The sequence below is a fragment of the Flavobacterium sp. B114r genome, from assembly GCF_056824125.1.
Map to the genome: position 1 here is coordinate 4,440,698 of NZ_CP124858.1, position 57,671 is coordinate 4,498,368.

The following is a 57,671-nucleotide window of genomic DNA, read 5'->3' on the forward strand; positions in this document are numbered from 1 at the left end:
AAATTGTTGGTTGGTGGTTGCATTGTACGGATATTGCTCGACACGCGCACCATTGGCTTTATTAAAATTATTTACATCTAAAGATTGTCCGCTATGATTGGCAATAATTTTATACAAACCATCGCCTAAATGTGTGAAGGTAAATTTCTGATTGTTGCCTGAATTCAGAGCGCCCTGATTAATAGCGGCACCATTCGATAAATTAGCGTTCCAGACATCCATGTATAGATTACTGTTTCTGTTTTGAAGATAAAAAGTCTGATTCCCTAAAGTAGCCGTTCCGTTTGCGATTATACGAACAGAAGTTACTTTATCATTCCAGGTGGTATTCAAACAAGCATTATCAGAATTAATTACGGTTGAAGCTCCTGTAAAATTATCATCCTGATACAAAATCGCCTGAAATCCCTGAGTGACTTTAAGTGAAGAAATATCATCATTTAAAACTCCCAAAGAATTTAAACGCGCCAGATTATAGTCTCCAATAGTCAATCCGCCTGAAAATCCGGTATAATTACAATCTTTATACACCGTAATTACATCTGTCGTAGCAGGAACTGATGGTACTGAACCTGCGTATCCTCCAAAAGTCGCAATTACTTTAGTAGGTTGCGTTGTATGAAGCGACGGCGACTGATCTGCCACATCATCATAAGCAAATCCGTAGGCGAGATTATCAACACTTATTCCCGGTAAATGCCAGAATTTAGAATAATGATTGGTTGGATTCACCTGATAAAATTTCGATGCATCGTACCAGTTTTGTTGTCCCGGATTTGGAGTTGCCGTATTAACAACATGACGGTTAATGGCAGCTGTTAATTGTGCCTGAATTACAAGATCTAAATCTCCATCGACCAATCTTCTGTCCAGAACACCTTTTCCTTCAAGCGCTTCCTGAGTCGAAGGTCTATTTTGAACTCTTCCTGTACGACCAACAAAACCACCTGATTGTCCTACCATTTCCAATTGTTCTCCAATAACCCTTCCTTTGAAAACACCTGCATCTCCGGCATAAAATATTAAATCTTCATTTTTATATTTGTTCCAAATGGCATCAATATAAGATTTTAGATAATTGGCCTGAGCTCCAACGCTCGTTCCGCCACTACCATCTGCAAAAGCAGGAGTTTTTGATGGTGCCGTAATTTCTCCTGTTGCATCATTTACACAACCCTGAAATTCCGCTGGAACATTGGCTTTGAAAGCCGCCACAATATCTGCGTGTTTTTTTAATTCCCCCACACGTTTCTGGTAGCCATTCGCTCCAAATAATTCTAATCCCATTGGGTATTTATACGAATCGACTCTCGAAGGATTTCCAAAAAAACCGTATTGATTGTTCGTCAATTCGATTATTTCATATAAAATTCCCTGATTTGGATCTGTTGCATTGAGCGGATTTGGTGATGTATATCCAGAAGGTGCGCCGCTTGCACCAAAAAAGTAGAAATACAATTGCTGCCCTTTGGCAATAAAAACCCTACAGCCTGCAATTTGCGGCAGCGTAAAAGTCTTGTTGGGAATTTCGCTTAATTTAGTAAAACAATTGGCATATTTTGAGTTTTGTCCCGGTCCGGTATTTCCCCCAATTGTAGGTCCTGTAACTGTATTATAAGAAGCACTCATTGGCAAAACCTGACTTGTTTTGGCATTTACCCAAACGTGGTTTCCAGTATTGTAATCAATCCCCACTATGGCGACATACAATTCGTTATCATTAAATGTTGAAGTATTGCTAATGGTAAATGGTATAGGTCCCTGCCCATACATAAAGTGGCTGAGCAATGCCAGAAGCAGTGCAGTAAAAAATCTTTTTTGTAATTTAAAGTTTCTCATTGTTTAAAATTGTTTGGGTTAATAAACTTGTTTTTAATTCATTAGTAAGAAATGAGAAAATATTAAGTGATAACTCGTAGCGTATAATTAAGAAAATATATTTAAACACATAGAAACATAGATTCTATGGATCAAAAAAAGTATACAAAAAGGAAAAACATTTCTTTTGCATAGATACTGATGCATCTTTTTTATAAAATGAAATACTTTTTTTAGTAAACAAAATTTATGTTTCTATGTGCTAAAAAGAATTATACCTAACGGGTTACTTTATAAAAAGTTGGGTGTAACTATTAAGGATCATTACACCCAACCGGAAATTTTAGTTTATTGCTTAATCAATTTTTTAGACCAGCTTTTTTGATCTGATTTAAAGTTTAGGATGTAAATTCCTTTTCTAAGTTTACTCACATCTATAAATTCTCCTTTAGTATCAGAATTCAGTTTTTTCTCTATTTTCAATGTTCCTGAATCATCATAAATGGTTACGACTTTATTGTCTAATTGTTCAGGTATTGCCAATTGAACATAGTTGTTTGCCGGATTAGGATACATCGCAAAAGCAGTAGTTGTTGCTTCTGTTTCCTCGGTAGCAACCGCAGCCATTTTGGCTGTAGAAGCAAATCCGTAAGCTTCGATCTCGAATAAAGAATATCCGTATGGAGCCAAAGCTTTTGCTGTACATAAAATTCTAATGTATCTTCCTGTTCCGCTTAGAGTCAAATCATCTGTTCCTCCGTCGCTTGCCGTTTGTGTATTTACGGTTTTGCTTTCGGTAAAATTCAAATCAGATGAAATTTGTACTTTGTATTGGGTTGCAAAAGCAGCTTCCCATTTCAGCACCACACGATTGATATTGTAGTTACTTCCTAAATCAACATAAATCCATTCGCTGGCATTTACAAAACCACTTGCCCATCTTGTTCCGGCATCTCCGTCTGTGGCTTTCGCCGAAGAAAAAGTAGCATTCTCCTCTGTAGAAGCTACAGTTGGTTTTGCTAAAGCTAAATTGACATTGCTCGTTGGAGGTGTAATATTGCGAACAATAACATCGCTAAAAACTCCCGTTGCCAAAGTTCCGTTTGCATGAGACGTTACCGCCATTCCCACATAAATAGTACTTGCCATAGCAATTGTTCTTGGTGTACCAATTGGTGTCCAGGTTGTTCCGTTATCTGATGAATAAGACGTAAATACATTTCCTGCTCTTGTTACACGAAGCCATTTTGGCGTTGTTCCTGTAGCGCTCTGAGCCGTTGTGATTCCTGAAATCGCATCTCTGGATAGAAATTCTACCCCAGCTGCGGCCGTAATATCAGTCATCGCATGTTTTGAAGTTGGTGTAAGGGTTTCACGGAACATTACTCCGGCTTTAGCATAAGTGTTTGTATTCGTTAATGAATTTACTTTGGCAATAATTTCAGCATCACCCGTAATAGGTTGGTTCACAAATTGGAATTGATCACTTGATTCCCAGATATCTGTTCCTGATCCTTTAATGGTGAAAGTTCCGCTAGCATGAGTTGCTGCTCCCGCTGGCGTTACAGCACCTAAATCATTACTAACCCACGGCGCCGGTAAAGTAGCAGGAGGATTTTCTGTAGAAACTAAATTTACCGCTCTGATATTATCAAAATAATACGTGTTTCCTGAATTCGTTCCCGGTTCAAACAAGAACACAAAACGGTTGACTTCAGTATCTAATGTTGAAGCATCAGGTGCACTTGCATAAGTAAAAGTAATCGTATGCCACGTATTGCTTTGTTTTACAACTCCCTGATAAATACTATGTCTCCCCACTGGATAATTTGAAGGAACCGAAGCACTGCTTTCTGCCTGCCATGAAATTACAGATCCCACAGGAGCAGTGGTGTAAACATCCATAGCGAATTTTTTCGTTCCGCTTTTAAAATCTCCAATATTGCTTAAACTTGTATTGAATGAAAAATTATCATACAACTCTGTCGCTTTTCTAACATATTTTCCAACGTTCGAAGATGTATTAATTCCGCTCGCACTTGGATTTGGCGTATTTGCTGTATAAGTTCCAATGGCATCTCTGAATGTGATATTATGAACGGTTTGATAATCTTCGTAAACTACTCCGGGCGTAAAAGTATCCGGTAATTTGGTTGAACCAATTCTGATATTATCAAAATAATAGGTATCGTTTGTGTATGAACCTGAATTGGCTAAGATCACCATTTGGTTTACCGCAAGATTAGATGTTCCTTCATCAGGACTTGAATTGTAATAGAAAGTCAGGGTTTCCCACTGATTCTGTTTGGTTGTGATAGCAACATAATTACTATTTCTTCCTGTGGGGAAATTAGCCGGAAGCGATGTTGCACTATTCTCTAAATTCAGACTTACAACCGTACCAATTGGCGCTGTAGTATAAAGATCAATCATGATTTTATTGGTCTGATTTTTCAGTAAACCTGCGTCTTCGATATTGCCTTGTGTATTAAAGAAAAGTACATCATATTGTTCTGTAACATTACGAACATACTTCGCCACATTTGCAGACGAGTTTACCGAATTTGCTCCAGGATTCGCTACAACAGAATATACACCGGTTGTTGTTCCTTTGATAATTTTATTGATACCATCATAATTCTGAAGAACATCTGTCGCAATAATTGCTTTTTCAGGAGCGGCTTTTGTAAGCAGATTATCAAAATAATAGGTAGTGCCGGTATTTGAATTGGATTCAAAAAGAAATACTACATTATTGATTGACAATGCACTTGTATTGGCATCTATTACTTTTTCGAATTCAAATTCAATCGTTTCCCATTTGTTCTGAACCGTTGTCGTGGCTTTGTAACCGCTATGTCTTCCTGAAGGGAAATTAGTTGCTGTAGTTACCAGACTATTCTCGAGTTGCATCGAGATTTTTGTACCAACCGGCGCCGAAGTATAGATATCAAAAGAAAGTTTTTTTCTGCCATAAACGTAATCATTGGCATTGCTAATTACTACATTTTTGATATTCAGAACATCATACAATTCAGAGGAGTTACGAACATATTTCCCTACCAAAGCAGATGTATTGATTCCCGTAGCTGATGGATTTGCAACGGCTTCTGTCAAGACTCCTGTTTTAAGTCCGTACACCACATTTCTATTGGATTGAAAATCTTCGTAGATTCTTTCTACCGGTAAAGGCACTTCTGTAATTACCGCAAGTTTATAGGTATTACCGGCACATCCAGAAACTGTTGTCGCTACCGAAACATCTCCTCCTGTAGTTCCCCAATTTACCGTAATAGTGTTTGTTCCCTGTCCTGAAGTAATTGTGGCTCCGGCAGGAACTGTCCAGTTATACGTAGCTCCGGCAATTGTATTGATAGAATACGTTTTACCAGTTTGGTTTTGGTATACTTTTGCATTTCCTAATACTCCATAAGTAAAACTACCGCTGTAAACGCGAACATAATCTACTTGTAATTTTGCAGGAAAGTCAGCTGGAATTGGTTCTACCCCTGCTCCATTTACACTTGTATAAGGCGTTCCGCCACTACCAACGGCAAGATTTAAAATAATATAAAACTGTTGGTCATTAAAAGGCCATCCGCCATTTACAGTTGTCTGTGGTGTTGCGGTATGAAATAAATTGCCATCAATAAACCATTTAATGATATTTGGTCCCCATTCTACGGCATACACATGAAATTCACCAGACAAATCAGTTGGAGAACTATAACTTCTTCCTGTATAATGATATCCTCCCGCATCATAATGAATTGTTCCATCTACAGATTTTGGGTTTCTGTGTTTGGCTTCCATAATATCAATTTCGCCTGTAAAAGGCCAGTTTGAAGTCCCGGCTGGTAACATCCAGAAGGCCGGCCATGCGCCCATTCCATTAGATAATTTCATACGGGCTTCGATTCTTCCGTATTTTAAAGCATACTTGCCTTCTGTAGTTAGTTTTGCAGAAGAATACGGCTGTGAGGGAAACGAAGCATTGGGTGCGTATTTTGCCTCAATGTTCAAATAACTGTTTGTTCCTTCCTTGACAATTGTTGCCTGAGTGGGATCGTAACGTTGCGCTTCTGCATTTCCAAATCCGCAGAGTGACGGACAGCCGTTTCCTGAAATACTTTGCCATTTGGTTGCGTCGACGGTTGTACCGTTGAATTCATCTGACCAAATTAAGGTGCTGCATTGCGAGTGTACTTTTAGAAGTGGGGATAATGCCACCACTAATACCATTAAACACTTTTTTAATACATTGTAATTACTTCTCGGTGGTCGGCCGAAAAAAGAGTCTTTTTGTTTCATTTGTTTTTAGGTTATTTGTTAGTAGAGATTATTAGTGCAATAAAAATCAACTTTGTAAAAAATAGATTGTTATTTTAGTAATAAAGGAACAATATTAACAAATAAATCAGGCAAGACTTACATTTTTGAATACGGTTTGACTACGGTGTTTGTAAAAAAATGTACTATTTAGCGGTCAAAAAGCGCAAAACTACTTAGGATTTTACTGATGATAGAAAAACTGAATTATTAGATCGTTTTCAGTATCTAAAGTCTACAAATTTCCAAATAACATGTTATGTTAGAGAAATCCCAGCTGGACGATATATTTATAGGAATTTAAATATCCATTTTTCAAAGAGCCTCATAGGGGCGACATATTTATCGATTTGATAATTTATCTATATATCGCTCCGCTGGAGCTTTTGATTATTTCATTCTTCCAATTGAGCAGATTTTCATCATTTTTAAGCTTAGTCTGTCATTTCGACCAAAGGGAGAAATCGCACTATAAACGCAACAAAGATTTGAAAGATTATTAAGCAGAGCTACTCGTGTGATCCTTCCTTCGTCAGGATGACAAAAATGAGCATATATCTGCCTGAAAAAATTTAAACAAATCCAATAACCATCAGAATAAAAATTAAAAAAATATTTCTCGCAGATTTGGCAGATTTAAATTTGATAATTATCTGTGTGTATCTGCTTAAATCTTTTTAAAATCTGCGTGAAAAAATTTAAGCCACTAGCTATGTGTGAGAACTAGTTTCTTTTTATTCTCTTTTTTCAATTTCAAAATAGCCAATGTTTCTATTTGGTTAAAAAATTATACTTTAAAAATTCAAAATAAACGCTGTAATATTTGCCTCAGATGAAAGCTGTAATTTTTTGCGAATACGATACCTCGTATCTTCTACGCCACGAACAGAAATCCCTAAAAGCGGTGCAATTTCTTTGGTATTAAAGTTCATTCGCAAATAAGCACACAATCGCATATCGCGCGGAGTCAGTTCAGGAAAACTCGTTTTTAGACGTTGCATAAAATTATCATGAAGCTGATTAAAAATCTCCTCAAACTCTTTCCAGTGCTGATCTCCTTGTAATTCATGATCAATGATCCTGTTAATTTTCTTGAGTAAACCAAAATTAGTATTGAAATCATTTTTCTTATCAATCTGACCAATAAGATCTTTTATAGAAAGCAGAATTTCATTTAAATGAATCAGATTTACGGTATTCGAAGCAACTTTGGCATTTTTAGCATTAATAGTTGTTTCCAGATTTTCCTTCATAATGGCCATATTTTCTTGTTCCAAAGCCAATTTTTGCTCGTTTAATTCGGCTCGATTTCTAAGCAATTCCTTTTCCTGATTCAGAATCAATTGTTCGCGATCACGTTCTGCAACATTCTTTTGGTATTTAATAATCGTATAAATTAAAACGCCAAAAAGGATCAAATACAAGATATAAGCCCAGGTTGTTCTGTACCAGGGCGGCAGAATTTCAAATTTGAAAGTAGCCTGCTCGCTAACGACATCATAAATATTCTTTGCCCTTACATGAAAAACATATTGGTTCTCCGGCAAATTGGTATATTCTTTTTCAGTCTGAAGATTCCAATCAGACCATTTAGGTTCAAAACCTTCAAGCCAATATTCATATTTTGTAGCATCAGGCTGATCATAACAAAGTGATGCAAACGAAAAGTGCAAAGCATTATTCGAATAGGACAAAACTGGTGAAAGTGTATTATTGGTCTGTTCCGTTTTCGTTGAAAGTACATCGTATCGGCTTGAAAACAATAAACTATCTTTAGGAAAAATACATTTAACCTCAGAAATAACTGCCTTATACTTCGATTCATATTTCTTGTTTTTAGTAGAATTATAATGAATCAAACCCTCTTGTGTTCCAAAAAACACATCTCCGTTTGCGGTAGTCTGAATATTTTCGAAACCCGGAATATATAAATACCGCAGCTTTCGAAAAGGCAATTCTTCTTTAGTAAAACTTCCCCCCGGTTTCTGGCTCATTTTTCCGGTATTCTCCCCTGAAATGTACCAGATATTGTTTTGATGATCTTCTTTAAGCAAACGAATATGGCTTTCCTGTCCAAGATATTTTTTGAAACTAACATCAGGAACCATTTTCTTCGAATGAGCATCTTGTTTGTAAATACCTTTGGTGGTTCCAAAAAGAATCTGGTTATTGATCTTGAAATTATTCAAAAACAAACTCGACGGAAAACCATTTTTATCATTGTAAAATTGAAGATTCAAAACGGTATCAAATGTTTTATTCAGTCTCATTTTGAAGATTCCTTTATACCCATGTGCAATCCAAATGTTCTCGTCTTTATCAGTGACAATTACCCTGCTGCTTTCCTCAAAACCTTTTATCTTATGCTGATAAACCCAGGAATTATTAATCTGTTTTAATAAATATAATCCGTTATAACCGCCAACAAGCAACAAATCAGGATGATTCGCAATAACTACCCCTTGCCATGCGCCATCAGTTTTGGCTAATAATTTTGCCGAATTACCCGAGATTTCGAAGACTCCGTTTTTCTCGAAAGCCAATAGAGAATTGCCAAAAACACCAATATTCCAAACGTTTTCAGACATTCCCGATATATGTTGAAAGTTTACATTGTGATGCTGACCATTTTTGTAGGCATTCCAATCCAGCCAAAAAACACCATTATCTGTAGCGATATATAATTTATTTTGATAAATCTGACTACAATATATTTTGCTTTCAGAATTTGATGCATCCAATATTTTTGATAAAGGAGAAGCAATCTGAACCATCGAAATCCCTTCTTTAAGTGTAACCCACAAATTACCTTCTCTATCAGTCTTAAGATTAGTCACATAATCGTTTTGTAATCCTGCCTGTTTATTAATATGCTGAATTAAATTTCCTTTACTATCAATAACTATCAACCCCGTTTGACGTGTTCCTATTGCGAAATATCCACCGGAAAGCAAAACTCCCGTTGAGATCTGATTCTGTTTCAATAAATGATCAGCTTCGGTTACAAAAGGTTTTAACTGATTGTTTTTACATACAAACAAACCTTGCTTTTGCGTCAATAGGATCAAACCATCTTTGGTTTCAAAGATTTTTCTAATCTTCATTCCGATAAATTCTTTACTGTTTGGAATTTCAACTAAAGCATCATTTTCTAATTTCAGCAAACCTTTTGCATTATCTGAAACATAAATCTCTTTGTTGACCTCAAAAAAATCATCAAACTTTGCTTCGGACCGTATTACATTAATTTTATTATTTTTATAAATAAATAGCTCTTCATTAGAAAAAAAAACAACTTCATTATTACGAATAACGGTATGCAGAACATCTCCAAAATTTCTAGCTGAATCCGGCAGTAATCTTACCAGAGAAGTATATTTGTATTGTCCGTTTGGTAATTGAACTGTATAGCCTACTTCACCCTGAGCACCTACATACATTTTATCGTTTTTATCAATCGCCAGAGAACGAACCATGCTTCTATTCTCCGGCTGGGCGACAATACCCCATCTCACACCGTCAAATTGCATAATTCCAAAATGATTGGCAAAAAACATCATGCCTTTAGAATCTTGCAAAAGATCCCAATTCTCTGAAGCGGCTTTATACGTTTTTGAATTATAATTGCTGATAAACGGAACTCCAATTTTTTTAATTTGGGCATTAACAATTGGATACAAAAGGGAAATGAATAGAACTAAAATTCTAAGTGCAAATTTGGTCATTTTTGTTTCTGTCTGTAGGTTAGTTGTAGCTTTTGACAACTACAATCTTAAAAATGCCCCTTTTGGGAAAAGGCATTTCTAAGCATAGAGAAACAATTTAAACAATACTTTTAAAATTATAATTTGATAATTAAAAGCATTAAAAAAAATGAATCGCTACAATCAAATATATAAAATTTTTTTTTAATGTAACAAATTACATTAAAATTAGAGATTTTGACAATGAGAAAAAGAGTATAAAAATAATTAGATAATGTAGCAATTTGATTTTATTAAAAGACAAAAGCTTTGTCAAAGTTTTGAACTTTGACAAAGCTAGCATGAACCTTAAACAAATGTCAAATCTCAGGTTTTTAAAAACTGTTAGGTAATTGTTACGCGTATCCTAACAAGTTTGCAAAACCTGTTAGGTATATTAAAATATCGAACTAAAATTTGAGACTAAATCATCTTTGAACCTAACCTGAACAAATATCAAACCCGACAGGTTTTTAAAACCTGTCGGGTTTACCCGTACTGCGTAAATCTCTCATTATAACAAACAAAAAGACTGAAAACTAAATAATCTCAGCTAACTCCTCATAACTACTAAAAAGCTCTGCTCCTTCTTTTTCTAAGTCTTCGTTATTGAATCCATTTGCAAAACCATAGACTTTGAATCCGCCTTGAATTCCGGCTATCACTCCGGCTTTGCTGTCTTCTATTACAATACAATCCTTAACCTCAAAACCCATTTCTTTTGCAGCATGAAGAAAAATCCCGGGTTCCGGTTTCCAGCTTTTAATTTGGTACGAACTGAATATTTTATCCTCGAATTTATCCAACAAACCTGCTACTTCAAGATTTAAACGAATTTTATCGACAGGACCACTCGAGGCAACACAATATGGGATTTTCAATTTATTCAGAAATTCAACGATACCCTCCATCGGTTTAACTTGTGTTTTGAAAGCTTCAAAACTTTTTTCACGATACTCACGCTCAAAACTATCGGGAAGATTTTTGCCAATTGCAGTTTCAATATGCGAAAAACATTCTTTTAAATTTCTACCGTTAAAGTCACGATAGGCATCTTCTAATTTCATTTCAAAACCATATTGTGCTGCCATTGAAAGTAAAATTCCGTTACCAATTTTTTCAGTATCTACAAGAACTCCATCACAATCGAAAATAATACACTTAACTTCCATATTCTTTATTTACATTTTTAATGATCCGTTTTGACCGGAAATGTAAATTACAAAATTATTCTTTAAGCCAATGCATCTTTTACAGAGAAGAGCTGATTTTTGAAATTATCTGAACAATAAAATCAGCCTGTGCAGGATTTATCTTTTTCAAAGCGTTTTCGGTTTGAAACCATTCGGCTTTGTCAATTTCAGGAAACGATTGTAGTTTTCCAGACTTGGGCGGCCATTCCATTTCGAATTCATTACTTTTTACCAACGTCACATCAATATCGAATTCTAATGCCCATGCAAAAATTGTTTTGCCAGATTTGAGTTTTACAGGATGAAGCGCAATAAAATCAGCTTCTGAGTCAACTTCCAATTCAAAACCGGTTTCTTCCTGAAATTCTCTCTTTGCACCTTCAAGCGGATCTTCATCACTTGTAAATTCTCCTTTAGGAATCGACCAGCTTTCCAGATCTTTATTCTTCCAAAATGGACCACCAGGATGAACCAGCAAAAAGAATATTGTCTTATCTGTGAATTTATAAAGAAGGATTCCGGCACTTTGTTTCATCTGGAGAGCTATTAGAATTGATCTTGTAAAGATAACCAACAATACATTCGTTCTCAGACTTCTGTACATATTTATACCTTTTATGTACTTCAGTTTAAAATTTGATTTGTAAATTTAAAAATTCATAAATGTCATAGAAATCAAAACTAAAACAGTATTATTTTGAAAAAACATATTTTACTTACCGCAATCCTGGCCAGCAGTTTTGCCATGCATTCACAAAATAAAATCATTACCGTAACGAACTCTCTTCCTATAGATCGTGAATTCGAAACAATAGAATTATCTAAAAAATCGCTGGGATTACCCGCTTCTGTCAAACTCGAAAATTATGCAATAAAAGAGATTGGAACGAATGCATTTATAACGACACAAACTGTAGACATTGATGGCGACGGAACAATGGATGTATTACTCTTTCAGCCCAAAATAAAAGCATCCTCAAATAAAGATTTTCAGGTTCTAGTTACCGAAAATCCATCAAAAGAAACAACAATTAGTTGTTATTCGAGATTTGTTCCGGAACGCACGGACGATTATGCCTGGGAAAATAATAAAGTTGCCTTTAGAACTTACGGGCCTGTAGCGCAAAAAATGGTCGAAGACAAGGTTGCCGGAGGAACTTTAACGAGCGGAATCGATGCCTGGCTAAAAAGAGTCGAATACCCAATTATCAATAAATGGTACGAAAAAGCAACTAACGGAACCGGAACTTACCATAAAGATACCGGTGAAGGTTTAGATAATTTTCATGTAGGCGACAGCCGTGGTGTGGGTGGAATTGCCGTAAAAGTCGATGATAAATACTATTTCTCTAAGAATTTTACCAATTGGAAAACCATCACCACAGGACCTATCAGAACGAGTTTTATCCTGACTTATGCCGATTGGGATGCAAAAGGAAACAAAATAACCGAATCAAAACTTATCAGTCTGGACTACGGAAGTTATCTTTCCCGTTTTGAAATCAACATTACAGGAACAAAATCTATTGCCGCCGGAATAACGCTTCACGATAAAAAAGGAACAATTGGAACCAATATAAAAGAAGGCTGGTTAAGCTATTGGGAACCAATCGATGATTCGGAAATTGGTATGGGAATCGTGGCGCCAAAAAATACTTTGACGAGTTTTGATAATCACATTACAAACGAAAAAGACTTGAGTAATCTATACGGAAATATTCAGGTAAAAAATAATAAAGCACTTTACTATGTTGGTTTTGGATGGAAAAAAGGAAGCCCGTTTCAAACGAAACAAGAATGGGAAAATTATTTAAGTTCGTTTGCTCAGAAGATAAATAGTCCGTTGATTGTTAAGGTGAAGAAATAGATTCTTATTACCCGCGGATTAGACGGATTTGAACGGATTTTCGCTGGTTTTTATTTTTTGTACTCAATCATCTTGTCATCTTGACAAAGGAAGGATCGCACTAGAAATTTGACAAAGAAACGGATCAATCTTTGTCGAATTTCTAGTGCGATTTCTAGTTCCTAGAAATGATAAACTTTACGTGTAAATCTAAACAAACAAACCCGACAGGTTTAAAAACCTGTCGGGTTTACTATTATAATAATGATAAAAAATCCGCGCAAATCCGTAGGCCAACTATTAAGATTTTCGCGCAGGAAAATAATTCTCTTTCAAAATAATTTCCAGCGGAATATAATGTGTATTGTCTACAGCTTCCTGCAAGACCAATTTTTTATACAAATGATTAATTCCCATATACCCCTGCTCTTCCGGTCGTTGATTAATTAAGAAATCAATTACACCTTTATTAAGATATTCAATATTCTCTATTAATAAATCATAACCAATAATCCGGACGCCTTTTATGTTATTTTGTTCTAAAAATCTGGCGACAATATATGCCCGCGAATTAGGAACAAAAACGCTATTTATTCCGGAAAACATTTCCAGATTCAATTGATCGATTCCGGAATCTTTTATGGTAACTTCTGAGAATTTAAAATTTTGAAGTTCTTCGTGATCCTTAAAAAACGAATAAAACCCATCAATGCGCTGCAAATAGACTGAAGTACTTTCTATTTCTCTGGTAATTTTAAAAATCAAAATTTGCCTTTCATTCTTTACCGCAAAACTAATAAGTCTTCCCGCCAGATAACCACTCTGAAAAGCATCCTGACCAACATAGGCATGTTCATCATTATTAGAAATATTCGAATCGATCATGACAACCGGAATATTTTTCTTTTCATATTCCTTTAGAAAACGAACCGATTCTTCATAAAAAATAGGCGCAAACAATAATCCGTCGCATTCAAATTCTAATACTTTGAGAACAGACTCCTTAAACGAAACAATATTAAAATCATAAAAGAAATAATCCAGTACAACTCCAAATTTACTAAATTCAATTGCGGCTTTTTCTATTCCTGCAATTTGACTTTTCCAATATTCCAGATTTTCATATTGCGGTAGAAATACTGCAAAATGAAACTTTTTGTTCAACGCAAGATTGCTTGCCAGGATATTTCGTTTGTAACCGTATTCTTCTATAATAGCATTTACCTTATCTACATTTTCCTGAGCAACCTGCCCGCGATTATGGATAATTCTGTCAACTGTTCCCGGAGAAACCTTAGCAAGTTCGGCAATTTTTTTTATCGTTATGATATTGATTATTTTTAAGTTAAATGATTCTTTAAACCTCTCGAAATTATTATTTTTTTTATCAAATATAAGTTGTTTTACCTAACTTTTTATATACATTTGTAAAAGCCCGTGTGCGTACACGCAAATATACACATGTGTGCTAAAAAATCACAACTTAAAAGAAAAATTATTTAGTTTTTCGCTTTTGAGGGATTTATATGCATTTGAAATAAAAACAAGAAAGCAATAAATAGTACAGAAACACAAATCAAACAGTTATTTAACAGCGAGTTGAAACTACTTATATAAAGAGATTATATAAGTAAAATAAAATTACAAAACAAACATTCTCAGTACTATAAAAACGAAAATGATTTAATTTTTGAATCGTACTAACATTATGCCTTATTATATTTAAACACCAGATAGTTGACATACATTATATAAAGTAATACTTAAATATTTTTAATTGAAGACAAAGTAATTTCAGAGGATCATTATCCCGACAGATTTATAAGATAAAAACAAATTTTAGCGCATAAAAAACACAAAAGAATAAAAACATAAAACCAAATAAAATGATTGTAGATTCATTACAAAACGCTGCAAAATATTTCAGCCTTCATCCTAATTTCAAAAAAGCATTTGATTATGTTCAGCAAACTGATATTAGTACTCTCGAAGAAGGAGCTTTTGAAATTGCAGAAGGATTAAAAGTAATTGTAATTGTTGGCGAAGGCGCAACTAAGGAAGAAAGCATAAAGGGTTTTGAATGTCATGATAAAAATATTGACATTCAGATTTCGATAATAGGACCGGAAACTTTTGCCTGGAAACCTAGAGAAAAATGTATCAGTCCCAACGGGGATTACAGCGACAAAAGAGATGTTCGTTTTTTTTACGACAAACCTGATATGTTTTTTGAGTTACAGGAAAAACAGTTTGCCATTTTATTTCCCGATGATGTTCATGCTGCCATGATAGGCGAAGGAACAATCAAAAAAATTGTTATTAAAGTAAAAATCTAAAGTTATGAGCAGTATTCAAAACAGTATTGATGTTATTGCAAAACAAGGAATACTTCCGTTGTATTTTAACACAGACGAAAACATTAGTATTGAGGTTTTAAAAACGCTTTACAAAGCAGGAATCAGAGCAGTAGAATATACCAACAGAGGTTCTGAAGCTTTATCCAACTTCAAAAAAATGGTTAAGGCCCGAAATACTGAACTTCCGGGCATGCTATTAGGCATCGGAACTATTAAAAATCTGGAACAGGCCAGGGAATTTCATGCCGCAGAAGCTGACTTTTTTATCAGCCCGGGTCTTGTACCTGAAGTAGCTGATTTCTTAAAGAGTAAAGAAGTGCTGTATGCTCCCGGTTGCATGACGCCTACAGAAATCATCGCAGCCGAAAATACCGGAATAAAACTTGTCAAGCTTTTTCCTGGAAATATTTTAGGCACGGAATTTTTAAGCAGTATAAAAGATATCTTCCCATCATTGGTTTTTATGACAACCGGCGGTGTAGAAACTACGCATGCAAGCATTGAGAGTTGGTTTTCTGCCGGAGCTTCTGCTGTTGGATTAGGAAGCAAACTAATTAGTAAAAAGCGCATGGATGAACAGGATTACGACATAATCGAAAATGAAACTAAAAAAATGCTGGAAATTGTCGGGACAATAAGAAAGTAATTAACTCTGAGTAAAATTTAAATTCTGCACATACAAGCATTGTTTTTATATCAATCTTATCTTTTTAAGATTTAAAATAATCTCTTTATCTGTTAGAAAATTATAATAATCATAAAATTCAATATGGATTCAATATTTAATCTAAAAGGAAAAATTGCACTCATTACAGGTGGTGCAGGTGTATTAGGAAGCAACTTTGCAAACGTTTTGGCAAAACAAGGCGTTACTATTGGCATTGTTTCTCAATCGATTGAAAAAGCCAATAAAACGGTCGAAACAATAGAAAAAAATGGCGGAAAAGCTTTTGCGATTCAGGCAAATGTCCTGAATAAAGAAGAACTGGAAAAAGCAAAAGATTTTATCGTAGAAAAATACGGCCGTCTGGATATTTTAATCAATGCCGCGGGCGGAAATATGCCTGGAGCGACAATTAGTCCGGATCAGGCAATTTATGATATGAAAGTGGATGATTTACAAAAAGTAGTCGACTTGAATATTATAGGTACAATGTTGCCATCGCAAGTATTTGCGGAACTTTTTGCCAAACAAAAATCAGGAAACATTATCAACATATCATCAGCATCAGCACAACGGCCTTTAACAAGAGTTGTGGGATATTCAGCTTCTAAAGCTGCAATTGATAATTTCACACAATGGCTCTCTGTTGAACTGGCTTCTAAATATGGCGAAGGAATTCGTGTAAATGCTATTTCTCCGGGATTTTTTATAGGAGAGCAAAACCGTGCTTTATTGCTGACTCCGGAAGGAAAACTTACACCAAGAGGCGAAAAAATCATCGAGCATACGCCAATGGGAAGATTTGGAACACCGGAAGATATCGATGGAGCGCTTTTATTTTTATGCAGCGACATGTCAAAATTTGTTACAGGAACTATCTTAAAAGTAGACGGAGGATTTGCCGCTACAAGTATTTAAAGATTCTATTTTACAGAGACATTTCGATTCTTTGATGGCTCATATTGTATTATCAGGCTGAGTGGAGTTCAGTAAACTCCGTTTGAAACAGATAGCGGGAAACAGCTCCTAAACATTAACTAATAATAATATCCGTAGGGTTATAAAAATCTTACAGGTAAATAAAAAAATAAATAAAAATGGAACAAACGTTAAGATGGTTCGGCCCAAACGATCCGGTTTCTTTACAAGATATTAAGCAAACCGGAGCAACCGGAATTGTAACCGCATTACACCACATTCCGAACGGGCAAGTTTGGGATATCCAAGAGATTATTAAACGAAAAGTTGAAATCGAACATGAAAATGGCGATCCTAAAAAAGGTGCATCAGGCTTAACATGGTCAGTTGTAGAAAGTATTCCCGTTCATGAAGACATTAAGAAACAAACCGGAAATTACCTTCAATATATTGAGAACTACAAAGAAAGTATTCGGAATCTGGCTTTATGCGGTATAAAATGCATTTGTTATAATTTCATGCCGGTCTTAGATTGGTCCAGAACTGATCTGGCTTATGAAACAGCAGACGGAACAAAAGCCCTTCGTTTTGATATTAATGCTTTTGCGGCTTTTGAATTGTATATTTTAAAAAGACCGGGAGCAGAAAAAGAATATTCTGAAACACAAATTCAGAAAGCAAAAACCTATTTCGAAGCCATGACAGCTGCTGATAAAGTAAAATTACAGCAAAACATTCTGGCTGGACTTCCAGGTGCTGAAGAGGCGTATTCTGTAGAAGAATTCCTGATTACTTTAAGCGGCTACAATCATATTGACAGAAAAGCACTGAAGGAAAATCTATTCTTCTTTCTAAAAGAAATTATTCCCGTTGCCGAGAGTAAAGGAGTTCTGATGGCGATTCATCCTGACGATCCTCCCTACCCTATTTTAGGTTTGCCAAGAGTTGTAAGTACCGAAGAAGATTTAATTGAACTAATGGCTGCCGCTGAATCACAATCAAACGGATTCACAATGTGTACTGGTTCTTATGGTGTAAGAGCTGATAATGATTTACCGGGAATCGTAAGGCGTCACGGTGATAAAATGAACTTTATTCACCTAAGAAGTACCGAAAGAGATGCAGAAGGAAGCTTTTACGAAGCCAATCACCTTGAAGGCGATGTTGACATGTACGAAGTGGTGAAAGCAATTATTGAAGTCGAAAAAAGAAATAACAGCCATTTGCCAATGCGCCCTGATCACGGACACCAAATGCTGGATGATTTGAATAAAAAGACCAATCCGGGATATTCAGCTATTGGCCGTTTAAGAGGTTTAGCTGAATTAAGAGGCCTTGAAATGGGAATTAAGAAATCGCTATAATAGTTTTTTTTGCCATGAAGACACTAAGACACGAAGTTTTTGTTTGACGCGGATGATACGTTTTTAGCCACGAATTCACGAATGATTGCGCTTAATTGATTAGAATAATTCATGAATTCGTGGCTGTTTTTTAAATGCCACTCCCTTTTAAAAGGTTGAAAGGTTCATCCTAAAGTCAGATTTAAAAAGATTGAAACAGATTGAAACAGATTGAAACAGATTGGGTAGATTTAATTAAAAAATAAGTAAATAAATTTGCGTGCATCTGCTTAAATCTGCACCATCTGCGTGAAACAAAAAAACCTTGTGTCTTAGTCGCAAATCTACTAACTAACCAAAATAACCACAAAACCATGAAGCATCAAACCATTCTGATCTGTTGCAGTCTTTTTGTAAATAGTATTGTATTTGGACAGCAAACTCCTAAAATACTAGCAGACAAGAAAACTAATTATTTACCGGATTTTAGTTATGCCGGTTATCATTTTGGAGAAAAAAACATTCCTGAAGTTCAGGGAAAAATAATCAACGCAACAGATTATGGCGTAAAAGCAAATGATGGTCTTGATGATTCGAAAGCGTTATTGAAAGCCGTAAGAGCAGCAAATGCTGTCGATGGAAATGTAATCCTGCAATTACCCGCCGGACGTATTATTCTGAGTGATTTTTTGTATATCCAAAGAAGCAATTTTGTACTTCGCGGTGCAGGTTCTGGCGAAACAGGAACAGAAATTTATTGCCCGAGACCAATGATGTATTTCAAAGATCCGGAATCGTTAGCAGAACTTAGGGAATATCTGACCACATTTGATAAAAGACAACGCGAACCGGAAAACAATGTCGATTTGCCTTTTTCTCAATACGCATGGTCCGGTGGAATCGTCTGGACGCAAATTCCCGGCGAGCGCGTAAAATCATATCTTGATAAATACGAACCTGTTTCAAATCCTTTGGCTAAAGTGATCTCGGGAAATATGGGCGAACATACCATCAATGTTTCTGATCTAAAAGGATTGAAAGTTGGCGATATTGTCGAATTGCAATTGTTCAATAAAGACGGTGAAAACGGCGAAATCATCAAGGATTTATATCAAGGCGCAAATGTAAAACCGGGTTCTCATCACTGGAAATTTCCAAAACTGCCTATTGTAAGGCAACAGGTTGAAATAACTAAAATTTCAAACTCAAAAATAACGATTAAAACACCTTTGACAATTGCGATAAAACCAAGTTATCAGGCGCAATTGGTCGAATGGAAACATTTGACTGAAGTTGGAATCGAACATCTTCGTTTTACTTTTCCGGATATTCCAAGGGTCGCACATCATGTCGAACCGGGAAATAATGCCATATTTCTGACACGTGTTTTTAATAGCTGGGTCAAGGATGTTACCATCACCAACGCTGATAGCGGAATTCTAGGCGAAGAAATCTCAAATGTAACTGTTCAGGATATCACCACAGATGGGCCTCATATGGCACATTATACAGTTACTTTGGGTGGCGTGCATAACGTATTGGTAAAAAATTTGAAAATCTATAACAAAGCAGTCCATCCTTTAAGTTTCAACACTTTTGCTACTAAAAATGTGTATCAGAATTGCGAGATTTTTGCTGATGCACTTTTAGATCAGCATTCTGGGGCGAATCATCAAAACTTATTCGATCATATAACAGTGCATATAACACCTGATAAAAACAATAGTTATTACCTGTTTGGCGGTGGTGGAGCTGATTACTGGAAACCTTCACACGGACCATTCAGCACATTTTGGAACCTGAATGTTCAGGTGGAGAAACCAGCCGAAATCACAAAACCAGTTTTATTGTATGGAATGAAAGACGGACCATTAGCAAGAATAATTGGTGTGAATGGCAACGCCAAATTCGAAGTGAAATATGAACCTGACCCTTATATTGAATTTCTAAATACACCAATGGATAAAATTCCTTCGTTGTATGATTATCAATTGCAAAGGCGCTTGAAGTAATTTATGCCACGAAGGCGCAAAGTTTTTTTTAATAAATTAATCGCACAAAGGCGCAAAGGCGCAAAGTTTTGTAAGTAACTATTAATCGTAGTGTTTGTCATTTCGACGAAGGAGAAATCACAATAGTAATTCGACAAAGATTGGCGATTTTCTATGCGGAGTTTCGTGTTTGATTCTGTTCGCTATCGCTCGGGTCTCCTTTATCGAAATGACAAATAAAACTTAAAAAATTTTGTGCCTTTGCGGCTTTGTGGCCAAAACCTTGAAGCTATGAAATACAAAATAGCCTTACTCCTAATCATATCTGTTTTCGGAAATATATTTTCCCAAAATAAATATCGTCTCAAAAATATCTCTACTACAGATGGGCTTTCGCAAAGTTCTGTCATTGCTATTCATCAGGATAAATTTGGTCAGATGTGGTTTGGTACGCGTGATGGACTTAATAAATATGACGGAAGTAAATTCACAATTTTCAGAAATGATGTTACCAATAAACATTCGATCAGCAACAATGATATTTTATCTATAGAAGAAGATAATACAGGAAAAATCTGGGTTGGGACCTACAACGGACTTAATTGTTATGATCCTGTAACGAACAATTTTACCCGATTCCTACACACCAAAACCAATCACACCATAAGCAGCAATGCCATTTGGTCGATTAAGGAAATTGGCAATGAAATGTGGTTTGGTACTTCAAAAGGATTAACGGTTTATAATAAAAAAACAAAACTTTTTACCTCTGTATTTCATTCAGATACAGATACTAAAACAGTTCCTAGCAACAATATTATTACCATTCTAAAAACCAAAAAAGGAGAAATCTGGATTGGTACAACCAAAGGTTTATGCCAGCTTACAGATCGAAAAAATGGAAAATTATCCTTTAAAAATTATCCGCTAAACAATATTGACCTTCTCAACGTTCAGGCGATTATTGAAGATGCTTCTGGAAATTTATGGGTGGGAACAAAAAACAAAGGTCTTTTGAAATTCGACAAAACATCTAATGCTTTTGTTTCTTTTTTGCCTGATGATAAATACCGTGAAATCAATACAGATATTCGCTCTTTGGCTATTGACAGTCAGGGTTCTTTATGGATTGGAGCTTATGACGGAATCTATATTTTAGGAAAAGACAATAGCATTCAAAAAATAAACAATAGCAACAACAGCAACGGAATTGATAAAGTAAAATCAGTTTATATGGATCGAAAAGGTTCTGTATGGATTGGCTGTTATTACAAAGGCGTTAATATTTGGGATATTTCGAATGTGAATTTTTCCAATTACAATCAGAATTCAAAAAAGATTCCAATGAGTTTTGATGTTGTGAGTTCTATTATAGCTGATAAAAACCACAATATTTATTTTGGAACTGAAGGTGGCGGAATTACGATTTACAATAAGAATACCGAAGCAATAAGCTACATCAACAGTAAAAGCGGTCAAACCGTTAAAAATGATATTAAATCGATGTGTCTTTCGGGAGATATTTTATGGATTGGGACTTTCCTAAAAGGATTATCGGCTTATAATACCATTACAAAAAGAATTGAGGACAATAGAATTACTCCGGATTTGAATGCTTTGCTAAAAGAATCCGGCGTTTATTCTATCAAAGCAGAAGGAAATGAGATCATCTGGATTGGTACTTTTGGCAAAGGACTTATTCGGTACAACACCCTTTCTAAAACCTTTGAAACTATCGAAAATGATAATACAAAAGCCAATTATCTCAGTAATACAATTGTCCGTACTATTTTGGTCGATCAAAAAAAAGGCATTTGGGTAGGAACACAAAATGGATTGAATTATATCCCACTGAACAATTTTAATCCGGATAAATATGCAATTCAACATTACTTCTTTGATTCGGCATCTTTATCAGGAGATGATATTCTGACATTGTTTCAGGACACGCAAAAGAAAATCTGGGTGGGAACAAAAGCAAAAGGTTTGCATTATTTTGATGGAAAAAAATTCAACAAAATAAATCTAAAAGTAGGAAACACAGTCATTACCTCTATACATTCTATTCTTGAAGATGATGATAAAAACCTATGGATCAGTACCAATCAGGGAATTATAAAATACAGTACAACACAAAAGACCGTTGTGATATACGATCAAAAAGATGGTTTGGCGAGTAATGAATTTAATGATAATGCAGCTTTAAAACTTGATTCGAATAAATTCTATTTCGGAAGTCCCTCCGGAGCAACCTATTTCGATGCAAAGAAAATCTCGCTGAACAGATATGCCCCACAAGTATTAATTACTAATCTAAAAATTAAAAACCTAACCATTCAGCCTAATGATTCGATTGGGATTTTAGAAAAAAGCATTGGGTATACCAAAACGATTACATTGGATTATGATAAGGCAAATTTCTCCATAGATTTTGCAATTCCCAATTATATTCGATCCAAAAACAATCAATACAGCTATCGTTTGGTTGGATTAGAGAATAACTGGACGACGACCAAAAGTACCGAAGCTATTTTTGCCATTCAGAACCCCGGAACGTATACTTTTGAAGTTCGTGGCGCCAACAATGACGGCGTTTGGAATAAAGTACCAACAACATTGACTGTTATCGTAAAACCAGCTCCCTGGCGCAGTATCTGGGCGTTTTTATTGTACGGAATCGTAATTGGTTTAGGATTGTACGGCTTGATCTGGATCATGAAATCAAAAGCCAGACTGAAACAAAAACTGGAATTAGAATATCTGGAAACCAAACGAATTGAAGAAAATAATCTCGCTAAACTGGATTTTTTCACTAATATTTCTCATGAATTCAGAACACCATTAACGTTGATATTAGGTCCTTTGCAACAAATTTTATCCAAATACAACGGAACGAATGAAATGTATAAAAAACTATTGGTGATTGAAGGAAGTGCCAATCATCTCTTAGGTCTGATCAACCGCTTAATGGATTTCAGGAAACTCGAAAATCATCAGGTACAACTGGAATCTGCTGAAGGAAACATCGTGAAATTTACTAAAGAAATCTTTTTATCTTTTATAGAATATGCCAAAGATGGCGGCTATAACTATACTTTCGAATCTTCTGAAGAAGAAATTCTCGTGTACTTTGATCGCTATAAATTAGAACGTGTTTTTTATAATCTGATTTCAAATGCTTTTAGATACACTCCAAAAGGCGGAAACATCCATCTTAAAATATCGCATGACAATGAGCATCTTTTCATTGTAATAGAAGATTCAGGAGTAGGAATTGCACCGGAACATATTGACAAAATTTTCGATCTGTTTTTTGAAGTCCCAATGCACAACAACGTCCAGAAAAATTATAATAAAGGGACTGGAATTGGACTTTCGATTGTCAAAAACATCGTAAAACTCCACAAGGGAGATATTGATGTTACTAATAAAAAAACTGAAGGTGTTGTTTTTAAAGTCATACTTCCGTTAGGCAGAGCGCATCTTTTAGACAACGAAATTATTACCGATTTTAGAATTAGTGATGATATCGATCAATATACCGCACAATTGGAAACAACTGTAATAACGGAACCGGAAGATATTGGTGATTTTGTAGTAAATGACCAAAAGCAAACCATTCTGATTGTCGAAGATCATAAAGTGCTGCGATCTTTTATGAAAAATTTACTCAAAGAAGATTACAATATTATTGAAGCCGAAAACGGAAAAATTGCCTTTGAAAAAGCATTACAGCATTTGCCAAATCTAATTATCAGCGATGTTATTATGCCGGAAATGGTAGGAACTGAGCTTTGTTCTAAAATCAAGGAAAATTTAAAAACGAGTCATATTCCCGTTATTCTATTAACATCAAGAACTTCATTAGTCTATAAATTTGAAGGATTAGAAAGTGGTGCCGATGATTACATCAGTAAACCTTTTAATCTAACTGAATTTAAACTTCGCGTTAAAAACCTGCTGAATTCGAGTGAACGTTTGAAAAACAAATTTTCAAGTGAGGATAGTTTTATTCCTTCAGAAATTACCGTTTCATCTTTAGATGAAGAACTATTGAAAAAAGCATTTAAAATTGTCGAGGAGAATATTTCAAACGAGCAATTCGATATTCCGCTTTTCTGTACAGAATTAGGTGTCAGCCGTACCATGTTGTTTCTAAAAATAAAAGCCTGGACCAATTATACGCCAAACGAATTTATTCACGAAATAAGATTAAAACGTGCGGCTCAATTATTAGAACAAAATAAATTAAACGTTTCAGAAATTAGTTATAAAGTAGGTTTCAATAATCCGAAATACTTCAGTAAATGTTTCCAGAAAAAGTACGGAGAAACACCAACACAATTTGCTGACAAGTTTTTCAAATCTTCCGTAGTTTTTTAGGAAATTCGTTATTTTAAAGGGATTAAAAAAGGGTATCTGTATTTTTAGATACCCTTTTTTGTATTTCTATATCGTTTGCGACTGTTACATTTGCCATTATGAAAGTCAAAAAAACCAAATTCATATTACTGCAAATTCTATTTGTAATAATCATAATAGGAATGAGTTTATTGATTTTTTATTTTATCTAACATTAACCTAAAACCAAAATGAATGTTCACAAACCAAAATTTCAAATCGCTTAAATGGTGTTTGCTGGTAGCTTTTTTACTGGTAAATATTGTTGTAAATGCACAGGAGAGAAAAGTCACCGGAAAAGTAACTTCCAGCGAAGACTTAATGGGACTTCCTGGTGCCAATGTTTATATCAAAGGAACTTCTGTTGGAGGATCTGCGGATATGGATGGAAACTACAGTGTCATCGTTTCAGAGAAAAACGCTGTCCTGGTATTTAATTATGTAGGATTTCAAACAGTTGAAATTCCGTTGGGAAATAAAACCGTAGTCAATGTCAGTTTAAAACCGGATACCAAAAATCTTGACGAAGTAATTGTTGTAGGTTACGGAACCCGTAAAAAGAGCGATATAACCGGTTCAGTATCTTCTGTAACGGCAAAAGAATTAACGGCATACCCAACATTAAGTGCTGAGCAGGCTTTACAAGGTCGTGCAGCGGGTGTTTCAGTACAATCAAATAATGGTGGCGAACCGGGAGCTCCTGTAAAAATCAGGGTTCGTGGCGGAACATCCATTAACGCAAGCGGAGACGCTCTTATTGTTGTTGACGGTTTTGCAGGAGTAGCAATGCCGCAACCAAGTGATATTGCTTCTATCGAGGTTCTAAAAGATGCATCAGCAACGGCAATTTACGGATCCAGAGGATCGAACGGGGTTATTATGGTGACGACCAAAAAAGGTAAACCAGGAAAACCGGTCATTGAATTCAGTAATTCAACCTCAGTACAATCTGTAAACAACAAATTAGACTTATTAAACGGGGAACAATTTGTAGCCTATAGAAAAAGTTTTACAACACATACAGATGGTGGTGCTAACACAGACTGGCAAGATGTAATTTATCGCGAAGGAATGATTTCGAACACACAATTATCATTCTCAGGAGGTTCTGATAAAATCAGGTACTATGTTTCCGGAAACTATTTCAATCAAAACGGTGTTGTAATCAATTCCGGTATCGATAAGTATACGATTGTCAGTAACCTTGAAGCTGATTTAACGGATAAGTTTAAAGTAGGACTGAATTTATTTCAAAGCAAACAAAACAAAGAAGGGATTATCAGCCAGACTGGTGCCGGAGGAACAGGTGCTGCAGGTGTAATTGCATCAGCATACCGATTTATGCCGGACAAAGGAATTTATAATGCAGACGGAAGTTATACTACAACAGCCCCAATTGGTGATGATATTGACAACCCGTATGCAACGGCGATGGAAAATATTCTTGAAACGATTTCAATCGTAAACAGAAGTAATTTCTTTGCATCGTATCAAATTACTAAAGACTTAAATTTTAAAACTACTTTAGGTTTAACCGATAATAATTCGCAAACCGGAAGATATATTCCGTCCACTTTGATAGCAGGAAAAAATATCAAAGGAGAAGCTTCTATAAACAATACCAGATTTTCCTCTTTCCTTACAGAAAATTATTTGACGTTTAAACGTGAAATTATCAACAAGGGAATCCTTACGGTTCTTGGAGGGTACTCTTATCAAAAAAATAAAAACGAGCGTGCTTATGCTGCTTCAAGAGGATTTTTGACAAATAGTAATTCCTATCATAATTTAGGCGCCGGAACGGTTTACCTGAAACCGGAATCAAGTTTGTCTGAAACAGAATTGATTTCTGCTTTTGGAAGGTTGAATTTTGATTATGATGATAAATACCTGTTTACATTTACAGCGCGTCGTGATGGTTCTTCTAGCTTTAGTGAAAACTACAAATATGGAACCTTTCCTTCCGGAGCAATTGGATGGAATATTAGCAAAGAAAACTTCTTAAAAGACAATAAAACAGTTTCTAATCTTAAACTAAGAGCGAGTTATGGTGCAACAGGAAATCCGTCTATTGATGCCTACTCTACGCTTTCTAAATTTGCTGAAGTGTATGATGTAAGTGGTGACGTTATTGTAAATGCAGTGCAACTGACTGCTATAAACAATCCGAATTTGAAATGGGAAACATCCTATCAGCAAGATTACGGAATTGATTTAGGATTATTTGATAACAGAATCAGCGTTACAGCTGATTATTATAAAACAATTACCAAAGATCTTTTGTTCAACAGACCTTTACCGGGAGTTTCAGGAATTGCTTCTCAGCTTCAAAACGTTGGAGAATTAGAAAATAAAGGCTGGGAATTGGGTATTAATACCAAGAACTTTATTGGGGCAGATTTTACATGGTCAACGAGTTTTAATATTTCTTCGAACAAGAACAAAATATTGAAATTGGCAGATAACAAAGATCTTTTAATCAACTCTACACCTGGTCATTTCCTTGCTACAGATTCTCAAATTTTAAGAGTAGGACAACCAGTTGGGTCATTCTTCGGGTTTGTGTATGATGGTGTGATTCAGCAGGGAGAAACAGTTCTTCCGGGGAATTTTGAAACCATAGCCGGAGGAGAAAAATTCAAAGATGTAAATGGTGACGGAAAATTAGATTCAAACGATAAAACAATTATCGGAAATCCAAATCCTGATTTCATTTTTGGATTGAATAATGATTTCACTTATAAAAACATCGACGTCAATATCTTCTTTCAAGGTTCAGAAGGCAACCAAATTTTAAATTATACTTTAATGGAACTGGCTTCAGGAAATAATAATGCCACTACAGAAGTACTGGATTCGTGGACACCAACTCACACAGATACAAACGTGCCTATAAATGCAGCAAGAACCAAAAGAGTTACCTCAAGATTTGTTTATGATGCAAGTTACATCCGTTTAAAAAACGTTTCTATCGGATATAGCTTAGACGACAAAGTGGTTTCAAAAATGGGATTAAGTAAAGTTCGTTTCTACATCAGTGCACAAAACATATGGACCATTACCAAATATCCGGGTTCTGATCCTGAGGTAAATTACTTAAATGATACTAATTCCAGAAGTAATACCAATTTAGGATTGGATTATGGAAGTTACCCGAATGTAAGAACTTTCACTTTTGGTTTTAATTTAAAATTCTAGTTTAAAAAATAACGTTATGAAAAAATATATAGCTTTTCTTTTCTTGGGAATATTCGCTTTTGGATGTTCAGATTTAGAAGAACATCCGGTGGGAATTATTCGTCCTGAAAACTTCTTCAAAAATACTGATGACTTACAGGCCGCTGTAAACGGAAGTTTTGCCAACATCGCCCACAATAATTATTGGGGAAGAGAATTTACAATCGCTCTAATGCTGCGTGATGACATGGCAGATATTGGCGACAGAACTACTCAGGCTGCACGTATCGATGTAAACGATATGAATATGAACGATACCAATGCACTTGTTGCCAACTTCTGGCCACAATCGTATATCATTATTGCAGCTGCAAATCAGGCAATAGCCGGTGCTAAAAAAACTCCGGGAGATCCTGCAAAAATTAATGCAATTGTAGCTCAGGCTTATTTTACGAGAGCTTTTACATACTATCATTTGGTACGTATTTTTGGCGATGTTCCCTACATTGATTTCGCCGTAAACGAAGTTTCTCAGGTCGATAAATTAAGCAGAACCAAAGAAGCAGAGATATATCCTAAAATCATTGCCGATTTAGAATTTGCAAAACAATGGCTCGAGGATAAACCTAAAGTAAAAGCTGTTCCCGGAAAAGGTACCGCGGCAGGTTATTTGGCATCTGTTTATCTGACATTAGGAAATTACCAAAAAGCGTATGAAGAATCTAAATTTGTTATTACAAACGAAGCCAAATTTGGCTTAGGTTTAGATGCTGATTTTCAGGATTTGTTCAATGCAACAAAAGCGTCGACTCTCAAAGAACCTTTGTTTACAATTGACTTTAACAATTTAGTTTCAGGAAATTACGGTCAGGATTATACGGCATTCTTTACAGGTTCCCTAAAAGATGACAGTTACAGTTACGGACAAGGATTTTCGGTTGCTGTTCCTTCTTTAAAAGTATTTAACGACTGGGACAAAAGAGATTACAGAAGAGCGGTAAGCTTTGATACTATCATCAGAAAGAAAACCGGTCCCGGAGGAGCTTTACAAATTTTCCCGTCAAGTGATAACGAGAAAGCGCCACGTCCGCATATTGCAAAGTATTTCCGTTTTCCGGGAAAAGCAGGTGCCAACGGAAGAACTTCTCAACACAACTATATTACCATGCGTTTTGCCGAAGTTCTGCTAACTGCTGCTGAGGCCTTAAACGAAATTACTCCGGGAACTACAGAAGCTGACAGTTATGTAAACCGAGTACGTGCAAGAGCCAGAAACAAAGCCGGAAAACTGGTTTCTTTTCCTGCAAATGTAACACCGGGATTATCTCAGGCTGATTTCAAAAAAATGGTTATTGATGAAAGAAGATTAGAATTGGCTTTCGAATATGTGAGATGGTACGATATCAAAAGATTGAAAAACGGTCCTGAGGTTTTTGGTCCGAATGGTTTTGAGCCGCACGCTAATTTTAATCCTGAAAAAGATTATTTATTCCCATTACCGGGAACTGAGTTAGCGATCAATCCTAATTTAAAACCGAACAACCCTGGATATTAAATAAATTAAAAATTGAGAATTAAAAATTAAAAAAAAATGAAATCGTAATTATTCTAATCACTATGTGTTTAATTTTTAATGCCATTTTATCCACATTTTTTATCATCTTGATGGAGAAGAAATCACAAAAGAATTGTCAATTTTTAATTCTCAATTTTTAATTAAAACAATTAATAAGTATGAATAAAGTTAGTTTTTTTGCTTTAATTCTTGGGTTTGCACTGCTGGCAACAGCGTGCAAATCCGGGATTAATTCTACAACAAAAAATACATCTGCAACAGCACAAGATCTTCTGGAAGCCCGATACAAAATGTTACTCGATTATCCGGTAGATTCGATGTCGATGCCAAGAAGTATGACCATCAAAACAAATGATATCAAAAAAGTTCCTTCAAGAGACTGGACCAGCGGATTCTTTGCCGGAAATCTTTGGCAATTGTACCGACTAACAGGTAATGCGGAATATAAAAAGCAAGCTGAAAAATGGACTCCTTTCAGCAAAAAAGAAAGCGCAAACAAAAATTCTCATGACGTAGGGTTCAAAGTATATTGCAGTTATGGCGAAGCTTTAAAAGTAGAAAACAAACAAGAATACAAAGACGTTATCACCAAAGGTGCTGAGACTTTATGTACTCGTTTTGATGCAAAAGTTGGTGCAATCCGTTCTTGGGATTTCAACAAAGAAATTTGGGATTATCCTGTAATTATTGATAACATGATGAATCTCGAATTGCTTTTTGAAGCAACAAAACTATCCGGTAATAAAAAGTATCAGGATATTGCGATTCAGCACGCCAACACCACTTTGAAAAATCAATTTAGAGAAGATAACAGCTGCTATCATGTGATCGATTACGATCCTAAAACCGGAGCCGTGAGAAAGAAAACTACGCTTCAGGGATACAATGATGATTCGGTTTGGGCACGTGGTCAGGGTTGGGCAGTTTACGGATTTACAATGTCGTACAGATATACCAAAGATCCGGCGTATTTGAAACAAGCTGAGGCTACTGCACAATTTTTTATAACAGACAAAAATTTGCCAGAAGACGGAATTCCATATTGGGATTTTAGAGATCCTGCTATTCCAAATTCGGCACGTGATGTATCTGCTGCAACAGTTATGGCTTCTGCTTTGTATGAATTGTACGGTTACACTAAAAACAAAACGTATCTGGCTTATGCAGATAAAGTAATCGCGACTTTAGAATCAGATAAATACATTTTAGACCCAAAAATAAACGCGCCTTTTATATTCGACCATAGTACAGGAAACTGGCCAAAACACGATGAAATCGACGAACCTATAATCTATGCCGACTATTATTTTCTGGAAGCATTATTAAGAAGAAAATAAAATGAGGTCCAAAAGTACAGAGTTACAGAGCGACAAAGGTTTTCAGCCTTTAAACCATTGAGCCTTTGCCACTTTGAACCTTAAAAAAAATAATCTATGAAGAATCGACCGTACCACAATACTACATTTTCTATTTTTGCTCTTTTTGTTTTTTTTCAAATTTGTCTGAGCAGCAGTTTTGCTCAGACAAAAATGAATATCAATGAAAATTGGCTGTATCTGGAAAATCATACACCAAATCTTGGCGAAGCGCAAAAAGCTACCAATTGGACTCCATTAAATTTACCACACACCTGGAATGCGGAAGATGCAACAGATCTCAATCCGGGTTACAGACGTGATGCAAGCTGGTATCAAAAAAAGCTGAACATCGCTCCAATAGATCAGAACAAATGTTATTACTTGTACTTTGAGGGATCGAATGTAACCACAAAAGTATATGTAAATGGTAAAGAAGCCGGCGGACATATTGGGGGTTACATTGGCTTTACGATTGATATCACGAATTTCATTAAAGAAGGAAGTAACGACATTTTTGTTCGCGTGGATAACAGTTATGACATTGAAGTTATTCCATCTCAAAAAAGTGATTTCTTTATTTATGGCGGAATAACCCGCGATGTCTGGTTAATGTCTAAATACAAAAATCATATTGAGAACCTAAAAATTACAACTCCTGAAGTTTCGGCTAAAAAAGCTTCTTTAAATATTGTAGCTTCAACAGTAAATCCTGATAATACAGCGGCCTTATCGTTAACCGTGGTTCTTAAAAATCCAAAAGGAAAAAAGATTGCCAGTAAAACGGTTCCGGTTTTGGATAAAACAACCACTATCAAATTTGACAATCTGAAAAATCCTGAATTGTGGGATACTGAGAATCCAAATTTATACAAAGTGACCGCTTTTTTATCTGAGAAAAACCAAATCAGAGACAGCGTAAACGAAAAAGTAGGTTTCAGATGGTTTGAATTCAAAGACCATGGCCCTTTTTATCTGAATGGAAAACGATTACTGATTCGCGGTACACATCGTCATGAAGAACACGCCGGAGTTGGTGCTGCGATGAGCAATGCACAACATCGTGCCGATATGGAATCAATAAAAAAAATGGGCGCTAATTTTGTGCGTCTCGCGCATTATCCGCAAGATCCTGAAATCTACAAAGCCTGTGATGAATTGGGTTTACTGGTTTGGGATGAATTGCCGTGGTGCCGTGGTGGCATTGGTGGTGAACTCTGGCAAACGAATACCAAAAATATGCTGGCCGAAATCATCAATCAAAACTACAATCATCCAAGTATCATTATCTGGTCTTTGGGTAATGAAATGAATTGGTTACCTGATTTTCCTGATGGAGACAATACTGAAAAAACAAATGTCTTCCTGACTGAGTTGAACGACATTGCCCATAAAATGGATCCAACGCGAAAAACGGCAATCAGAAAATATTACGAAGGCTCACAAATTGTCGATGTCTTCTCCCCTTCTATCTGGTCAGGTTGGTATTCAGGAAGTTACAAAAACTACCAAAAAGCAATTGACGTTTACAAAAAAGAATACAAACATTTTATTCATGCGGAATATGGTGGAGACAGTCATGTGGGACGTCACAGTGAAAACCCGATTACGGGCGAGAACATCATAAAAGCCGAAGGTTGGGAAGAAGCCATTGTGCAAACCAAAGTGGCAAATATTGCTCAGATTGGCGATTGGAGTGAGAATTATATTGTTGATTTATTCGACTGGCATTTGCATATATCCGAGAATGATCCAATGTTCGTGGGTAATGTACAATGGGCATTTAAGGATTTTGCAACACCGTTACGTCCTGAAGATGATATCCCGTATATGAATCAAAAAGGTCTTGTAGATCGTAACGGGAATCCAAAAGATGCGTATTATGTTTTTAAAAGTTATTGGAGCAATGAACCTTTTACTTACATCGAATCACATACCTGGACTGAACGTCAGGGACCTGAAAATACACCAAGAACATTGAGCGTTTTCAGTAATTGCGACAAAGTAACTTTATTTCATCAGGGGAAATCGTTGGGACAAAAACAAAGAAATCTTTCTTTATATCCTGCAAATGGCTTAACTTGGGATGTTAATTTCTTAAAAGGTGAAAATATCCTGATTGCTATTGGAGAAACCAAAAATGGTACAAAAGTATCTGATACTATAAAAGTGAATTATCGCTTTAATAAAAATGACACGGCAACATCTTTACAATTGTCATCTGAAAAATTAAAAAACGGTAATTATTTAGTAACTGCAATTGCAATTGATAATAATAATTTGCGTTGTTTAGATTATGAGGAAAGTGTTTATTTTCAATGTTTAAAAGGTGGAAAAACCATGAAAAGTCAGGGAACTCCAACGGGAAGCGAATCAATAAAAATGGCAAACGGTAAAGCTTCTATCGAAGTAGTACCCGACGGACCCGGGATTCCAATTGAAATGACAGCATTGAATCAGAGTTTTAAAGGAGAGTATTTGAAAATAGCGAATTGATTTGCTTAACGGTTTAACCGCTAAGTTCGCAAGGGTTTACGCAAGGAACGCAAAGGTTTATTATTTTATGCTCGGATGGGATTAATCGCGCAAAGGCGCAAAATTTATATACAATCTTGTCATCCTGACGAACGAAGGATCACACTTGTAACTCTACAAAGATTGGCGACATAGTTTGCGGAATTTCTAGTGTGATTTGCTTCACCTATTCGCTATCACTCGGGTCTCCTTCGTAGAAAGGACAAAAATGAGAATAAATCTACGAAATAATAAAGATTATAAATTATGAAAAATACCATCTTCTACGGAATTGCTGTATTGGCTAGTTTTACATGCAACGCACAAATAACCCTAAATGCTGACGGTCCTGATGGAGTTGGAACTTACGAATTAATTACAAATGCATTAGCACCAGGAACAAAAAACGGTGCCGTAGAAGCTCCGGATGCTATTCACCCAAGTTTTGGACGCCATATTACGGAAGTTTTCGATAACGATCTAAAAAAATACGTTTTCGAATTTAACCTTCATGTGAGCAACACACCTCCCGACAATGAACCCGTAAAGGGCAAGACGGACAGGCAACGTGTCGAAATAAAATCATTCGAACCTTCTCCTGATAATCTAAAGGGAACAAGGGGCGAAACAGTACAATACAAATGGCGTTTTAAAGTGCCTGTAGGATTTAAACCTACTTCGGCTTTTACTCATATTCATCAGATTAAAGCGGTAGATGGCGATGAAGGCAATCCTTTGTTTACGCTAACTTTGAGAAAAATGCCAAATGGTTCAAGCAAATTAGAACTCATTTATGTAAAAGACCAAGCCACAGAAATGATAAAATATCAAGCTATAGATATGTCTCTTTTTGAAGGCGTCTGGGTTGAAGCTACAGAAACTATTACAGTTGGTCTGCAAGGAACATATGCAATAACCATAAAAAAAGTGAGCGACGGGGCTGTTTTATTGGAGTATAGCAATTCTGATATTCAAACGATTCGTTCTGCCTATACTTCGAAAACGGGAACTGCCTATACAGCAAATTCTTTTATAAGACCTAAATGGGGAATTTACCGCAGTTTGAAAGATATCTCCAATATGAGAGACGAAACCATCCGGTTTTCGGATTTTAGTATACAGGAATTAGCTGCCTCATCTAAAAAAAACAAGTAGGTCTGAAAGCATAAAAATATTAAAAAATAAAATTTACCCAATGAAAAAATTAATTACTCTTTTACTATTAACAACTGTCTTTATCGGGCAGGCACAAAACCTGATTTCAAATGTTCCAAACCGAACGACAACTTCTTTAAACGGCGTTTGGAATTATATTATTGATCCTTATCAAACGGGCTTCTACAGCTTTCATCTTGATCAGTATGACAAACAAGAAAAACCATCGACTGGTGCTTTTTTCAATAATTATCATGCCGTAAACAAACAGGAATTGGTAGAATATGATTTTGATAAATCGCCTAAAATAAATATTCCTGGCGACTGGAATTCGCAGGTTCCGGAACTAAAGTATTACGAGGGAAATATTTGGTTCAAGAAATCATTTGATTATGATTTGAAGGATAAAAAACGTCTTTTTGTCTATTTTGGCGCGATTAATTATAAAGCAGATGTTTATTTAAACGGTAAAAAATTAGGAACTCACGAAGGTGGTTTTACCCCATTTAATTATGAAGTAACTTCAATAGTAAAACCAAAAGACAATTATCTGGTTATTAAAGTGGATAATACCCGTCATAAAGAAGATGTGCCAACAATTAATACCGACTGGTGGAATTACGGCGGAATCACGCGTGATGTAACTCTTATCGAGGAAAACGGATCGTTTGTTGAAGATTACAACATTCAGCTTAAAAAAGGAAATACCGCTTTGATTTCAGGTTTCGTAAAAATCAATAATTTTAATTCGACGCAAAATCAGGTAACGGTTTCTATTCCTGAATTGAAAATCAATTACAAAGGAAAAGCTGGTGCGGACGGAACTGTAAATTTTGAAATTCCGTCTAAGAAAATTTCCTTATGGTCTTCGGAAAATCCAAAATTATATGAAGTTATAATTGATTATAACGGACAAAAACTAAAGGATAATATTGGTTTTAGAACAATTGAAACACAAGGAGACAAAATTCTATTGAATGGTAAACAAATCTTTTTACGCGGTATTTCGATTCATGAAGAAAATGCAAAAGGCGGACGTGCCAATTCTGAGGAAGATGCTTTGCGCTTATTAAGCTGGGCTCAGGAATTGGGTTGCAATTATGTTCGTTTGGCCCATTACCCGCATAATGAAAACATTATCAGACTTGCCGATAAATTAGGATTAATGGTTTGGGAAGAAATTCCGGTGTACTGGACAGTTGAATTTACCAACGAAAAAACATATCAAAATGCACAGGATCAATTGACAGCTGCCATAACGAGAGACAAAAACAGAGCTTGCATTATTATCTGGTCAATGGCAAATGAAACTCCAATATCTGATGCCAGAAATACTTTTATCAAAAATTTAGTGACACATACAAAATCACTGGACAATACCCGATTAATTAGTGCTGCGTTATTGACGCACAATGTAAACGGAGTTGGAATGATTGATGACGAGATTGGAAAATCTCTTGACATTATTGCTTTCAATCAATATTTAGGCTGGTATGGTGGTAATTTAGAAAATGCCGAAAAGACGTTTTGGGATACACCTTATAACAAACCTGTAATTGTTTCTGAATTTGGCGGAGATGCCAAACAAGGATTTCACGGAGAAAAAAACGAGCGATGGACAGAGGAATATCAGGAATACTTGTATATTCAAAATCTGAAAATGATCGAAAAAATACCTCATCTTAGCGGTTTAAGCCCATGGATTCTGGTAGATTTCAGATCTCCAAAACGATTGCTTCCGGGAATTCAGGACGGATACAACAGAAAAGGACTGATCTCCAACGATGGTAATAAGAAGAAAGCTTTTTATATCATGCAGGATTGGTATGCCAAGAAGAAAAAAGAATAATAAAAATTAAGAACTGTTAGCAATTCATTAACAAAAAACAAAGTGCAATGGTATGATTTTTATTCATTATTAACTTACTTTGTAGTTATTCTAAAAATTGTAATCATATGAAAAAATTAAGTTTACTGGTAGTTACTTTATTTGCTGCCTTTACAGTTCAAGCTCAGGATGTGGTAAAATTTGCTCCACTTGATGCAAGTCCGGTTGATATTTCTTATTTCCCAAACAAGGCAGTAAAGTTCAAAAAAACCGATGCTCCAAATCCTGTTATCAAAGTTATTTATGCAAGACCTTCTGTAAAAGGGCGTACTATTTTTGGTGACTTAATTAAGTTTGGTGAAGTTTGGAGAGTTGGTGCCAATGAAAATACTGAAATCAAATTCTACAAAGCAGTTACGATTGATGGTAAAAAAGTTCCGGCTGGAACCTATAGCTTGTTTGCTATTCCTGAAAAAGACAAATGGACAATCATTATCAATAAAGAACTTGATTTATGGGGAAATTATGCCTACGATGAAACTAAAGATCTTTTGAGAGTTTCAGTTCCTGTAAAACCAGTTTCAACAGTAATCGAAGCATTATCAATTGCTTTTACAACTCAGGGATCTGTTACAAATCTTGTAATTGGATGGGATAAAACAACAGTTGAAGTTCCGATCACAATTAAATAATTGTTTAGCATAAAACATACATACCAAGAGACACTTAATCAAATTAGTGTCTCTTTTTTTATTGGTCAATTAAAAAAGATATTTCCTTAAATAGAAATAATTCCCATTACCATTGCCGTTTTTACCGCTTCGGTAGTGTTGGCCACTTTCATTTTCTCTATTATATTTTGCCTGTGACGGCGCACGGTATAAACTGAAATATTCAGCTGTGCTGCAATTTGTTCGCTGTTACTTCCTTTGGCAACAAGCCTCAGGATTTCAAGTTCTCTTTTAGTGAGTAATGTTTGCTCATAATGCTTGTATTTTTCGATTGCAATAACGTCACCGGTTTCAATGTTTACTATTTTGCCATCAATTCCCAAGCGTGGCTGAGTGTCTGCTGACGGGGCATAGAGACATAAGGCCAGCCAGATGCTCCCGTTGCTGAAACTTTTCAGGTAAATTGTGCGGTGGTTGATATAAGCACAATTCTCGATTGTATTTTGAGTTCGTATCCTGCTTGATGTACTATATTTATGACTGTCCTGAAAAGGCAGACTTTTGAGGTATTGAAAATAATTTAATTCTAAAATGTGACGTTCAATTAAATCATACGGATTAATTTTGGTAAAAATACACTCTTCAAAAGCAGAATCGATAACAGAGTTTTCAGAAGGCAATCCAAATACTTTTCCGAAATTACCTGCATAAATATAACTGCAATCTGCCTGAAAATCAGACAATACTGCCACACACTGATCAAGGCTCACATAACCTGCTACTAATTGTTTGAATTTTTCTATATCATCGCATTCTTCGATCGAAAATGTTTGTTCTAATAAAGTAGCTGATAATTGATTCCCGACGGATACATTTGACATAAATGGAACTTAAAATGGTTAATTTTACGTATTGCGGCTTTTGGAAAGCAGTAGTATTTTTGATAAACTAAAAATATAATTTTTCTATTAAAAAAAAGCCTTTTATGAAATCAAAATTTTATGGTCTCTGCATTTTATCAGGATTAACTTTGTTTCCTAGCTGCGGGAACAATAACCAAAAAGAAGCAGTATCACCAACTTCACAAAACAGTACAAAAGTAGATTCTGCCTTTGTCAATGGCAGTCCTTGCGATATTAAACTTCCTAATATTCATTTTACAAAAGCAGTAAATGGTGCAGATACGCTTGCAAAAGCAGATGCTAATGGTAAAGTAGTATTTCGCGCTGGCGAAAAGAAAGATTATTTTTCTGATCCCAACGGTGAACTATCCAATAATAGCGCTCCTATCCTACTGTCGAAAGTGGATAATACAAAACCTTTTACTTTAATATCTAAAGTAACACCTGAATTTACAGAGAAAGGATTGTACAATGCCGGTGTTTTATATATTTATGTGAATGACAATTTTTATCAGAAATTCTGTTTTGAGCAGGACGAGCGCGGCAATCATCGTGTTGTAACGGTTCGTACGATTGGAACATCTGACGATAACAATCATGATGTTGTCAAAAAACCAACGATCTATATGAAAATATCCTCCGATACCCGTACTGTAGCAAGTTATTATTCTCTGGATAAAAAAAACTGGCAAATGGTTCGCTTGTATAAAAACAACTATCCTGCAACGATCTGGATGGGAATTAGTACACAATGTCCTGTAGACAAAGGAAGTCAAAGTATTTTTGAAGAAATTACTCTGGACCAAAAAAGTGTTACCGATTTTCGAATGGGAAATTAGTTCCAATAAAAAAGAGGCTGTCTAAAAATAGACAGCCCCTAACATTAAATAAAACAAATTAATAAACATCAAAATTTAAATTGAAATGTATCACTTTATTTCAATCAATTTTGGTTCTTTTTGTTTTGCCTGTTCCTTTTTAGGAATGGTAAGATTTAAAAGCCCATTTTCATAGTGGGCATTTATATAATCTTCATCCACAACATTTGGCAATTCAAAACTTCTATGGAAAGACTGATAACTAAATTCACGACGATTGTAGCTATTATTTTCCCCTTTATCTTCTTGACTAACTGATTTCGTGCAGGAAATCGTTAGCAAATTATTATCAAGTGAGACATTAAAGTCTTTTTTATCAAGTCCCGGAGCAGCAACCTCAACCTCGTAATTATCATCTGTTTCTTTGATATTTATAGAGGGTACGGTTGTAATTGTGGAAGAAAAATTACTGTTTCCCCAATTAAAAAGCTCACGGTTCAAAAAATCTTCGAATAATCCAGGAAGTGATGGGGTATTGTTCCCGTTTTTTCTGATACTAAGCATGATTTCTACTTTTTAAACAGTTATACATTAAATTAATTTTCCTGATAACGTTATTACAAAACAAATACCAAAGCAAAAAAACTGCCATTTCTTCAGAAACAACACTCTAAGGATTAGGTAAATATGAAAAAATGTCATTTTTAATAAACACAATTTACCAAACAGATATTTCAATTTTTAGTATAAAAAAGAGTTAAAGCTTAAAAAACTTTAACTCTTTTTACTTTATTAAAAAAGCAGTTCTATTATTCATTTAATGATAATGAATAATCTAACTTCGATTTTATTTTTTCCCTTTTACTATTCAGCAAAAAAATCTTATCCGGATTATCAGCAGAGTAACCATAAAAAATTTGTTCTGATTGGGGTTTATCGTAATTCAGCACATAAATCGTTCCGTCAGGATCATTTCCTAATCCTCTTTCGAGATTGAAATTGCCTTTTTTTTCTAATTTTTTTTCAGGTGCTTTTCCTTTATAAATAGTCGACAACTCAAATTTATGGCTTTCCATCGTACCATCTCCTCTATAAATTTTTAATACTGTTTCAATTCCCTCGCAATCAGCACATGGCAACAATCCTTCGTACACAGCAACTTCATCCTTACTCTCGTCATTTGTAGTATCATTATCTACAACATTGGCGGAATGCTCAGGAGTTTCTTCCTTTTGTTTTGAATTACAAGATAATAACTGAAAAGCAACAAGGAATGCTAATATTAAATTTTTCATGATATAAACTGTTAGAACATAAATATAAGAATATTCCTGTATTAATTCTTCTCTTTAACTTTTCTTTCATACTTATATTTAAAATAAAAGTAAATAAACAAAATCCAAAATCAAATGTACTTCGTGCCTTATCTCCTTTTCTTATCTGGTTAGCAGTTCATTATTTCATTAAACTGTATGATTTATATGATGAAGTTTTGTATTTTTATCTGTAGCAAAATAAATTATAATTAACTAAAATAAAACTACATGGGAAAATTTGTAATTACTAAAAGAACCAATGGCGAATTCCAATTTAATTTGAAAGCAGGTAATGGCCAAACCATTTTAACCAGCGAAGGTTATACTACAAAAGCAGCTTGTACAAACGGAATCGATTCTGTAAAAACCAACTCTCAGGATGATGGTCGTTTTGACAGAAAAGAAGCTAAAAACGGAAAACCGTATTTTAATTTAAAAGCCAGCAATGGTCAGATTATTGGCTCAAGCGAAATGTATGAAAGTGTTTCGGCAAGAGAAAACGGAATTGAATCTGTAAAGAAAAATGCACCTGATGCCACTACAGACGATCAGACAGTATAAATAAAGTTATAGCATAAAAAAGGGCTGTTTCTTTGAATAGAAACAGCCCTTACTTTTATTGACCAAAATCAATTATTTTATTGCATTCACTCCAGTATGTGTCGGAACCACTTGTTTTATAGTTCCATCCTGATTAAACTCTAGTTTGTCTATGCAAACTTCACGATGAAAACCTCCGGCATCACCCATTTTTATTCCCGTTGGGTAGGAAAATCGATGGTAAACAATATACCATTCGTCTTTATTGGGTAATTGCAAAACTGAGTTATGTCCTGTTGCATAAATACCCTCAGCTGAATTTCCTTGTATGACGATATTGTTTTCCGGAATCTCAATTGGTCCCAAAGGCGATTTCGAAATTCCGTATCTCACTTTATAATTTGGGCTTCTGGTATCGTCTTCACTCCATAAAAAATAGTATTGCCCGTTTCTATATAGTACATATGTTCCTTCGCGATATGTCTTATCTACTTTGATCACTTTTGTACTTCCTTTTTTGATCGAAACCATATCAGGGTTCAATTCGGCTACAGCCATGTACATATTGCCCCAATACAAATAACTTTTTCCTGTTTTAGGATCTGTAAAAACATCCGGGTCAATTTCCTGACCGTCTTTTATCCCTTCAGGCCTGGTGTTTACCAAAGCTTTTCCGCTGTCTGTAAAAGGTCCGGTTGGATTATCAGATGATGCAACGCCAACTTTTTGGGCTGCTGTGAAATAATAAAAATACTTGTATTTTCCCTTTATTTTTTTCTCTGTAATGCAAGGTGCCCAGGCATTTCGATTGGCCCAGCTTACATCTTTTCTAAGATCCACGATAATTCCTTCGTCTTTCCAATCTGTTAAATTATCTGATGAGAAAGTTTTGAAATAATTTCCCGACCATCCATCAAATCCATCACTTGTTGGATAGATATAATATTTCTTCGTTTTGTTTGAATATAAAATCTCAGGATCTGCATAATAACCTTCTAAAACCGGATTATTATTTAATTTTGGAAATTTTTCAGGCATTCTCCATTTCGCAGTAAGCTTTTTTAATTCAGATCTGGTAATTGGCAAAATTGTTCCGTGACGCGGATTAAAATCCATTGAAATATCGTTGTCAATTACCGTAAAATTTTCAAGATCCTTCGTTTTTGTAAACTGATATTTTCCTTTTGTATAGACATCATACATTAAAATATAATCATCAGAGTTATTGAGTTTAAAAACACTTGAACCTTCAACTCCATCTTTTGTTTGTTGCAGGTAATTGTCATTTTCAACCCATTTTCCAGATGTTAGATCCGTTGTTGTGGCTACTTTTATTCCTGCTTTCTCCGTTTCGGTTTTATAGAAAAGATGATATACTCCATCTTTTTCAATAATATCTCCGTCAATACACGCTCTTTCAGACTTTGGTACAAATAAAAGTTTCGGAGCACTTTCTAATGCTGTGAAATCCTTATTTGCATAAGCGTAATAAATTTTATCCGGACCTCCGGCATATTGCAAACTAAAGTAGACAAGATACTTTCCTGCTTTTGCATCATAAATGGTTTGTGGTGCCCAAACTCGTTTTAAATTTTCATTTCCCGTAAAAGCCGTTTGAATGTTAACCAAACTACTCTCCCAATTGACAAGATCTGTACTTTTTAGTAAAATCATGGCTCGATTACTGTCCCAGCCTTTTGACGAAGTCATATCAGTTAAAACCATATAAAAAGTTTTACCATCATCGCCACGTAAAATATGAGGATCACGAACGCCTCCCGTTGAGCTGATCGTTTTACTATCAATAACAGGTTTATTATTGTTCAGGTGATAATAATGATATCCATCAGCACTAACGGCGTAATGTACTGCTTCTTCTTCGACATTATTTCCTGTAAAATAAACGAACAAGTAAGCGGTTAAATCTTTATCTGCAATAGCAGGCGGTGTTCCTTTTGGTGTATTCTGCGCTTGTAATAAAGTAAAAAACACTAAAAATAATCCGAGGCTAAACTGTATTTTTTTCATTATTTTTTACTTTTTAATTGGTATAAAACTGAACTGTGCGGTTTAAGTGTTGCTGAAATCGCTGCCGACGCAATATTTGATTTTTCACCCGTCCATATATTAGAAACCTGAACCGAACCCGAAATTCCAAGGTCAGAAAGATTTACTGAAATATTTTCTGTTGCAGTATCTGAGATATTGAATAATGCCAAATAAACACTGCCGTCTTTAAGATTTTTTGAGATCACGGCAATTTTTCCATCTTTCTGAAAAAGCTGTTGTACATCTGTACTTTCTTTGTGCATTTTTACCACTTCTTTATTGGTTAATAATGATAAGGTAAAAGCATCGTTGCTTGGTAAATCTCCACCAAAAAACAAAGGAGACTTAAAGATATTGAAGAAAGTAATCAGTGTATATTGTTCATCTTTGGTCAAACGGGACATTCTGTCTTCTCCACGTTCTCCTCTTAACGAGATACGCCCTAACGGAATCATATCACAGTCCGGCCATGCTCCGGGTGCAATATAAGGGTACCATTTTTGAGCAACACTCATCAAATGTGTAATGTGTGGCCAAGTGTCCCAAACATCATCAACCATACGCCACATGTTTGCATGATTTGTTACGTGCGCAGCGGCTTCTATAGGCGTTTCTCCCGGTGATGTGCTCAGTACGATTTTACGTCCGCATTTGTCAATCGCATTTCTGATTAAGTTGATTTCTCCTTCGTGATATGGTCTTGATAAATCATCAATCTTGATAAAATCTACGCCCCATTGTGCATATAATTCAAATAATGAATCATAATATTCCTGTGCTCCGGGTTTATCGGCTACAATAGTATAATTGTCTCTTAACCATTCGCACTGCAAGGCTGTCGTATAGATTTGATCCGCTGTGATTCCGTTTGCTCCTTTTATTGGCAATTTGTCTTCAACCGCTTTTTTAGGGATTCCACGCATGATGTGAATTCCGAATTTCAATCCTTTCTTGTGAATATAATCTGCTAAAGGTTTAAATCCTTGTCCGTCTTTTGCTGATGGAAAACGATTTAGCGCAGGTAGATATCTTCCGTACTGATCCATTACATAACGCGGATCTTTCTGGTTGTATCCTCCTGCTTTGTCATTTTCTACAAACCATCTGATGTCAACCACAACATATTCCCAACCAAACTTTTTTAGGTTTTTTACCATATAATCGGCATTGGCTTTTACTTCGTGTTCTTCGACAGTCGAACCATAACAATCCCAGCTATTCCAACCCATTGGAGGCGTTTGTGCCCATTGTTTGAATTCGCCTTTTTTGAATGTTGTCGTTTGTGCCTGGGTTGAAACCGATACTAAAACAACTCCTATCGCAAGCGCAATTGTATTTTTTATTTTCATGTCAATCTGAATAAATGTGAATACTACATTTTAAATATAATAAACTTTTGAATGGTATATACAATTAACCTGTCGCTTAACAAAAAATGTGAACAGATTAATTATTTATAACATTGCATTGATTAGACCTAACAGGTTTTAAAAACCTGTTAGGTCTTCGGTTCCCATTTTCTTATTTTACATTTATCGTAACCTCAACCGGTTTTAACCATTGACTTGTAAACGTTACTTTTATCGGCTGCGCTTCTCCGGTTGCCTGAATATAGGCTGCAATATGACCGTGATACACTCTCTGAACGTTATCAGTATAATCCGTCATATCGCTGTTGTTTCCAGCTTCCAGTCCTAATAAAACTCCGGGACCGGTGATAGTACACGTTACTTCATTGTCTGAAAGCATTACCGGCAAACCATTTTGATCCTGAACCTGAACCATGATTTTAGCAACTCCTTTGTCTTTTGTAATGATGATGTTTTTATCTGCAATTGCCAATTCAACAGGTTGTTGAGTTGTTGTAATCGAATATCTGCTTACTTCCTTATCATCTTTGCTTAAACCAACCGCTTCCAATTTTCCTGCAGCAAATGGAATATCCCAATAGATAATTCCTGTTTTTTGGTCGTATGCTTTTGTCTCACCAACTACTTTTCCGTTTAATTCTAAACGGGCTTTTGCTGCATTGGTATACACTACTACTCGGATTTTTTCACCTTGAGTATAATTCCAGATGGCCCATGCATCTTTAGAAATATCTTTTACATCTTTTAATGGATAAGTTCCGACATAAGTCATTGGTTTATCTGACCAAAGTGACTGACGGAAATATCCTCTAGGTTTGATTACTCCCGCAAAATCAACCAATCCTGAATAAAATCCTCTTGAAGGCCATCTTCCTGATTCTCCTAAATAATCGATCCCTGTCCATAAGAATTGACCGAAGATATGTTTGTTGTTTTTTACCGCCAACCAAGGTTCCATATCGTGCACATTTTCACTTCCAAAAATAACTCTGTTTGGATATTTTTCGTGATCTGATTGGTATTTACTTTCGGTATAATTGTATCCTGTAATGTCTAAAACTCCTGGATATTCTGTTTCGTTCGACATCGCAACACCCGCTAAGCCTGCAGTTGTTGGACGTGATTCATCGTATTTTTTTACTGCAGCAACCAAACGTTTTGCAATTACTCCAAGACGCATCGCATCCGGAGCATCTTTTTTATAACCGCCATAAGCCGCTTGTCCAAAACCTTCTTTTCCTTTGTCCAGAACCGGATGAGAATACGGATCATTTGGATAATCTACTTCATTACCAATACTCCATGCAAAAACCGAAAGATGGTTTCTGTCACGGCGCACAAAATCTTCAAGATCTTTTTCGCCGTAGTCTGCAAAAATATCAAACGTGCCTTCGAATCCCGGAGTTCCGTAATTCCAGCCTTCCAGCCATTTACGTTTTGGGAATTCCCATTCATCATAAGCTTCGTTTAAAACCAATAATCCTAACTCATCGCAAAGTTCGTAGAAAACCGGGGCTTGCGGATTGTGGCTCGTACGAATGGCATTTACACCTATTTCTTTTAGTGTTTTCAATCTTGTTTCCCAAACTTCTCTTGGTACTGCAGATCCTAAAACTCCTGCGTCATGGTGTAAACAAACCCCTTTCATCTTCATCCATTTTCCGTTTAATGCAAAACCATTGTTGGAATCGAATTTGAAATCTCTGAAACCTGTTTTCGTAACCGTTTCATCTATTAGTTTTCCGTCTTTGAAAACAGTTGTTTTAAGCTGATATAAATTCGGATTTTCTAAATCCCATAATTGTGGATCTTTTACATTTATTTTAGTCGAGATTTTTTCGTTTTTGTTCGCAGCAACGTCTACTTTAGTAGAAGATTTTTCAACAGATTTTCCGTCTTTTGAGATCAGTTCATTGATAACGGTAAGAGTTGATTTTACAGCTGAACCATTTTCTACCTCAACCTCCACATTCAACGTTCCTCTTCCTTTTTTTACTTCAGGATAGGCATAAACTCCCCATTGTGCAATATGAACCGGATTTGAATATACCAACCAGACATCACGATAAATTCCTGATCCTGTGTACCATCTTGAATCAGCACTCTGACTGTGATCTACACGAACCGAAATGGTGTTTTCTCCACCATATTTTACATACGGCGTGGCATCATAAGCAAAAGAAATATAACCATTTGGACGTTTCCCTAATGAATGCCCGTTGATAAAAACTTCGCTTCTGTTGTACACTCCTTCAAAATATAAATATACTTTTTCGCCTGTTTTATTTTGAGGAATCGTAACCGATTTGCGGTACCAGCCAATTCCGCCGGGCAAGTAACCGGTACAACTTGCCAAAGTTGGGCTCAATTGTCCTTTTACGCTCCAGTCATGCGGTACACTTACTGATTGCCATTTGCTATCGTCGTAAGCTTGTTTTTGAGCCTCCGGAGTATCCTGAAGATTGAACTTCCAGTTGTTATTGATTTTCTTTGAATCTCCAAACGAGATCTGACTGAATGCAGACAAACACGAAAAGAGAAATACGGGTAGTAAGATCTTTTTTTTAAACATTTTTTTTTAAGGTTCTAAGTTGCTAAGCTTTTGTTATTTTTTAGTTGTTATTTTTTTGTTTCAAGTTTCAAGTTTCAAGTTTGAACTATGACTGAAAACTAATACTCCATCTCCCCCACAAAAGTCACTATCGATTTTGCGGGAATTTCGAGATTATCGATTTTCTGGCTATTTCCTCTTTTTAAATTTGAAGTATCAGAAGTTGTATAAGGCGTAAATACATCATTTTTTATTACTCCTTTCGATAAGTCAAACTTGTATTTTTGGGCTGATTTCCCACAATTTATGGCAACTACGATTAGCTTTTTGTTTTCGACATCTTTGTAAGCGGTTAACATTACATCTTTTGCAGCCTCAAGATCATTTTGGTTGGGAATATCGACTCTCAGCATTCCTGGACGTACGAACAAAGAATAATTTCCTAAAGCCCAAAGCAATTTTGAATCGTGAAATTCACCGTCATTCTTCACATAATCCGGCGCTGTTCCTCCGTTGCTTTTGCCATCGTCGAGATAAATCAAACCGTCTTTATAATCTACTCGGGTGATCGATGTCCACCATTGCCACGAAGCGGCATTGGCAACGGCAATATCATTATGAATCAAACGTGCTACAAACAAAGCGGTTTGCATTCCTAAATCCCTGCCTCCTCCTGAGCCTCCCGGAATCTCTGCTTCTCCGGGATTTTCTAAGATACAATATTCAGACTGCCAATATTTTAGTCCCGGATTTTGTTTAATGTTCGCTGCAATTAATTTTCGGCTTAAAACTTGTTTCTCGATTGGCCAGGTAGTAAAATAACTGTGTCCTAAAATAACGGTTTTTACATTCGGTAATTTTGAAACGTTTGTTTTTGTTTTTCCAAAGAAATAATCGATTTGCTTGTCGCGGTTTTCGTTATTTACATTTTCATATAAATAATCGATTTGGGCGGCTTCAGCAATGACGATTTCTGTACTCATTTTATTGGCTTTGAGTTTTCCTGAAAGTGATTTGGTCAAATCATAAATTTCCTGATTCGTAGCCGGAGTTCCTTCCTGGCTATTGGTATCGCCGTCTTTTGGCATCCACTCCCATTGTGGTTCATTAATTGGACTTATATAGTCAAATTTAATTCCTTCTTTCTTTTCCAAACCCTGAATACTTTGAACTAAAAAATCGGTAAATTTTGGAATTGCACCGTCTTTTAGATTCAGTTTATTCTTTTGACTTGCAAATGATAATCCGTTTCTGGTCATATAAACCGGCGGACTATTGGTAAAAATCAGGAATTTTTCGACACCACGTTTTTTCGCCGCTTGCAAAAACCATCTTTGTCCTTCTTGTTTATTGAAATCGTAAGTTCCGTCAGCTTGCAGAAAAGATTCACTTCTTCTCCATTGGTCTGAAACTTTACTTTTTTCGCCTTGTTCTGTGCTTCCTGATCCCAGATTAAATCTCCAGATCGAAAGCCCGATTCCTTTAGGATTTCCCTGTGCGTCAATTTCTTTACTAAAAAGCAAATCTGCCATAGCATTCTTTTTTTGATCCGGCCAATTTTTACCTACAAACTGGCATCTCCAGGCATCAGAACCACCAAAACCATCCATGGTTTGCACTACATTATCCGTGCTAATGGTTACGGTTCGCTGTGCATATGACAGCGAACCCATGACCAATAAAAGCGAGATGTATACTTTTCTCATTTATTCTTTTTGTTTTTCAACCGCTAGCGCGCTAAGTTTTTGCAAGGTTCGCAAAGTTTATTATCAGTTTTGCGAACTTTTGCGGTCTTTCTTTGTGTCCTTGCGGTTAATTTTTACTCTTATTTATAACTCCCCACATAAGTCACAATTGACCTGGCCGGAATTTCAAAATTAGTAGCCTCTACAGCAGTTCCTTTTTTCAAACTCAAGGCGTCAGAAGTTGTATAAGGCGTTAGTTTATTATCTGTTAAAGCACCACCTGAAAGATTCATTTTATAGGCTTTTCCCGATTTGCCAACGTTAACTGCTACAACTACTAATTTTTTTGTTGCGGCATCTTTGTATGCAGTTATCATTACACCATTCACCGAAGTGGCATTATCTACGCTTGGAACCTGAACTCTTACCATTCCTGGTTTTACGAAAAACGAGAAGTTTCCTAAAGCCCAAAGTGTTTTAGCATCTCTGACATAACCGTCGTTTTTGCAATAATCCGCATTTCCTGCTCCGTTGCTTGAACCGTCATCAACATGAATTAATCCGTCTTTATAATCTCCACGGCTAATCGCCGTCCACCATTGCCATGACGAAACTCCCCCAACAGCAATGTCAGTGCTAATAATACGTGCAGTCCAAAGTGCGGTCTGAATCCCAAGATCCCTTCCCGGACCTGCTCCACCCGGTAATTCAGTTGTTCCCGGAGTTTCTAAAACACAATACTCTGATGACCAAAGGCTTAAACCTGCCACTGATTGCGTTTTTGTTCCAGCCAATTGTCTTGAATATACCAATTCTGTCAAAGGCCATGCCTGCCAATAGCTGTGTCCTGAAATGGTTTTCTTTACGTTGGGTAATCCTGCAATATTTTTAGCCGAATTTACCCCAAAGAAATAATCGATTTGATTCGATCTGCTTTCTTTACCTGAAACGGTTTTATATAAATGCTCGTAAGCGGCTGTTTCTCCTACTACAATCTCAGAACTCAATCCTTTTGACTGTAATTTTGGAGATAAAACTTTTACAAAACTGTAGATATTAGTATTGGTTGCCGGCGAACCCTCTTGTCCTGAACCGTCCCATTCGTATTGTGGCTCATTAAACGGAGATACATAATCGATTGTTAAACCTTGCTCTGATTTTAGTTTATCTAAAGAAGTGGTCCAGAAATCAGCTAAATCTGACCATTTTCCATCTTTTAGATTATAAAACTCTTTAATCGATGCATGTGCTTTTCCGTTTTGTGTTAAATACACCGGCGCACTGTTGGCGAAAGCCAGCAATTTCTCTAAACCACGTTCTCTGGCTGCTTTCATAAACCAAACCTGACCGGCTTGTTTGTTCATATTATAGCTAATTCCATCAGTGGTAAAACATTCTGTACGTCGCCACTCATCTGTAATATCACTTGCTTCGCCTTGTTCTGCACTTCCTGAACCAAGATTGAAACGCCATAATGATAATCCAATTCCTTTTGGATTTCCTTCTGCATCAAGCTCCTTACTGAATAGTAAATCGGCGATTTTATTTTTTTTATCCGAAGGCCAATTTTTACCAATAAAATTACATTGCCACGCATCAGAAGCGCCAAAGCTTTCCATCGTTTGAAGATTGGCATCCAGATTAATACTCAATTCAGCTGTAGTATTCTCAGTATCTGAATTTCCGTTGTTTTCTGAATCACAGCTTACTAAAAATGAGTTAGCTAAAAGTAAGCCTGCACATAGCAGACTTACTTTATTATTGTTTATTAATCTCATTTTAATAATTAGGGTTTTGAGTTATTACTCCTCCACTTAAATCAATTTCTAACTGTGGTATTGGCCACAATAAGTGTTTTGCAGGATTAAAATTGATTCCTTTATCCTGAGGTTCCCTTAAATTGGTTGTTTCATAAGGATCTGTAGAACTTAGATTGTATTGTACAAAAGTTCCGTTAGGCCCCATTAAGGATTCGATAACCGGTCTTCCTGTATTGGGATCTTTTTCACGACGGATGTCAAACAAACGCAATCCTTCGAAAGCCAGTTCCAGACGACGTTCTTTGTAGATTTGTCGCAGTAATGTTGGTCCTGATAATCCAGTTTTAGGATCCAATTTTACACGGGCTCTGATAATATTGATATCTCCCAAAGCATCTGCTCCAGTATGATAACTTGCTTCTGCTCTAGTTAAATACATCTCTGCCAAACGAATCAACGGAATATTCAATGGTAAATGATTGTCTTTTTTATCTAACGCACGGCGCGTAGCTACAGGGATATAATATTTACGAATAATACGTCCTGATTTATTATCATTTAAACTGAATTTATGGGTCGGGTTTAAAACCTCATCACCGTAAGCGGCTTCTCCCCATTTTGTAATGGTACTTCTGCGGCGAATTATATCATTTTCAGAAAGGTAGGCATTTTCAAGATCGCTGGTTGGCATACACCATCCCCATCCATCAAGAACATCCTTGGTATCATTACTTGGAAAATTTTTCTTGTCTTCTCCTCTGGCCCCTGCCAAAGTTGGTAAAGCAGCTCCCAAATCTTTGTCTTGTACAGATGAAGATTGCGCTTCTAAAATAGATTCAACACCGTTATGATTGTTCACATTCCAGATATTAATGAAATCCGTTTCTAAAGCAAAAGGCCCTTCTGTAATTACTTTGTTGGAGTACAATCTGGCTTCTGCCCATTTTTCCTGAAATAAGGAAACACGTGCCAATAAAGCATAAGCCGCCCATTTATTGATTCTTCCGTTTCTTGCTACGGGAGTATTTTCTAATTTTGAAGCAGATTCTTTAAGATCAGCTTCAATTTGAGCGTAAACTTCTACAGCAGGACTGCGTTGGAGTTTTAAATCTGCGGTTCCAAGTGATTTTGTATACAAAGGAATCGCTCCAAAAAGGTTCACTAATTCATAATAACAATACGCACGAACAAATAAGGATTCGCCCATATACTGATTTTTCTGAGCATCAGAAATTGGCGAAACCGCCATTTTCTCTAAACCAATATTTGCCGATTGAATGGTGTAATAATGCGCTGTATAAATACTGTTCATATCTCCCATATTATCCGGTGTAATCAAATATTGCGAAGCTGGTCTGTGTGCACTATTATCCTGTCCTGTGTTTCCCATCCAGGCATCATCGGTAGACATTTCGTTGGTCACTCTTGGTGCAACCAAAGCATACCAATCCTTTGCCAGTAATAATCTTTGTGTTAATTCATTGGCATAGTTTTCACATTCCTGTGCGGTCTTAAAGTAGTTTTCTAAAGTTTGAGTTCCTCTTTGGTCTTTTTCAATAAAATCACTGCATGAAACTGCAATTAGAGAAAAAGCTAGTATTGATAATATCGTTTTTTTCATGTTGTTTTTTATTAAAATGCTACATTAAGTCCCATCAAAATGGTTGGCTGAACCGGATAATTCCATCCTCCAAAACCTGACCCTTTCACTCTGTCATCTTTTTTCTCATCACCACCTGCAACTTCAGGATCTACTCCGGTATATTTTGTCCAGGTCCATAAGTTCTGTCCTGACAATGAGATTCTCAATTTATCTAAACCAAATTTATTGTAGAATGAAAATCCAAACTGTAAATTTTTCATGCGAACAAAAGATCCATCTTCAACATAAAAAGAAGAGAATTTTGTGAAATTTTCATTGTTATCGTCTTTAGACAAACGCGGAACGTAATTGGAAGTTCCTTCGCCATGCCATGCCATTTGCTCTAATCCGCTTACTTTATTTGTTAAGCTTGCACCGTTGTATAAATCTTTAATGTTTTCGTTGACGATATCATTGCCAATACTTGAATAGAAATTCGCTACCAAATCAAATTGCTTGTAGGCAAAAGTCAGATTTAGACCAACATTATAATCTGCCCATGGAGAACCAATTTTTGTACGGTCTTTATCGTCTATTTTTCCGTCACCGTTCACATCTTTAAAACGGATATCCCCAACCTGAGCATACGGCTGTAATTTTGTTCCGTGCTCGTCTGTATGAGCATTCAATTGTGTTTGATTCTGGAATAATCCGTCCGCTACATATCCGTAAAAATATCCTGGTTGTTCCCCTTTTACGGTCAATGTTCTGTTTCCTGCTCCGTAAAGTCTTTCTCCTTCAGAGGACAATGAAAGCATTTCTACGTTTACTGTGGTAAAAGTTACATCTACTCCATAACTAAAGTCTCCTTTTTTGTCTTTATATGAAACCAACAAATCGATACCGCTGGATTGCATTGAACCTACGTTTGTCCAGATTGTCGAATAATCAGGAAAACCACTATAGGTTGGAAATTGTTTTTTGAACAACATATCATTTGTTTTCTTTTGATAGTACTCTAAAGATCCTGAAAGTTTGTTTTTCCAGAATCCAAAATCAAGTCCAAAACTGATATCTTCAACAGTTTCCCATTTAATGTCTTTGTTTGCCATTGAGGACGGGAATGAAGTATCTGCAATAATACCTCCTATTGGATAAAATCCCTGCCCTATATTCGATTGATAAACCGCTGCAGGTAAACCCTGATTACCTACTTTACCCCAACCTGCCCTGAATCTTAAATCACTTAATACCTCTTTTGCAGGTTCCATAAATCCTTCGTTTAAAATTCTCCATGAAACAGAAGCGGAAGGGAAATTTGCCCATTTGTTATTGGTCATGAATTTAGAAGAACCATCACGTCTGAAAGTCCCTGTGAAATAATATTTATTGTCATAGTTATAAGAAAAACGCGAAATGTAAGACATCAATGAATTCGACCAGCTGTTTCCCTTACTATTACGGTTTTTGGTAGCAGCATTTACTTCTCGCATCTCTTCTGAATTGTTAGGAACACCTTCTCCGTATCCCCAAAGATCATTGCCATTGTACTCTTCCATGGTGTTACCAATCATCAAAGAGGCATTGTGCTTCCCGGCAAATGATCTGGTATAAGTAGCAGTATTTTGCCATGTCCAGTCTACATTTGTCGTGTTTGTTCTTTCTACACTATTAATCTCCGCTTTTTCATGCGCTGCATCAATTACAAAATCAGGTTTGAAAATGCTTTGTGTTTTATCTCCCACTTCAATAGAAGCCTGCGTACGAATCACCAACCCTTTGATAGGCTGATATTGTAAATATCCGTTTGTATTTAAGTTGTACTGATCTGTAAAATCATCATAACGTTTTACGGCTGCAACCGGATTCCAAACATAAGACGGAGAACGTGCATAAATGCTGTATTCATTTTCTAAACCGGTTAATTGATCTGCCGGCTTATAAATTGGCGTAATTGGATCAATTTTATCAAAATCAGCCCAATTGTTAGGAGCACCCCAAGTTTCATAACGAGGATTTAAGGTAATTCCTGCGGAGAATTTATCTGAGAATTTAAAATCATTATTGATTCTCATCGTGATTCTTTCCCATCCACCAACTTCATAAATAGATTCTGAGTTATAATAGTTTAAACTTATCGAATAGGTATGTGTGTCAGAACCCCCGCTAACTCCAAGCGAAGCATTGGTTACAGGTGCACCGGACTTGATTCCCGCTTTCCACCAGTCTGTCGTTTTTCCATTGTACTGAGACGGGTTTGGCAAATAATCAGCATAACCTGAATTATTATATGCCTTATTCATAATGGTAGCGTAGCTTTGGGCATTGGCCATATTATAAGGATTGTTCATAATTTGCATACCCGAGCTCATATCAAAATTGAATCTGGTTTTTCCTGCTTTACCTTTTTTGGTCGTAATCAAAATAACTCCGTTAGAAGCACGTGAACCGTAAATAGCACTTGCAGAGGCATCTTTTAGAACCTCCATAGACTCGATTTCGTTGTTGCTTAAAAAGTTAATGCTTGTTCCCATCGGAATTCCATCAATCACATAAAGCGGATCTGTACTAAGATTTACAGTCGAGATACCGCGAATTAAAACTCTTGGCTGCGCTCCCGGACCACCTTGTCCTGTAACCTGAACCCCCGCAACTTTACCTTGCAAAGATTCGGCAACATTACCTACAGTCATCGTTTGAAGTTCTTTTCCTTTTATCGAAGAAATAGAACTGGTTACATCGCTCTTTTTTACGGCAGCATAACCTACCACAACAATCTCATCAAGAACCTGACTGGATTCCTCAAGGGTAATATTAAGAACTGTTTTGTCCCCAACAGCAACTGTTTTATTGGCAAAACCAATAAAAGAAAATTCAATCTGAGCATTATTACTAGGAACAGAGATGGTGAAATTACCATCGAAATCTGTAGCTCCTGTTGTAGCAGTTCCTTTTACTGCTACGTTCACTCCCGGAATTGGCACATTGCCTTTATCCTTAACAGTTCCTTTTACTGTTATTTGTCCAAATGTTGCGACGCTGCACAACAGGACAATAAATAACCATATAAATCTATATTTCATCTTACGATATTTTTTAATTAAATGTTATAGCACTATAACAACTATTTTTTTGTGATAAAGACTCTCTCCAATTCCGTATCCAACACTACTTTGTAAACTCCCGGAGCTGCCGGATATTTACCGTTTCCGTTTTCTCCCGGTGACATTGTAGCAATACCATTTTTGATTAATCTCCAGGACGGACTCCACCATTGACCGGTAAAAGTCGCTTCCATAGTACCTGTCAAAGTATACTCTCCAACTAATTGGTACGGGTTATTTGGGTTATTAGCCAGGTGTAATCCTGTCTGAGCCCATGCTGTCCAGGTATCCCAGTCAGCCCCCTGAATTCCGGCCCCGCAAACACTCACAAAAGGTTTTCTTTTTGCTTCTTCGTCATGCCATAATCCGTTAGCAACATCAGCCCAGACTTTGCTTGAAGGCGTATATTTGGTTGCAGTATATTTTAGGGTATTCGGATTTACTTTGATTACATAATATCCTTTGGTTGGTAAAATAATTGGTGTCGAAGCAACATCATCCACTAATTCTCCTAAAGGATTTAATCCAAAACAATGAGGGGCGAAATCAGATTCCTGACCTAAGAAATAAATTTCCTTATTGTCTTTATCCGTATAATATTTAAATTCGAAATCTTGTCCGTTTTTATCATGAAAATACATGGGTACACCCACTGCATCAGTAGTAAGGTTAGTGCCTTTTGGCTGATCGCACAGATAAATTGCCGGATATTCATTTGTAGCAACAACATTTACGTTTAATGTTCCTGTATTTGGAATCGCAAATTTGTCTTTCGCCGTAATGGTTAATACATAATTATCAGCCGTTACAGGTAATGTGTAGATTTTACTAAAGCTATACGATTGAGGCGCATCTGTTAATTGCACTTTTTCGTCGATACCTAAAGCAGCACATTGAATTTGAATATAATCGATTCCTGAATCGTCATTTACAACAAAATTCACAGGCATTTTATTACTGGTCGACAATAAAATTACGGCTCCTTCTTTTGGAGTAATCATGGTGATAGATGGTGCAGCAAATTCTCCGTCAAGACGTAAATTGATCTCTTCATCAATTGCATTACCTGACACATCGGTAATAGTCAGTTTTATTTTGAAAGCTTCTGAGGTTCCTTTGTTAGCAGGAACTTCGAAGAAATAGCTCAAATCATACTTTGTCAGTAAGGGATCTGTTGCAAAAGCAATGACTTTATCCAATGCTAATTCCGGGATTTGAATTCTCACGCTTTGTAATCCCAAATCATCAGCCAAAGCGGCTTTAATTTCAAATTTTCTACTTGGTGCTCCGTAAATTTCCTTTGTTGATACAACAACAGTAGGATTATCAGAACTTGGAAAACCAGATTCATTATTTTGACATCCAGTAAGGACAGCAAAAACAGCAAGAAAAAATAAAAATACATTTTTTTTCATTTTTTGATTTTTAAGGTTGGTTAGTTAGTTTATTCTAAAAGTGATCGTGGTATTAATCATGAAGGTTACTTTGTGTGGTTATTATTGCTTCTGCATTTAGGGAAAACAGAATAACATTGATTATCTGATTCTTTTCATATTATTGGGTTTGGTTAATGGTTTTATAATTAGTAAATGTGATAATGTCATAATGTGTCAATTAGATAATTTGATAATAAAAACTGTGCTAATTTTTTAATTGACAAATTGAACAACTACATTAATTATCTAATTGAATAACTCTTTATTTTAAACCCGCAGCCTTCACTGCGGGTTTGATAAGTATGTAGGTAAAACCAACTCTTACTAACCTATTTTAAAGAAGGCTCAATTCCTTAAAAAGACAAAACTTATCTTAAAACAAAAACACTTATTCAATGAATAGTAAACCACTTAAATGATTAACTATCACTGCAAAGAAATGTCTAATTAACACTTTTAAGGAGGGGTAAAATGGAAAAAAAAGGAGGTCAAAATTGTAATTAACTATTATTTTGGATTAAAAATTAAGGAGTACAAAAAAATAACTACTTATTTTTGAATTATATGCAATCACGAAATAAAACAGCATCTTCAATTCTAAAACGTTTGCGGTTTCTTTGAGTACCTCTTTATCATACCGAGAGTTCTGTTGTCATCTTCGATCGAAGGGAGACTCGATAGCGGACAGACAAAGTAAATCGCATTACAAATTCAGCAAAGAGAATCGTCAGTTTTTGTGGAATTACGAGTGTGATTTACTTTGTCTGTTCGCTATCGGCTCGAGTCTCTCTTCGGTCGAAATGAACAAGATTGTGATCAAATCTTGTCGAAATGAAATATTAAACGAAAACATTCTTATGAACATGATTTCCCTAGCCCCGATAGAAGTGGAAATCCTTTTGTTCCGGGTTTCGGAACAAAAGATTGGAGCAGATAGCTGGATTAGCTCCTGAAAAAAAAGATTTTGTTTTATCATAGAAATCGAAATGACAAGATTGGGTATTTGAAATGCGTAGAATGAATTAATTCATTTAAAAAAACATGAAATTGATTTTCATTATCGCTATCAAAAATGACAACATTATTATTTAATAACATTAAGATCCGAGTTGAAAGAACTCTTGTATTTTTTTATGTATTCTGAAGGTGTCATTCCAAAGAGTTTTACAAACTGCTGTCTGAAATATTTAGGATCTTCAAAGCCAACTTCGGCACTAGCCTGAGTAATATTGATATCTTCAGTAAGCATTAACATTGCCGCTCTTCGAATTCTAACCGAACGAATAAAAGCATTTAAAGTCTGTCCGGAGATGATTTTAATTTTTGTGTATAACGTTCTATGGCTCATGCCCATTTCAAGGGCAAAGTTTTTAATCGTAAAATCTCTTTTATGAATGTTGGCTTCTACAATATCAATACACTTTTTCAGGATTTCCTGATATTCCTGTGGTACTTTTTGAGTGTTTTCTTTAAGCGTTATGCTATCTAAGAAATAAGTACGCAAATTGCTTCGGTTTCTTAATAATGATTCTACCCTAGCGACTAATATATCATCATCAAAAGGTTTGGTAATATAATCATCAGCCCCGTCGTTGATTCCCTGAAGATGGGTTTCCGGATTTTTTGATGCCGTTAATAAAATAACCGGAATATGGGATAATGCATTATTTTCCTTTATT

General features: G+C 35.9%; 34 protein-coding genes (2 of these 34 running past the window's edge). 16 read left to right on the plus strand and 18 right to left on the minus strand.

The genetic code is table 11. The features are described from left to right. From QLQ94_RS18715 to QLQ94_RS18735, 5 genes are all read right to left on the minus strand, one after another. On the minus strand, positions 1 to 1,839 hold the 5' portion of the coding sequence (locus QLQ94_RS18715; RefSeq protein WP_482498125.1) for a beta-1,3-glucanase family protein. The gene continues 834 nt to the left of window position 1, outside the view; the window shows 1,839 of its 2,673 coding nt (coding positions 1-1,839); its start codon is at positions 1,837 to 1,839; its stop codon lies beyond the left edge, outside the window. 327 nt (positions 1,840 to 2,166) lie between these two features. Beyond that, positions 2,167 to 6,129: a family 16 glycosylhydrolase gene (locus QLQ94_RS18720; RefSeq protein WP_482498127.1), complete on the minus strand. Its 3,963-nt coding sequence runs from the start codon at positions 6,127 to 6,129 to the stop codon at positions 2,167 to 2,169. An 812-nt stretch (positions 6,130 to 6,941) separates the two neighbouring features. After that, the gene (locus tag QLQ94_RS18725; RefSeq protein ID WP_482498129.1) at positions 6,942 to 9,872 is read right to left on the minus strand and encodes a triple tyrosine motif-containing protein; all 2,931 of its coding nucleotides are present in this window, start codon (positions 9,870 to 9,872) and stop codon (positions 6,942 to 6,944) included. A gap of 557 nt (positions 9,873 to 10,429) precedes the next feature. Then, a complete protein-coding gene (locus QLQ94_RS18730; RefSeq protein ID WP_271335947.1) occupies positions 10,430 to 11,062 on the minus strand; it encodes an HAD family hydrolase in 633 nt (210 codons plus the stop codon). A gap of 79 nt (positions 11,063 to 11,141) precedes the next feature. Further along, positions 11,142 to 11,618, minus strand: a complete 477-nt coding sequence (locus QLQ94_RS18735) for an NUDIX hydrolase (protein WP_427401656.1) — start codon at positions 11,616 to 11,618, stop codon at positions 11,142 to 11,144. A 162-nt stretch (positions 11,619 to 11,780) separates the two neighbouring features. Between QLQ94_RS18735 and QLQ94_RS18740 the strand changes: the two genes are divergently transcribed. Continuing rightward, positions 11,781 to 12,950 (plus strand): DUF4861 family protein, encoded by a 1,170-nt coding sequence (locus tag QLQ94_RS18740; protein ID WP_271335945.1) that lies wholly within the window; start codon positions 11,781 to 11,783, stop codon positions 12,948 to 12,950. Between the two features lie 279 nt (positions 12,951 to 13,229). Here the strand turns inward: QLQ94_RS18740 and QLQ94_RS18745 are convergent, their stop codons facing one another. Beyond that, on the minus strand, positions 13,230 to 14,324 hold the full coding sequence (locus tag QLQ94_RS18745; RefSeq protein ID WP_482499992.1) for a LacI family DNA-binding transcriptional regulator: 1,095 nt from the start codon (positions 14,322 to 14,324) through the stop codon (positions 13,230 to 13,232). Between the two features lie 491 nt (positions 14,325 to 14,815). Between QLQ94_RS18745 and QLQ94_RS18750 the strand changes: the two genes are divergently transcribed. From QLQ94_RS18750 to QLQ94_RS18810, 13 genes are all read left to right on the plus strand, one after another. Continuing rightward, positions 14,816 to 15,265, plus strand: a complete 450-nt coding sequence (locus tag QLQ94_RS18750) for a NanQ anomerase/TabA/YiaL family protein (RefSeq protein ID WP_271335944.1) — start codon at positions 14,816 to 14,818, stop codon at positions 15,263 to 15,265. 4 nt (positions 15,266 to 15,269) lie between these two features. After that, positions 15,270 to 15,932: a bifunctional 4-hydroxy-2-oxoglutarate aldolase/2-dehydro-3-deoxy-phosphogluconate aldolase gene (locus tag QLQ94_RS18755; protein ID WP_271335943.1), complete on the plus strand. Its 663-nt coding sequence runs from the start codon at positions 15,270 to 15,272 to the stop codon at positions 15,930 to 15,932. Positions 15,933 to 16,055: 123 nt separating this feature from the next. Then, entirely contained in the window at positions 16,056 to 16,868 is an 813-nt protein-coding gene (locus QLQ94_RS18760; RefSeq protein ID WP_271335942.1) for an SDR family oxidoreductase, read from the plus strand. Positions 16,869 to 17,047: 179 nt separating this feature from the next. Further along, positions 17,048 to 18,232: a mannonate dehydratase gene (uxuA, locus tag QLQ94_RS18765; RefSeq protein ID WP_482498133.1), complete on the plus strand. Its 1,185-nt coding sequence runs from the start codon at positions 17,048 to 17,050 to the stop codon at positions 18,230 to 18,232. Positions 18,233 to 18,585: 353 nt separating this feature from the next. Continuing rightward, complete coding sequence (locus tag QLQ94_RS18770) at positions 18,586 to 20,223, plus strand: hypothetical protein (RefSeq protein ID WP_271335940.1); 1,638 nt, start codon at positions 18,586 to 18,588, stop codon at positions 20,221 to 20,223. Between the two features lie 270 nt (positions 20,224 to 20,493). Continuing rightward, positions 20,494 to 24,585 (plus strand): hybrid sensor histidine kinase/response regulator, encoded by a 4,092-nt coding sequence (locus QLQ94_RS18775; RefSeq protein WP_482498135.1) that lies wholly within the window; start codon positions 20,494 to 20,496, stop codon positions 24,583 to 24,585. Between the two features lie 213 nt (positions 24,586 to 24,798). Next, the gene (locus QLQ94_RS18780; protein WP_427402473.1) at positions 24,799 to 27,801 is read left to right on the plus strand and encodes a SusC/RagA family TonB-linked outer membrane protein; all 3,003 of its coding nucleotides are present in this window, start codon (positions 24,799 to 24,801) and stop codon (positions 27,799 to 27,801) included. 16 nt (positions 27,802 to 27,817) lie between these two features. Beyond that, complete coding sequence (locus tag QLQ94_RS18785; RefSeq protein WP_271335937.1) at positions 27,818 to 29,335, plus strand: RagB/SusD family nutrient uptake outer membrane protein; 1,518 nt, start codon at positions 27,818 to 27,820, stop codon at positions 29,333 to 29,335. 179 nt (positions 29,336 to 29,514) lie between these two features. After that, positions 29,515 to 30,693, plus strand: a complete 1,179-nt coding sequence (locus tag QLQ94_RS18790) for a glycoside hydrolase family 88 protein (protein ID WP_482498138.1) — start codon at positions 29,515 to 29,517, stop codon at positions 30,691 to 30,693. 192 nt (positions 30,694 to 30,885) lie between these two features. Beyond that, positions 30,886 to 33,207, plus strand: coding sequence for a glycoside hydrolase family 2 protein (locus QLQ94_RS18795; protein ID WP_482498140.1), 2,322 nt, complete (start codon positions 30,886 to 30,888; stop codon positions 33,205 to 33,207). A gap of 285 nt (positions 33,208 to 33,492) precedes the next feature. Further along, on the plus strand, positions 33,493 to 34,380 hold the full coding sequence (locus tag QLQ94_RS18800) for a T9SS type A sorting domain-containing protein (protein ID WP_482498142.1): 888 nt from the start codon (positions 33,493 to 33,495) through the stop codon (positions 34,378 to 34,380). Between the two features lie 40 nt (positions 34,381 to 34,420). After that, positions 34,421 to 36,229, plus strand: a complete 1,809-nt coding sequence (locus QLQ94_RS18805) for a glycoside hydrolase family 2 protein (RefSeq protein WP_427402477.1) — start codon at positions 34,421 to 34,423, stop codon at positions 36,227 to 36,229. Positions 36,230 to 36,336: 107 nt separating this feature from the next. After that, positions 36,337 to 36,900, plus strand: a complete 564-nt coding sequence (locus QLQ94_RS18810; RefSeq protein WP_271335932.1) for a DUF2911 domain-containing protein — start codon at positions 36,337 to 36,339, stop codon at positions 36,898 to 36,900. 86 nt (positions 36,901 to 36,986) lie between these two features. Here QLQ94_RS18810 and QLQ94_RS18815 read toward each other — a convergent pair whose 3' ends face one another. Next, entirely contained in the window at positions 36,987 to 37,760 is a 774-nt protein-coding gene (locus tag QLQ94_RS18815; RefSeq protein WP_271335931.1) for a response regulator transcription factor, read from the minus strand. Positions 37,761 to 37,864: 104 nt separating this feature from the next. Between QLQ94_RS18815 and QLQ94_RS18820 the strand changes: the two genes are divergently transcribed. Beyond that, complete coding sequence (locus tag QLQ94_RS18820) at positions 37,865 to 38,620, plus strand: DUF1349 domain-containing protein (RefSeq protein ID WP_427402478.1); 756 nt, start codon at positions 37,865 to 37,867, stop codon at positions 38,618 to 38,620. A gap of 90 nt (positions 38,621 to 38,710) precedes the next feature. On the opposite strand, the gene QLQ94_RS18825 is transcribed toward QLQ94_RS18820, so the two are convergent. Beyond that, positions 38,711 to 39,163, minus strand: coding sequence for an Hsp20/alpha crystallin family protein (locus tag QLQ94_RS18825; RefSeq protein ID WP_271335929.1), 453 nt, complete (start codon positions 39,161 to 39,163; stop codon positions 38,711 to 38,713). Between the two features lie 245 nt (positions 39,164 to 39,408). Then, positions 39,409 to 39,894, minus strand: coding sequence for a copper resistance protein NlpE (locus tag QLQ94_RS18830; RefSeq protein ID WP_271335928.1), 486 nt, complete (start codon positions 39,892 to 39,894; stop codon positions 39,409 to 39,411). A 249-nt stretch (positions 39,895 to 40,143) separates the two neighbouring features. Between QLQ94_RS18830 and QLQ94_RS18835 the strand changes: the two genes are divergently transcribed. Next, the gene (locus tag QLQ94_RS18835) at positions 40,144 to 40,476 is read left to right on the plus strand and encodes a YegP family protein (RefSeq protein ID WP_271335927.1); all 333 of its coding nucleotides are present in this window, start codon (positions 40,144 to 40,146) and stop codon (positions 40,474 to 40,476) included. Between the two features lie 72 nt (positions 40,477 to 40,548). Here the strand turns inward: QLQ94_RS18835 and QLQ94_RS18840 are convergent, their stop codons facing one another. The 9 genes from QLQ94_RS18840 to QLQ94_RS18880 all read right to left on the minus strand — a co-directional run. After that, positions 40,549 to 42,483, minus strand: coding sequence for a glycoside hydrolase family 43 protein (locus tag QLQ94_RS18840; RefSeq protein WP_271335926.1), 1,935 nt, complete (start codon positions 42,481 to 42,483; stop codon positions 40,549 to 40,551). After that, complete coding sequence (locus QLQ94_RS18845; RefSeq protein WP_482498145.1) at positions 42,483 to 43,853, minus strand: glycoside hydrolase family 27 protein; 1,371 nt, start codon at positions 43,851 to 43,853, stop codon at positions 42,483 to 42,485. Before QLQ94_RS18845 ends, QLQ94_RS18840 begins: the two co-directional genes overlap by 1 nt. 172 nt (positions 43,854 to 44,025) lie before the next feature. Then, a complete protein-coding gene (locus tag QLQ94_RS18850; RefSeq protein ID WP_271335924.1) occupies positions 44,026 to 46,446 on the minus strand; it encodes a glycoside hydrolase family 2 TIM barrel-domain containing protein in 2,421 nt (806 codons plus the stop codon). A 98-nt stretch (positions 46,447 to 46,544) separates the two neighbouring features. After that, positions 46,545 to 48,131, minus strand: a complete 1,587-nt coding sequence (locus tag QLQ94_RS18855; RefSeq protein WP_271335923.1) for a glycoside hydrolase — start codon at positions 48,129 to 48,131, stop codon at positions 46,545 to 46,547. 119 nt (positions 48,132 to 48,250) lie between these two features. Continuing rightward, a complete protein-coding gene (locus tag QLQ94_RS18860; protein ID WP_482498147.1) occupies positions 48,251 to 49,888 on the minus strand; it encodes a glycoside hydrolase in 1,638 nt (545 codons plus the stop codon). A 1-nt stretch (position 49,889) separates the two neighbouring features. Beyond that, entirely contained in the window at positions 49,890 to 51,491 is a 1,602-nt protein-coding gene (locus tag QLQ94_RS18865) for a RagB/SusD family nutrient uptake outer membrane protein (protein ID WP_271335921.1), read from the minus strand. Positions 51,492 to 51,502: 11 nt separating this feature from the next. Then, positions 51,503 to 54,535 (minus strand): SusC/RagA family TonB-linked outer membrane protein, encoded by a 3,033-nt coding sequence (locus tag QLQ94_RS18870; RefSeq protein ID WP_482498150.1) that lies wholly within the window; start codon positions 54,533 to 54,535, stop codon positions 51,503 to 51,505. A 41-nt stretch (positions 54,536 to 54,576) separates the two neighbouring features. Beyond that, entirely contained in the window at positions 54,577 to 55,971 is a 1,395-nt protein-coding gene (locus tag QLQ94_RS18875; RefSeq protein WP_271335919.1) for a hypothetical protein, read from the minus strand. A 1,105-nt stretch (positions 55,972 to 57,076) separates the two neighbouring features. Further along, positions 57,077 to 57,671, minus strand: the end of a protein-coding gene (locus QLQ94_RS18880; RefSeq protein WP_482498152.1) for a two-component regulator propeller domain-containing protein. Its footprint extends 3,449 nt past the window's final position; only the last 595 of its 4,044 coding nucleotides appear in the window; its start codon lies off the right edge, out of view — the gene reads right to left on this strand; the stop codon is at positions 57,077 to 57,079.

Excerpts from the sequence above, each read along its gene's own strand:
- QLQ94_RS18730 (WP_271335947.1), bottom strand. The coding sequence starts at position 11,062 with ATGGAAGTTAAGTGTATTATTTTCGATTGTGATGGAGTTCTTGTAGAT.
- QLQ94_RS18825 (WP_271335929.1), bottom strand. The coding sequence starts at position 39,163 with ATGCTTAGTATCAGAAAAAACGGGAACAATACCCCATCACTTCCTGGA.
- QLQ94_RS18805 (WP_427402477.1), top strand. The coding sequence starts at position 34,421 with ATGAAAAAATTAATTACTCTTTTACTATTAACAACTGTCTTTATCGGG.
- QLQ94_RS18775 (WP_482498135.1), top strand. The coding sequence starts at position 20,494 with ATGAAATACAAAATAGCCTTACTCCTAATCATATCTGTTTTCGGAAAT.
- QLQ94_RS18830 (WP_271335928.1), bottom strand. The coding sequence starts at position 39,894 with ATGAAAAATTTAATATTAGCATTCCTTGTTGCTTTTCAGTTATTATCT.
- QLQ94_RS18875 (WP_271335919.1), bottom strand. The coding sequence starts at position 55,971 with ATGAAAAAAAATGTATTTTTATTTTTTCTTGCTGTTTTTGCTGTCCTT.
- QLQ94_RS18785 (WP_271335937.1), top strand. The coding sequence starts at position 27,818 with ATGAAAAAATATATAGCTTTTCTTTTCTTGGGAATATTCGCTTTTGGA.
- QLQ94_RS18810 (WP_271335932.1), top strand. The coding sequence starts at position 36,337 with ATGAAAAAATTAAGTTTACTGGTAGTTACTTTATTTGCTGCCTTTACA.
- uxuA (WP_482498133.1), top strand. The coding sequence starts at position 17,048 with ATGGAACAAACGTTAAGATGGTTCGGCCCAAACGATCCGGTTTCTTTA.
- QLQ94_RS18870 (WP_482498150.1), bottom strand. The coding sequence starts at position 54,535 with ATGAAATATAGATTTATATGGTTATTTATTGTCCTGTTGTGCAGCGTC.
- QLQ94_RS18800 (WP_482498142.1), top strand. The coding sequence starts at position 33,493 with ATGAAAAATACCATCTTCTACGGAATTGCTGTATTGGCTAGTTTTACA.
- QLQ94_RS18720 (WP_482498127.1), bottom strand. The coding sequence starts at position 6,129 with ATGAAACAAAAAGACTCTTTTTTCGGCCGACCACCGAGAAGTAATTAC.
- QLQ94_RS18840 (WP_271335926.1), bottom strand. The coding sequence starts at position 42,483 with ATGAAAAAAATACAGTTTAGCCTCGGATTATTTTTAGTGTTTTTTACT.
- QLQ94_RS18760 (WP_271335942.1), top strand. The coding sequence starts at position 16,056 with ATGGATTCAATATTTAATCTAAAAGGAAAAATTGCACTCATTACAGGT.
- QLQ94_RS18865 (WP_271335921.1), bottom strand. The coding sequence starts at position 51,491 with ATGAAAAAAACGATATTATCAATACTAGCTTTTTCTCTAATTGCAGTT.
- QLQ94_RS18735 (WP_427401656.1), bottom strand. The coding sequence starts at position 11,618 with ATGAAACAAAGTGCCGGAATCCTTCTTTATAAATTCACAGATAAGACA.
- QLQ94_RS18815 (WP_271335931.1), bottom strand. The coding sequence starts at position 37,760 with ATGTCAAATGTATCCGTCGGGAATCAATTATCAGCTACTTTATTAGAA.
- QLQ94_RS18820 (WP_427402478.1), top strand. The coding sequence starts at position 37,865 with ATGAAATCAAAATTTTATGGTCTCTGCATTTTATCAGGATTAACTTTG.
- QLQ94_RS18850 (WP_271335924.1), bottom strand. The coding sequence starts at position 46,446 with ATGTTTAAAAAAAAGATCTTACTACCCGTATTTCTCTTTTCGTGTTTG.
- QLQ94_RS18790 (WP_482498138.1), top strand. The coding sequence starts at position 29,515 with ATGAATAAAGTTAGTTTTTTTGCTTTAATTCTTGGGTTTGCACTGCTG.
- QLQ94_RS18795 (WP_482498140.1), top strand. The coding sequence starts at position 30,886 with ATGAATATCAATGAAAATTGGCTGTATCTGGAAAATCATACACCAAAT.
- QLQ94_RS18755 (WP_271335943.1), top strand. The coding sequence starts at position 15,270 with ATGAGCAGTATTCAAAACAGTATTGATGTTATTGCAAAACAAGGAATA.
- QLQ94_RS18835 (WP_271335927.1), top strand. The coding sequence starts at position 40,144 with ATGGGAAAATTTGTAATTACTAAAAGAACCAATGGCGAATTCCAATTT.
- QLQ94_RS18770 (WP_271335940.1), top strand. The coding sequence starts at position 18,586 with ATGAAGCATCAAACCATTCTGATCTGTTGCAGTCTTTTTGTAAATAGT.
- QLQ94_RS18780 (WP_427402473.1), top strand. The coding sequence starts at position 24,799 with ATGTTCACAAACCAAAATTTCAAATCGCTTAAATGGTGTTTGCTGGTA.
- QLQ94_RS18860 (WP_482498147.1), bottom strand. The coding sequence starts at position 49,888 with ATGAGATTAATAAACAATAATAAAGTAAGTCTGCTATGTGCAGGCTTA.
- QLQ94_RS18845 (WP_482498145.1), bottom strand. The coding sequence starts at position 43,853 with ATGAAAATAAAAAATACAATTGCGCTTGCGATAGGAGTTGTTTTAGTA.
- QLQ94_RS18750 (WP_271335944.1), top strand. The coding sequence starts at position 14,816 with ATGATTGTAGATTCATTACAAAACGCTGCAAAATATTTCAGCCTTCAT.
- QLQ94_RS18855 (WP_271335923.1), bottom strand. The coding sequence starts at position 48,131 with ATGAGAAAAGTATACATCTCGCTTTTATTGGTCATGGGTTCGCTGTCA.
- QLQ94_RS18725 (WP_482498129.1), bottom strand. The coding sequence starts at position 9,872 with ATGACCAAATTTGCACTTAGAATTTTAGTTCTATTCATTTCCCTTTTG.